Annotated in this window: 41 protein-coding genes and 1 pseudogene; 18 read left to right on the top strand and 24 right to left on the bottom strand. The window is 53.2% G+C overall.

Going from position 1 to position 44,479, the window contains the following annotated elements; genetic code table 11:
• On the bottom strand, window positions 1-271 hold a 271-nt coding region (locus MVC73_RS03985), incomplete at its 3' end, for an aldehyde ferredoxin oxidoreductase N-terminal domain-containing protein (RefSeq protein WP_297507144.1).
• A 118-nt stretch (window positions 272-389) separates the two neighbouring features.
• On the opposite strand from MVC73_RS03985, the gene fni reads away from it, so the two are divergent.
• From fni to MVC73_RS03960, 5 genes are all read left to right on the top strand, one after another.
• A complete protein-coding gene (fni, locus tag MVC73_RS03980; RefSeq protein ID WP_297507141.1) occupies window positions 390-1,508 on the top strand; it encodes a type 2 isopentenyl-diphosphate Delta-isomerase in 1,119 nt (372 codons plus the stop codon).
• A gap of 55 nt (window positions 1,509-1,563) precedes the next feature.
• Entirely contained in the window at window positions 1,564-1,872 is a 309-nt protein-coding gene (locus MVC73_RS03975) for a hypothetical protein (protein WP_297507138.1), read from the top strand.
• Window positions 1,873-1,961: 89 nt separating this feature from the next.
• Window positions 1,962-3,308 carry an RNase J family beta-CASP ribonuclease gene (locus MVC73_RS03970; protein ID WP_297507177.1) on the top strand — a complete coding sequence of 449 codons (1,347 nt, stop codon included), beginning with the start codon at window positions 1,962-1,964 and terminating at the stop codon, window positions 3,306-3,308.
• Window positions 3,309-3,374: 66 nt separating this feature from the next.
• Window positions 3,375-4,406 carry a polyprenyl synthetase family protein gene (locus tag MVC73_RS03965; protein ID WP_297507135.1) on the top strand — a complete coding sequence of 344 codons (1,032 nt, stop codon included), beginning with the start codon at window positions 3,375-3,377 and terminating at the stop codon, window positions 4,404-4,406.
• Entirely contained in the window at window positions 4,406-5,014 is a 609-nt protein-coding gene (locus tag MVC73_RS03960) for a DUF3267 domain-containing protein (protein ID WP_297507132.1), read from the top strand. The genes MVC73_RS03965 and MVC73_RS03960 overlap by 1 nt, the downstream gene beginning before the upstream one ends.
• On the opposite strand, the gene MVC73_RS03955 is transcribed toward MVC73_RS03960, so the two are convergent.
• Window positions 4,915-5,814 (bottom strand): class I SAM-dependent methyltransferase, encoded by a 900-nt coding sequence (locus MVC73_RS03955; protein WP_297507130.1) that lies wholly within the window; start codon window positions 5,812-5,814, stop codon window positions 4,915-4,917. The genes MVC73_RS03960 and MVC73_RS03955 overlap by 100 nt on opposite strands.
• A gap of 351 nt (window positions 5,815-6,165) precedes the next feature.
• On the opposite strand from MVC73_RS03955, the gene MVC73_RS03950 reads away from it, so the two are divergent.
• A complete protein-coding gene (locus MVC73_RS03950) occupies window positions 6,166-7,383 on the top strand; it encodes a hypothetical protein (protein ID WP_297507128.1) in 1,218 nt (405 codons plus the stop codon).
• 4 nt (window positions 7,384-7,387) lie between these two features.
• A complete protein-coding gene (locus MVC73_RS03945) occupies window positions 7,388-7,927 on the top strand; it encodes a hypothetical protein (RefSeq protein WP_297507125.1) in 540 nt (179 codons plus the stop codon).
• Window positions 7,928-7,955: 28 nt separating this feature from the next.
• On the opposite strand, the gene leuS is transcribed toward MVC73_RS03945, so the two are convergent.
• Together leuS and MVC73_RS03935 are read right to left on the bottom strand one after the other, a co-directional pair.
• The gene (leuS, locus tag MVC73_RS03940) at window positions 7,956-10,859 is read right to left on the bottom strand and encodes a leucine--tRNA ligase (RefSeq protein WP_297507122.1); all 2,904 of its coding nucleotides are present in this window, start codon (window positions 10,857-10,859) and stop codon (window positions 7,956-7,958) included.
• Between the two features lie 189 nt (window positions 10,860-11,048).
• The gene (locus tag MVC73_RS03935; protein ID WP_297507174.1) at window positions 11,049-12,119 is read right to left on the bottom strand and encodes a Xaa-Pro peptidase family protein; all 1,071 of its coding nucleotides are present in this window, start codon (window positions 12,117-12,119) and stop codon (window positions 11,049-11,051) included.
• Window positions 12,120-12,244: 125 nt separating this feature from the next.
• Here MVC73_RS03935 and MVC73_RS03930 point away from each other — a divergent pair, with 125 nt between their 5' ends.
• The 4 genes from MVC73_RS03930 to MVC73_RS03915 all read left to right on the top strand — a co-directional run bounded on the left by MVC73_RS03930 (window position 12,245) and on the right by MVC73_RS03915 (window position 14,920).
• Window positions 12,245-12,829, top strand: a complete 585-nt coding sequence (locus tag MVC73_RS03930; protein ID WP_297507119.1) for a 50S ribosomal protein L15e — start codon at window positions 12,245-12,247, stop codon at window positions 12,827-12,829.
• A gap of 70 nt (window positions 12,830-12,899) precedes the next feature.
• Complete coding sequence (locus MVC73_RS03925; protein ID WP_297507116.1) at window positions 12,900-13,637, top strand: hypothetical protein; 738 nt, start codon at window positions 12,900-12,902, stop codon at window positions 13,635-13,637.
• Window positions 13,638-13,808: 171 nt separating this feature from the next.
• Window positions 13,809-14,264, top strand: a complete 456-nt coding sequence (locus tag MVC73_RS03920) for an RNA-binding protein (protein WP_297507171.1) — start codon at window positions 13,809-13,811, stop codon at window positions 14,262-14,264.
• The gene (locus MVC73_RS03915) at window positions 14,261-14,920 is read left to right on the top strand and encodes a Ribonuclease P protein component 3 (RefSeq protein WP_297507168.1); all 660 of its coding nucleotides are present in this window, start codon (window positions 14,261-14,263) and stop codon (window positions 14,918-14,920) included. The genes MVC73_RS03920 and MVC73_RS03915 overlap by 4 nt, the downstream gene beginning before the upstream one ends.
• Here the strand turns inward: MVC73_RS03915 and MVC73_RS03910 are convergent.
• From MVC73_RS03910 to MVC73_RS03890, 5 genes are all read right to left on the bottom strand, one after another.
• Complete coding sequence (locus MVC73_RS03910) at window positions 14,913-15,707, bottom strand: hypothetical protein (protein WP_297507113.1); 795 nt, start codon at window positions 15,705-15,707, stop codon at window positions 14,913-14,915. The genes MVC73_RS03915 and MVC73_RS03910 overlap by 8 nt on opposite strands.
• A 198-nt stretch (window positions 15,708-15,905) precedes the next feature.
• Complete coding sequence (locus MVC73_RS03905) at window positions 15,906-17,234, bottom strand: TrpB-like pyridoxal phosphate-dependent enzyme (protein ID WP_297507110.1); 1,329 nt, start codon at window positions 17,232-17,234, stop codon at window positions 15,906-15,908.
• A 325-nt stretch (window positions 17,235-17,559) separates the two neighbouring features.
• Window positions 17,560-18,348 (bottom strand): hypothetical protein, encoded by a 789-nt coding sequence (locus MVC73_RS03900; RefSeq protein ID WP_297507107.1) that lies wholly within the window; start codon window positions 18,346-18,348, stop codon window positions 17,560-17,562.
• On the bottom strand, window positions 18,348-19,124 hold the full coding sequence (locus MVC73_RS03895) for a hypothetical protein (protein ID WP_297507105.1): 777 nt from the start codon (window positions 19,122-19,124) through the stop codon (window positions 18,348-18,350). Before MVC73_RS03895 ends, MVC73_RS03900 begins: the two co-directional genes overlap by 1 nt.
• Window positions 19,125-19,135: 11 nt before the next feature.
• Window positions 19,136-19,582: a hypothetical protein gene (locus MVC73_RS03890; protein WP_297507102.1), complete on the bottom strand. Its 447-nt coding sequence runs from the start codon at window positions 19,580-19,582 to the stop codon at window positions 19,136-19,138.
• Between the two features lie 82 nt (window positions 19,583-19,664).
• Between MVC73_RS03890 and nikR the strand changes: the two genes are divergently transcribed.
• Complete coding sequence (nikR, locus tag MVC73_RS03885) at window positions 19,665-20,081, top strand: nickel-responsive transcriptional regulator NikR (RefSeq protein ID WP_297507100.1); 417 nt, start codon at window positions 19,665-19,667, stop codon at window positions 20,079-20,081.
• A 49-nt stretch (window positions 20,082-20,130) separates the two neighbouring features.
• A complete protein-coding gene (locus tag MVC73_RS03880; RefSeq protein ID WP_297507098.1) occupies window positions 20,131-20,553 on the top strand; it encodes an amino acid permease in 423 nt (140 codons plus the stop codon).
• On the opposite strand, the gene rqcH is transcribed toward MVC73_RS03880, so the two are convergent.
• Window positions 20,554-22,506 (bottom strand): ribosome rescue protein RqcH, encoded by a 1,953-nt coding sequence (rqcH, locus tag MVC73_RS03875; RefSeq protein ID WP_297507096.1) that lies wholly within the window; start codon window positions 22,504-22,506, stop codon window positions 20,554-20,556.
• A gap of 124 nt (window positions 22,507-22,630) precedes the next feature.
• On the opposite strand from rqcH, the gene MVC73_RS03870 reads away from it, so the two are divergent.
• Window positions 22,631-24,619: a 1,4-alpha-glucan branching protein gene (locus MVC73_RS03870; protein WP_297507165.1), complete on the top strand. Its 1,989-nt coding sequence runs from the start codon at window positions 22,631-22,633 to the stop codon at window positions 24,617-24,619.
• A 50-nt stretch (window positions 24,620-24,669) separates the two neighbouring features.
• A complete protein-coding gene (locus MVC73_RS03865) occupies window positions 24,670-24,987 on the top strand; it encodes a P-II family nitrogen regulator (protein WP_297507094.1) in 318 nt (105 codons plus the stop codon).
• Here MVC73_RS03865 and MVC73_RS03860 read toward each other — a convergent pair.
• Window positions 24,984-25,718, bottom strand: a complete 735-nt coding sequence (locus tag MVC73_RS03860; protein ID WP_297507092.1) for an alpha-glucosidase — start codon at window positions 25,716-25,718, stop codon at window positions 24,984-24,986. The two genes, MVC73_RS03865 and MVC73_RS03860, sit on opposite strands and share 4 nt — an antisense overlap.
• A gap of 152 nt (window positions 25,719-25,870) precedes the next feature.
• Window positions 25,871-27,430 (bottom strand): sodium-dependent transporter, encoded by a 1,560-nt coding sequence (locus MVC73_RS03855; protein ID WP_297507090.1) that lies wholly within the window; start codon window positions 27,428-27,430, stop codon window positions 25,871-25,873.
• A 583-nt stretch (window positions 27,431-28,013) separates the two neighbouring features.
• Between MVC73_RS03855 and gdhA the strand changes: the two genes are divergently transcribed.
• Entirely contained in the window at window positions 28,014-29,279 is a 1,266-nt protein-coding gene (gdhA, locus tag MVC73_RS03850; protein WP_297507087.1) for a glutamate dehydrogenase, read from the top strand.
• A 52-nt stretch (window positions 29,280-29,331) separates the two neighbouring features.
• Here gdhA and MVC73_RS03845 read toward each other — a convergent pair whose 3' ends face one another.
• The 6 genes from MVC73_RS03845 to MVC73_RS03820 form a co-directional block, all read right to left on the bottom strand.
• Window positions 29,332-30,351: a branched-chain amino acid ABC transporter permease gene (locus tag MVC73_RS03845; protein WP_297507085.1), complete on the bottom strand. Its 1,020-nt coding sequence runs from the start codon at window positions 30,349-30,351 to the stop codon at window positions 29,332-29,334.
• Window positions 30,348-31,253 (bottom strand): branched-chain amino acid ABC transporter permease, encoded by a 906-nt coding sequence (locus tag MVC73_RS03840; RefSeq protein WP_297507083.1) that lies wholly within the window; start codon window positions 31,251-31,253, stop codon window positions 30,348-30,350. The genes MVC73_RS03845 and MVC73_RS03840 overlap by 4 nt, the downstream gene beginning before the upstream one ends.
• Entirely contained in the window at window positions 31,240-31,980 is a 741-nt protein-coding gene (locus MVC73_RS03835; RefSeq protein ID WP_297507163.1) for an ABC transporter ATP-binding protein, read from the bottom strand. The genes MVC73_RS03840 and MVC73_RS03835 overlap by 14 nt, the downstream gene beginning before the upstream one ends.
• 2 nt (window positions 31,981-31,982) lie before the next feature.
• Complete coding sequence (locus MVC73_RS03830) at window positions 31,983-32,744, bottom strand: ABC transporter ATP-binding protein (RefSeq protein ID WP_297507081.1); 762 nt, start codon at window positions 32,742-32,744, stop codon at window positions 31,983-31,985.
• A 43-nt stretch (window positions 32,745-32,787) separates the two neighbouring features.
• Window positions 32,788-34,089, bottom strand: coding sequence for an ABC transporter substrate-binding protein (locus MVC73_RS03825; protein WP_297507079.1), 1,302 nt, complete (start codon window positions 34,087-34,089; stop codon window positions 32,788-32,790).
• 268 nt (window positions 34,090-34,357) lie between these two features.
• Window positions 34,358-35,524: a hypothetical protein gene (locus MVC73_RS03820; RefSeq protein ID WP_297507161.1), complete on the bottom strand. Its 1,167-nt coding sequence runs from the start codon at window positions 35,522-35,524 to the stop codon at window positions 34,358-34,360.
• A gap of 101 nt (window positions 35,525-35,625) precedes the next feature.
• On the opposite strand from MVC73_RS03820, the gene psmB reads away from it, so the two are divergent.
• The gene (gene psmB, locus MVC73_RS03815; protein WP_297507077.1) at window positions 35,626-36,237 is read left to right on the top strand and encodes an archaeal proteasome endopeptidase complex subunit beta; all 612 of its coding nucleotides are present in this window, start codon (window positions 35,626-35,628) and stop codon (window positions 36,235-36,237) included.
• A 10-nt stretch (window positions 36,238-36,247) separates the two neighbouring features.
• A complete protein-coding gene (locus MVC73_RS03810; RefSeq protein WP_297507159.1) occupies window positions 36,248-38,194 on the top strand; it encodes a beta-CASP ribonuclease aCPSF1 in 1,947 nt (648 codons plus the stop codon).
• Between the two features lie 28 nt (window positions 38,195-38,222).
• Here the strand turns inward: MVC73_RS03810 and MVC73_RS03805 are convergent, their stop codons facing one another.
• The 6 genes and pseudogenes from MVC73_RS03805 to MVC73_RS03780 form a co-directional block, all read right to left on the bottom strand.
• Window positions 38,223-39,416: a sodium ion-translocating decarboxylase subunit beta gene (locus tag MVC73_RS03805; protein ID WP_297507156.1), complete on the bottom strand. Its 1,194-nt coding sequence runs from the start codon at window positions 39,414-39,416 to the stop codon at window positions 38,223-38,225.
• A 5-nt stretch (window positions 39,417-39,421) separates the two neighbouring features.
• Entirely contained in the window at window positions 39,422-39,889 is a 468-nt protein-coding gene (locus MVC73_RS03800; protein ID WP_297507153.1) for an acetyl-CoA carboxylase biotin carboxyl carrier protein subunit, read from the bottom strand.
• Between the two features lie 2 nt (window positions 39,890-39,891).
• Window positions 39,892-40,269, bottom strand: a complete 378-nt coding sequence (locus MVC73_RS03795) for an OadG family protein (RefSeq protein ID WP_297507150.1) — start codon at window positions 40,267-40,269, stop codon at window positions 39,892-39,894.
• 15 nt (window positions 40,270-40,284) lie between these two features.
• Window positions 40,285-41,853: a carboxyl transferase domain-containing protein gene (locus MVC73_RS03790; protein ID WP_297507075.1), complete on the bottom strand. Its 1,569-nt coding sequence runs from the start codon at window positions 41,851-41,853 to the stop codon at window positions 40,285-40,287.
• A 99-nt stretch (window positions 41,854-41,952) separates the two neighbouring features.
• Window positions 41,953-42,378, bottom strand: coding sequence for a translation initiation factor IF-2 subunit beta (locus tag MVC73_RS03785; RefSeq protein ID WP_297507147.1), 426 nt, complete (start codon window positions 42,376-42,378; stop codon window positions 41,953-41,955).
• A gap of 44 nt (window positions 42,379-42,422) precedes the next feature.
• Window positions 42,423-44,479 (bottom strand): annotated as a pseudogene (locus tag MVC73_RS03780) (MCM2/3/5 family DNA replication licensing factor); the annotation flags it as partial.

The raw sequence follows: 44,479 nt of genomic DNA, 5'->3' as shown, positions 1-44,479 counted from the left end.
TTCCTGAGAGGGGCGAGACGGTACTTATGTGGAGCCTGCTCGTCATGGGGAGTGCCGTTCCGGCAAAGGTCCCGTTTCCGAGGGCTATGACGTTCTCAACGCTAAGGGGGTCTATCGGGCCGTCGAGCATCTCGAAAAGGGTTTTTGAGTTGAAGCCCCTACCGCCGAGGTAGAGCTTGGTATCTTCCGGCTTCACGGGCTGCTTAACGGCCTTTCCCCGGCTCAGGTCGATGAAAAGAATCTGGCTTTCTCTGTCCGTTGGCATTGACATCTTTCACATCCCCGGCGTGAAGTTACAATAATATAAGTTGGGTTTTAATGCGTATAAAGGTTTCCAAGGTTCCAAAAACCTCTTAACTTCCGCTTTCCTTCCTCCTTCGGTGGTGTGAATGGAGGCCTTTGACAAGGAAGAGCTCACGGTCATCAGGAAGTTCGAGCACATAGAGCACTGCCTAAAGAGGAACGTGCAGGCCCACGTTTCCAACGGGTTTGAGGATGTACACTTCGTCCACATGAGTTTACCTGAGATAGACAAGGATGAAGTTGATCTGAGCGTCGAGTTTTTGGGCAGGCGCTTTGACTACCCGATTTTCATAGCCGGAATGACCGGCGGAACGAAGGGCTCACAGCTCGCCGGAAGGATAAACAGGACTTTAGCCAAAGCCGCTCAGGAACTCAACATCCCGATGGGAGTTGGAAGTCAGAGGGCGATGATAAGGAAGCCAGAAACGTGGGAGAGCTACTACGTTCGCGATGTCGCTCCAGATGTTTTCCTCGTCGGCAACTTAGGCGCCCCCCAGTTCTCTGAGACGATTCCCGAAAGGTACGGGCTTGAGGAGGCTTTGAAGGCCGTCGAGACGATTCAGGCCGATGCTCTGGCAATACATATGAACCCCCTGCAGGAGAGCGTCCAGCCCGAGGGGGATACTCAGTACAGGGGCGTTCTCAAAGCGTTGGCCGAGCTCAAGGCCGAGTTCCCCTATCCGATAATAGCCAAGGAAACCGGTGCCGGAGTTTCCAAGGAAGTTGCGATAAGGCTTGAGAGCATAGGGATTGACGCGATAGACATTGGTGGCCTCGGCGGGACGAGCTGGAGCGCGGTCGAGTATTACCGCGCCAAGGACGAGATTGGAAGGGACTTGGCTTTACGCTTCTGGGACTGGGGGATTAAAACGGCCATAAGCGTGGCTGAAGTGCGCTATTCGACCGATCTGCCGATAATAGCCACAGGCGGAATGCGCGACGGAATAACGATGGCGAAAGCTTTAGCTATGGGAGCGACCTTCGCCGGTGTTGCGTTACCGCTTCTCAAGCCCGCAGTTAAGGGGGACGTCGAGGGCGTAATCAAAATCCTGAGGAGATACATCGAGGAGATAAGGAACGCCATGTTTCTGGTAGGTGCTAAGAACGTTGAAGAGCTCAGAAAAGTTCCGCTCGTGGTTACTGGCTTCACCCGGGAGTGGCTGGAGCAGAGGATTGATTTGATGAACTACCTGCGGAATAGGTGACGTCTCTCTTGAGTTATCTTTTTAAACTTTCTATTGTACAAATCTCGGGACGGCTATGGGGGAAGAATCAAGGGGCCGGCTCATTGCAGACTTCATAGAGGGCTTTGCACTCACCTGTAATCCCTTTACGATGGCCCTTTCCGTTGCGGTATCCTTTATTGAAGCGATCATCATGAAGTTTAAAACCACTCCCCGAAGGAACGTCTTCTATCTATTGGGTGCATTGGTGGGGACAGTTTACTCTTACTACGCTGATGGAACTTGGTTTATGGGCTGGAACGGAATCTGGTGGATGCCTGCGGGTCTAATCGTGGCATCGCTGATGGGAATACCCCTATCTTGGTATTTTGGAAGAAAGGAGTAATGAATGCACACCTTTTTAAACCCTCCCGAGAAGTAGGGCCAACGCAGCCCCACGCCTCATGAGAGGCCTGGGGCGGGAGGCTGATGAGCATGATAAAAATCTACACGATTAGCGGTTACGAGGAAGTAGGTAAGAACATGACAGCAGTGGGCTACTCCGACGGGGGAAGGGAAGAGGTCGTTATAATAGACATGGGCATAATGCTCGATCGGGTTCTCATCCACGAGGACACTAACATCCAGAAGTTCTCCGACAAGGAGCTCCAGCGCCTCGGGGCAATCCCCGACGACAGAATCCTCTGGAAGGGCGGTAAGAACAGAAAGGTTGTCGCGATAACCCTCACCCACGGCCACCTCGACCACATTGGGGCGATTGGAAAGCTCGGCCCCCACTACCCGGACGTACCGATCTACGGCACACCCTACACGGTAAAGCTCGCCAAGAGCGAGGTCAAGAGCGAGGAGTACTTTGAGGTCAAGAACCCGATGTACGAGACCGAATACGGCGAGATAGTGCAGGTGAGCGAGAACTTGGCCATAGAGTTCGTCCGCTCGACCCACTCCATTCCCCAAGCTTCTATGGTCGTCGTCCACACGCCAGAGGGTGCAGTTGTCCACACCGGCGACTTCAAGTTCGACAACAACAGCCCGCTCGGCGAGAGGCCTGACTACAAAAGGTTAAAGGAGCTCGGTAAGGAGGGCGTTAAGGTGCTCATAGCGGAATCAACGCGCGTTGCTGAACCAACCAAGACCCCCAGCGAGCGCGTCGCCCAGATGCTCCTTGAGGACTTTTTCCTCTACGAGGGGAGGGAAGAGGTTGGGCTTATTGCGACGACCTTCGCGAGCCACATCGCCCGGCTTCAGGAGCTGATATGGATAGCGAACGAGATGGGCAGGCAGGCGGTTTTTGTTGGCAGATCCCTCGCGAAGTACACTGGAATAGCGAAACAGCTCGGCCTCATAAAGATGAAGGGGGCGAGGGCCGTTAGAAGCCCTAACGCCGTCAGGAAGGTTCTCAAGGAGGTCAGCCAAGCGAGGGAGAACTACCTTCTCATCGTCACCGGCCATCAGGGTGAACCCGGGGCTGTTCTAACGAGAATGGCCGACGGCGAGCTCTACGACATCGGCGAGAGGGACACCGTTGTATTCTCCGCGGGAACGATACCCAACCCCATAAACCTCGCCCAGCGCTACAAGCTTGAAACAAAGCTCAGGATGAAGGGCGTCAGGATGATAAAGGACATGCACGTCAGCGGTCACGCGAGCAGGGAAGACCACCGCTACCTGGTGAGAATGCTCAACCCCGAGAACATCGTCCCAGCCCACGGCGACTTCAGGATGCTGACCCACTACGCGGAGCTCGCTGAAGAAGAGGGCTACCTCATAGGCAAGGACGTCTTCGTTTCGAGGAACGGCCACGTGGTGAAGATAGGGTAAAGCTGATAAAGGGGTTCTCCTTTTTCTCCTTGGTTTGAGTTCATCTCACACTCACGGGGTGATTGCATGGGGAAATACGATGAGCTGTTCGCAAGGATTAAGGATAAAGCCAGGGACGTTGACAGGATCATTCTGGAGCTCGTTCCCGAGAAGGAACCGCTGGAGCTATACAAAGCGGCCAGGCACTACCCGCTCGCGGGTGGAAAGCGCGTAAGGCCCTTTGTCGTCCTCCGCGCTACTGAGGCAGTCGGCGGTGACCCGAAGAAGGCCCTCTATCCAGCTGCTTCCGTCGAGTTCATCCACAACTACTCGCTGGTTCATGACGATATAATGGACATGGACGAGCTGAGGCGCGGAAGGCCGACCGTCCACAAGCTCTGGGGCGTCAACATGGCAATCCTTGCTGGTGATTTACTCTTCAGCAAGGCCTTTGAGGCGATAGCCAGGGCCAATGTTTCCCCCGAGAAGAAGGCTAGAATCCTCGACGTCCTCGTCAGGACTTCCAACATGCTCTGCGAGGGCCAGGCTTTGGACATAGAGTTCGAGACGCGCGATGAAGTCACCGTTGAGGAGTACCTCAGGATGATAAGCGGAAAGACAGGGGCACTCTTTCAGGGCTCGGCGGAAATCGGCGCGATAGTCGGAACCGATAACGAGGAGTACATTCAAGCTTTATCAAAGTGGGGCATGAACGTGGGCATAGCCTTCCAGATATGGGACGATGTTCTTGACCTAATAGCCGACGAGGAGAAGCTCGGAAAACCTGTGGGAAGCGACATAAGGAAGGGCAAGAAGACCCTCATAGTGAGCCACTTCTTTAGCAAAGCCAGCGAGGAGGACAAGGCCGAGTTCCTGAAGGTCTTCGGCAAGTACGCCGGCGATGCTAAGGGTGATGCCCTCATACACGACGAGAGGGTTAAGGAAGAGGTCACCAAAGCCATCGAGCTCCTCAAGAAGTACGGGAGCATTGACTACGCCGCTCGCTATGCGAAAGACCTCGTCAGGGAAGCCAACGAAGCGTTAAAAGTTCTCCCCGAGAGCGAAGCCAGGAGAGACTTGGAGCTTTTGGCGGAGTTTCTGGTCGAGAGGGAGTTTTGATGGGAGAGCTCAGGCTCTCCGATTATTCCTCAGATATCGTTATCCTATCCCTGCTCCTCTTGTTTCTGTCGTCCCTGGCCGTCCCCTGGGTGGAAGTTTCCGTGAGCTCCCCGGGCGATGCCCTTTACTTCCTCCTCCTGCCGTGGGTTTTAGTAGTTCCACTCCACGAGGGCCTCCATGCCTTGACGGCAAAGCTTCTCCGGGCCAGAGTGAGATTCGGCGTTACGACGATTAACAAGTTTGCTTTAACACCCTACGTGGCCATCGAGACTCCATTGCCCGCGGAGAAGTATGTCCTCGTTTGCCTTTCTCCGCTGGCACTCTCGGCCATTTCAATATCCCTTGCTTGGGTCTTCCGCTCCGACTTCTGGGCGCTCGTTTACATCTTCAACACCGTCGGCATGGCGGGCGACTTCCTCACTGCGCTCGTGCTCTTAAAAATGCCCCGGAATGCAAAGGTCTCTGATGATGGGACAGTTCTTCGCTCCGATGAAGAAATACCCGGACCTTACCCGCCATGGGTTTCGTCACTTCTAAAGGGCCTCATAGTGCTGGTTCTCCTGTTAGTCCTCCTCCTCGGCCGTGTAGAAGTTGTAGTCGAGAAGTGACTTTCTGCCAGAATCCACCCCACCGGCGGGTGTTCCGCTCCTTCTTTCCACTTCTCGTAGGCGATATCCCATCTTTTTAAAAGCTCGGTGCGCTTTTTCTCATCTTTTATTCTCTCCACGTACTCCCGCGGGATATAGGCTAAGTGATGCGGAAGGCCCGGTTCGAAGGTCCCGCTTTCGATTATTCTTCCTCCGGCTTTTTCGACGAGTTCTCTGAGTTCCTCCAACGTTGGGTAGTGCAGGTCGTCCTTCTCGCCGAAGAGGGCCTCAAAGATTTCCTCGCGCAGGTTGTAGAATTCGAGGTGTGCCTTCTGTCTCTCGTTGTTCGCTACCGGCAGGCTCTCGGCTATGAAGACCCTATCCGCAACGCGGAGCATCTCTGAGATTACTTTTACCATCGTTTCCTCGTTGTTCAGGCTCCGTATTCCGTGCACGAGGACGGCCAAATCGAAGGCCCTAAACGGAAAGGGCAGTTCCCTTGCGTCGAGCTTTAGTGGGATTATCCTGTGCTTGAGGCCAGTGACCGAGGTAATCTCTTCAAAGAAGTACCACCTTGATTTATCGACTGCCACAACGCGGCCGGTTTCGCCGACGAGATATGCTAGTGGGACCGCCGTTAGGGCATGTGCGCCACATCCGATTTCGAGGACGTTCATGCCCTCTCTTATTGATGCAAACTGAAGAACACGAAAGCGTTCGAGCATCTCGATGTGGAGCCAATTGGGAGATAGTGGAGACTCGTTCCGGGGCGGAATTTTGGAGAGGACGTCCTTCTTAAAAGTTTCCTCGCTAACCAGCATGAAAAACACCGGAAAATGCCAAAGGACTTTTTCTTTAAGGAGTTTTCGGAGAAAAGGTTTTATAAGGTGGGGGAGAATTTTATGCGAGGTGAATTTCTGGATTTGCAGGATTTTCTTCCGGTGGCTTATCCCGCCGATTGCATGACCATACAACTTCTTTGCCCTGTCCCTATTTCTCTCAAAAAACCCGAGGCAAGATAGTGTTGATAAAATTACTTTGGCAATATCAATAACTACTAAATTTCATAGTAAAGCTTATAAAGACGTCTGGTCAAAAATTGAGTGCAAAACCTAGTGGAGGTGAATCATGTGGAATGGAAGCCTCTAATGGCAGTCTTGTTGGGACTGCTGATGATCGGAGTAACAGCTGGAAGCACGGCAGCTATGGAATTACCTCTAAAAAATCAATGTGTAACTACTACCGCCAGGGGACTATATGATCCATCTCCTGGCACAAAACTGTACTCTACAGGCATTGAAATAAACAAAAATGTCACAGGATTAATCCGGTTAAATACGAATACAATTAGTGTCATAATCCTTAATGGGAAGTCTAGGCTTTTTATCAAAAAGAGATTCTCAGTATTTAGATCTAGATATTTTGATGGTTATGTACTCTTGGTCAATAACTCAAAAAAAGACAAGGTCACTATCCTCCAAGGCAATGTTTATGATGACGGTAAGGTAGAGATATTCATTAAAGATACCAAAGGTGGAGTATACGCATTAAGCACAATCAATGAATATGCACCTAGACTCTTTAAGTCTATGAACATTCCTGCTGTAGACATTGATAAGAACTACTGGTTGCCATTGGCTGTATCTCCTAAAATTAAAATTCTAAAACTAGGCAGTAGTACCAGGATGAATGTGTTAGGAGGTACTAGAAGTGATGTTGTTAGAGACGATGAATATGTTATAGTAAGTTACCAGGGGATCAATCCGTATGAGGAACAATGGTATATTCACATAGGTTATGCTTTTGAGGGCCCAACGTATATAAAAGACTATGGGGACTACAAAGTCGCAGTTAAAATTTTAGATGAAGGAAAATACATAGATCGGGGAACATCCTTTGCCCTTATTAGCATGGGCACCCCCTTAGAACTCGGGAATTATAACGATCCAATAGAAATAGGCCTTACTGCACCATGGACAAATGCAATCCACGACAGGATATATCGGATTGGAGGGCCTATCGATGTGCCTTCCCAGCCAAGTTCTCCGAATTTGCTAAAATGGGCGCTTAGTCTGTTATCTTGGTATTTTGGAGTTCCTGACCCAATTTCTGACCTCGTTCCAGATTCTCAGGCTTCATTACCTTTGCAATTTCCCATATACCCGGGAACAGAATCCAATTCGTTTAAGTTTGTATTTAGTCATGGTGCGTTGTTACGTAAAGGAAACCACATAGACGTGGAGGGCATTATCATTGAATACCATGATGGGAAAGGGGGAACAATGCCAATATACGTAGTCTACAAGGTCCCGGTTTATTGGAATTACATATATGCCACAAAAGTAACCACATTAACAAAGAAGATGTCACTACAGGTCACTCACAGGTGATACTATGAAGCTTATAGCAAGAGACGCTCTTTATCTCTTTCTTGTTTTTCTCCTAGTTGTCAACCTCTGGGTGACCTCTCATGAAAACGAAAAGCTGAAAATAGGGCAGGAGAGCATAAAGGAGAACCTCATTGTCTCTCAGCTTACCCATGAAATCTTCGAGGTTAGGCATCACGCAAAACTCGTGAAAAGGCTCATGGGAAACCATTTAGATAATGAATCAAAACTTGCCCTGCTTATTGAGTTAAACAACACGAAATACTCCCTTTCAAAGCTGGAGATGAACGCGGATCACTTAGGGGCTTGGCTGGGATACGAGGAGAACACTCCTTCTGAAGGTGAGTGCGTGGAGCTTCTTGATGTTGTGTACTCTTCAATCCAAAGGGGAAACATGACTAACAATGATGTATTTCTCGCCAGCAAGGGTATTGACGCAATAATAAACTTTACCTATGTATACCCACCAACCTACGAGAACATCGTGAAGGGGCTGGGCGAAATGAACAGGGAATGCGGGGAATTGCTTCAAGAAGCAAAAAAATAGAACTTAGAGAAAGAAAATGTGGAAAACCTCACTCCACAAACACCGCCGGCTTCAGCGGCATCGCCTGCTTTTTCTTTCCTCCCTTATCTTCTTCTGGGTTGATGATTATCTCAAGGCCGAGCTCCTTCTCCATGAAGTCCTTGGCTTCTCTCAGCGCTTTCTCCTCGTTTATCCTCTTTACCTCGAAGGCTCTGTCCTTTATCAACCTCTGGATGAGCTTGCTTACCTCCTTGCCGTGCTTCCTCATCTCTGGGTCTTTCATCAGCTCGGCCATAGCTGACTTGAAGTCCCTCTTCTCGGCCACAACTTCAACTACCTTCCACTTCCACTCTGGCGAAGTGTAGATGTAGGCCCTCTTGGCGTCTTCGAGCTTGGCCACGCGGATAATCTCCTTGATGTCCTCGATGACGGACTGGACGAACTGCTCTTCAGCCTCAACCGTCTCGTTCCACCACTCCTCGACCGGCTCCGGCCACTCCGCAAGGCTGACGAACCCCTCCCCGCCGAGCTTCTCCCAGAGCTCCTCAGCTATGTGAGGTGTGAACGGCGCCATGAGCCTTACCCAGATTTCTGCCAGCTTTCTCAGCACGTAGCGCTTCGCCTCGTCGTCCCTGCCCTCAGTTCTCCTCATGTACCAGCGCAGGTCGTTCAGGACGGTGTAGAAGGCCCACTGCACTGCTGTCCTCGTCCTGAACTCCTCAAGGGCTTTAGTGGTTCCTTCAATGGCTTTGTTCAGGCGGTGGAGCATCCAGCGGTCGATGTCCTTGAGCTTGACGCCTTCCTTGGCTTCATAGCCTGAGAACTCGCTTATCAGCTCGTAAAACCTCTCAACCTGTCTGCGGAGCTTGCCTACTTCTTTCCTGCGCCAGTCGAAGTCGCTGTCGTGCTCGGCAAGGCTCATTATGTAGAGCCTGACAACGTCCGCCCCGTTCTCCTCGATAGCGTCGATGAAGTTCAGCACGTTGCCCTTGCTCTTGCTCATCTTCTGCCCTTCCAGCGTTCCGAAGCCGTTGACAGCGATGCCCCTCGGCCAGTGCTTCCTCCTAAATATCGCCACGTGGTTGAATATGAAGAACGTCAGGTGGTTTGGTATTAGGTCTTTGGCGGAGCAGCGCCAGTCGAGCGGGTACCAGTACTCGAACTCCTCCTTCATCTCGTGGATTGTCTCCGCCGGAATCCCGGTCTTCTCCTCAAGTTCCTTCTCGCGCTCCTCGCTAAAGTCCTCCCTGAATATGTAGTCAAAGAACTCCCTCGTGAGCTTCTCTGGATTAAGCCTACCCTCTTTCCTCAGCTGGTTGATGTGCCTGCTTATAGTGTAGTAGGCCATGTAGATTGTGGAATCGCTCAGGCTTTCTATGACCCACTCCGGATCCCAGGGCAGGGGCGTTCCCAATCCAACTTTCCTTGCGCAGGCCTTCTTGTCGAGCCAGTCTATTACCGCCTCGAACTGCGCCCTTCTGCTCTCCGGGAGTATCTTCATGTTAGCGAGTGCTTCTCTCGCCTTCTCCTTCCATTCCGGATTGCCGTAGTCGATGAACCACTGGTCGTGGATTATCTTGATTACCGCCCTGTTCCCGAAGCGACTTATGACAGGTTTATCCGCGAACTCGTACATTATCTCGGCGATTCCCTTCTCCATGAGCTCCTTCGCTATGAGGTCCTTTACCTCCTGGACTGGCTTGCCCGCGTAGGGCTCTATCTTGAAGACTCCCTTGTGGTACTCCGCCTTGTAGATGTTTCTGGTCGCTTCCTCAAGCTTCTCCCTGTCCTTCTGGCTCTTAACTCCGAGTCTCTCGGCCTCTTCAACAGCTGGAAACTCGCCGTAGCCCTCAAGCTCGATGAGCGAGATGTAGCTTATCTCCTCGACAACGCGCGGGTCAATGTCGTACTTGAGCAGAATCTCCGTCTCCTTTTTCAGGTCTTCTAAGGCTATGTGGTCGAAGGGAGCGTGAGCCGGAACGCTCATGACGACGCCGGTAGCGTTGTCCGGGTCAACGAACTCCGCCGGCAGGATGATGATTTCGTCGCCAGTTACTGGGTTCTTCACGTACCTTCCGATGAGCCTCTCGCCCTTGAACTCCTCGATGACCTCTATCTCTCTGTCTTGGAAGGAGAGCTTGTAAGCGGCCTCCTTGCTGACTATCCAGGTTTCCTCCTTTCCGCCACGTCTGACCTTAGCCTTGACGTAAGTAGCGCTGGGGTTGAGCCACATGTTTGTGACGCCGTAGACTGTCTCGGGCCTCAGCGTTGCCGCGGGCAGGTAAATAACCTCGCCGTCCTCCTCGAGGATGAACTTGATTATGACGTACTCCAGAATCTGGATGTCCTCGCCCTCCATGATGTCGTGGTCGCCGAGCGGGGTTCCAACAACGGGATCCCAGCGAACGCGGTGCGCTCCCTTAACCACCAGTCCCATGTCTTTGAGCGTCCAGAACTGCCACTCTATGAACTTGCTGAAGGGTGGAAACAGTGAAGTCGTGTGGAACTCCCTCGTCCAGTCAACGCTAAAACCGGCCCTGATGAACGTCTCCTTCGCGGACTTCATGAAGTACTTGACTATCTCCTTCGGGTCCTCGAACTTCCAGAGGATTTCCTCGGGGACTTTGTAGACGTCGCGGTATATGTGGATGGTCTTCGGGTCGCGGCTCTTTATCCTCTCGGCGATGCCGACTATCGGCGCTCCGGTGATGTGCCATGCCATCGGGAAGAGGACGTTGTAGCCCTGCATTCTCTTAAAGCGCGCTATTACATCCGGAATCGTGTAGGTTCTTGCATGCCCCACGTGGAGGTGGCCTGAGAGGTAGGGGAACGCAACGGTTATGTAGAACTTCCTCTCCTTGGGCTTGGCTTTTCTGTCGGGCTCGAAAACCCTCGCCTCCATCCAGCGCTTCTGCCACTTCTCCTCAATGGCCTTGAAGTCGAGCTCAGCCATGGCTAAAACCTCCTTTAGCTTCGATTTTCACCACTAAAAAGGAACTGCAAGCTTCAAAAGCGCGAGATTCCAAAATAGGGGGGTTATCGGTGAAATCAGTTACCGCTGAGATTACGGTGGAGAAGACACTCCCCCCTCATCGGCATCGGAAGCGGTAAAGACTTTGGGTATTTAAGGTTTTTGGAGGGCTCAGAGGATGACCAGCTCCCTCTCGGCCCTTGTCAGCCTCCTACCCCTACCGTCTATGACCGCCACGTCGTCCTCTATGCGAACCCCTCCAAGGCCAGGAACGTAAATTCCGGGCTCTATCGTGAAGGTCATGCCGTTCTCAAGGATTACCTCTCCGTCTGGCCCTATGTAAGGCTCCTCGTGGACGTCTAAACCAAGGCCATGCCCGGTTCTGTGGGTGAAAAATTTCCCGTAGCCGGCGTTTGCTATCGTCTCCCTCGCCACAGCATCCACGTCTTTCGCCTTTACACCGGTTTTAACGGCCCGGTAGGCCCTTTCCTGCGCCTCCCTTACAATTCCGTATATTTCCACCAGCCTCTCATCGGGCTTTCCCACCGCTATGGTTCTCGTTATGTCCGAGCAGTAGCCTCTCCACCTCGCTCCGAAGTCGAGGATTACCATGTCCCCCCGCCTAATCCGCCTGTTGCCGGGCTCGTGGTGAGGATTTGCGCCGTTTTTGCCGGAGGCCACTATAGGCTCGAAGGATATTCCATCCGAGAGCTCCCTTATGGCGAGCTCTATCTTAAGGGCTAACTCCCTCTCCCTCATCCCGAGGATGTCCCAGCTTAAGACCTCTTCAAAAACTCTGTCAACGACTCTGGAGGCGTGCTTCATAAGGTCTATTTCCTTCTCGTCCTTTCTCATCCTCATCTCCCTGATTACCGAGCTCAGTGGATGGAAGCTGAACTCCCCGAGCTTCATAATGCCAATCAACCAGTCCGCCCGCATGGTATCCTCAACAAGGATTTTTCCCGAGGAGAGTCCGAAATCCGCGAGAATCCACGCGAGCTTCTCGTAGGGGTTCTCACCGTCGCGCCAGAAGGTAACCGGGAAGTTTTTGACGACGTTCTCGTAGAGGGCCGGCGCTAGTAGGGAGTAGCTTCCATCGGCCGAAAGGGCGAGCAAAGTCAGCCTCTCGCCTGCTTCGTGGATTCTCAATCCGGTCAGGTAGTAGAAGTTTGAGCCGGGGCTTATAAGGGCTCCCTCAAAGCCCCTCTCTTTCATCAGTGGGATAAACCTGTCGAGGCGCACATGCTTCACCGCCCCAACTACTCCGCAACCCTTAAAAACTAATTCTCGAACTCGGCTCGACTTGGCGGGGCAAACCCGCGGGATGTTCCCGGAAGGGAGAACCACAAACGAGGAAGGTGAGCAAGATGGGTATGTACAAGTACATTAGGGAAGCCTGGAAGAGTCCCAAGAAGAGCTACGTCGGTGAGCTCCTCAAGAAGAGGATGATCCAGTGGAGGAGGGAACCGGTTGTTAAGAGAATCGAAAGGCCGACCAGGCTCGACCGCGCTCGCTCTCTCGGCTATCAGGCAAAGCAGGGCTACGTTATCGCTCGCGTCCGCGTGAGGAAGGGTGGAAGAAAGAGGCCCAGGTGGAAAGGCGGAAGGAAGCCGAGCAAGATGGGTATGGTCAAGTACTCGCCAAAGAAGAGCCTCCAGTGGATTGCCGAGGAGAAGGCAGCGAGAAAGTTCCCGAACCTTGAGGTTCTCAACTCCTACTGGGTCGGCGAGGACGGTATGTACAAGTGGTTCGAGGTCATTCTCGTTGACCCGCACCACCCGGTTATAAAGAGCGACCCGAAGATAGCCTGGATAGCTGGCAAGGCCCACAAGGGCAGGGTCTTCCGAGGACTTACCAGCGCTGGAAAGAGGAGCCGCGGCCTGCTCAACAAGGGCAAAGGCGCTGAGAAGGTCAGGCCCAGCATAAGGGCCAACAAGGGCAAGGGCAAGTGAATGGTTCGTATACTGTCCTAAGTTGGCCAGTTTTTGTTAAACTTTTTAAACTTCTTTCGGTACTTTATTGTTGAGTACGATGGGCAAAAAAGATAAATTAATTGAAGCGTACCAAGAATTTACGAGGTGGATTACTCCCGATATAATTGAGATTCTTCAGGTAGTGGCAGTTGATATTAGTAAGGGGACTAGGGCATTAGTAGTTTATCCCTCCGGCAAAGTTATGGAGGATATAATCAGAAAGTTTGATTCTCGTCTTTCAGGATATGGATTCTGTGGGTTGGAACATTTTAAGAGGGACAAAGGAGGCAAGACAGGAAGAGAAAAATATCTTGAAATTTTTGGGAATGTGTTATCATCTCATGAAGAAAAGTTTGTACATGTCAAAGCATACAGAAAGTCTGCAAAGCACGTTTTCCGTGATCATTTTTATTCATTTCTTAAGGCTGGGAACATGTTCATAGTTGATAAGAACTATCTTCCATGGATTAACATAGATGTTCTTAACATGTTATATCCCCATACAGAGATTATTGAAGAGATGAGATACTTCAAGTTATTCAACACCACAGATGGTCCAATTGTTGTAATTGCAGAGGATGTGATTCAAAGTAACTGTGACAATCCAGAATCTGAATCTTGTGAGTATGAATGTGAGTTTCCCGTAAACATTACATACAAAGGCTTTTTAATGTCTGATAATCTGGCTAATTTCTGCAGGCGTCTGTTGGAAGATTACAATAACATAGCTTCTGATAACTTGCGTTCGCTTAAAGAATTCGCTAAAACTCTTACTGTACGGAGGTAAAAGAACTAAAGCAACAGCCTGCCGGTCGGCATTCGCCCCACAGGGCAGGCCAGATGATTGCCGTTTTGGTTTTACATTATCCTTTTCTGTGTGGTCCTTAAAAGCATTTCGCTTTTGGCTGTCAATATCATATTTTTAAACCCTTTTTGTATATTCACTCCGGTGATAAAAATGACAAACCTAAAGGCCCACCACGTCAGGATTACCACGTTCATTCAGGCGACCGAGGACGAAGACAAGGTTCTTGAGGCGATAGCGACCTTCATCCCGGAGGAGATAGATGAGGAAGACGTTCTCCTAGATGTCAGCGAGACCACCGGCTTTTTTGGAAACTCCATTAAGGTCGTCAACGTCGAGATAAAAAGGAGCAGGGCAGTAAGAGCTTTTCTCAAACACTTCAAGGAACTGCTGAGCGAGGAGGACAAGAAATACATCCTCGAGCACCTCGACGAGAAGGTTGACGAGGAGGGAACCCTCTACGTTCGCTTCAACAAGCAGAAGGCATATCTCGGCGAAGCGGAAGTTGATGAAGGTCCCGACGTGATACAGGTTAAGATAAAGGTCAAGGCCTTCCCGATGAGGAAAGAGGCCGTAGTAAAAGCCGTGAGGGAGTGGCTGGAGGAATGACGGAGGAAAACCTTCCCCGCGACTACTTCGTCGAGATGGACGTCAGGAGCGAGGAGGCCTACGAGCTCGTGAGTGAGTGGTTCGATGAGGTGGTGTTCACCAGAAAGCTCGTTCTGAAGGATGAGCCCGAGTGGGGTGCCCTAAAGGATGAACTAAAGGAACTCAGGGAAAGATACGGGAAGGTTGCACTCCTGCTCGTTACCAAAAAGCCCAGTCTGATAAGGGAGGTGAAGCGCAGGAATCTAAAGGCCCTCCTCTACGTTCAGGGTGGCGACATGAGGGTCAACAGGATGGCGATAGAAGCCGGGGCAGACGCTTTGATAAGCCCCTGGCTCGGGAGGAAGGACACAGGCTTCGACCACACCTTAGCTGGAATGGCCTCAAGGAGAAACGTCGCGATAGGCTTCTCCCTTTCACCCCTTCTGAAGGCCAGCCCATACGAGAGAGCCTTAACTCTGCGCTTCATGATGAAGGTCTGGGAGCTCGTTAGGAAGTACCGCGTGCCGAGGTTTATAACGAGCTCGGCCGAGAGCAGGTGGGAAGTCCGCTCTCCGAGGGACTTGATGAGCCTCGGGATAAACATAGGGATGGAAATTCCAGAGGCCAGGGCGAGCTTGAACTTCTATCCAAGGAGGATTCTGTCAAAGCTTACCTGAACATTCTCCAGTTGATGTCTTCGTCTGTCCTCTGGAACGTCTCCACGTAGATCAGGTAATCCGTGGCATCCCGTGTAACTTCAGCTATCTCCTTTCCGAGCTCATCCCCCAGAGCAAGGGCCAGGGTGGCGCTTCTTTTATGGAACTCCGGGACGCTGGAGTTCGGATCCTTCATGAGAAAGCTCACCGCCTCTTTCAGCATTAAGCTTCTCCCAGATATTGTGTCGAGCATTTTTCCGAGGGTACTGCCCATCCACAGGGATAGGGAATCATAAGCGAGTTGATAGAGAGCTCCTATGTAGAACTGAAGCTTGCTTCCCTGCTCACTCCAGACCTCGTATTGGGTGAACGGGTTAGTCCCTTGGAGGCGTCTCAATATCTCGTCTAATATTAGTTTGGTGTTCCTGTGTATGTTGTCGAGGTACCTCTCCCCCGCTATAACACTCGCATCGTCGCCGGAAAACAGGGCCATCGAAGAAATTATTCCACCTAGGAAGGCGCCGTTTACGTTGAGGGGTATCTTCCTCCGGGGAGCTATCATAAGACTCTGCGCCGAGAGCATTTCCCAGGTAGCGATGTAAAACGGCCCGGTGAGTGGATCCACCATCGTGTCTTGGAGAACACCCTTGAGAACGTACAGAACGCCACTTTTAACGTTGAGCTCGCTGAGTGGATACAGAAGCCTTCGCTCGTTTGGAAGTTTAGAAAATGACCCAACGGGAACTATCTCAAGGGTCTGCCCCTCAACCCCGAGTCTGCTCTGAAGAGAGTTTAGATAAGAGTTCAAAACCCCTTTAAGGTTCCTTGAGAGCTCGTCAACGTTTTTCGAAATCAAAAAGGACCTAAGAAAGTTCGTCTCAACAGAGCGAGATGGAGGCTCTTTATCCATAGACAACCACCATTACGTTATATTCTCTCCACCCTCTAAAAAGCTTTTGAGCTCCCAGAAATTCAACTTTCCCGGGCATAAAAAGAAAAAGCCGGGTCAGGGCTCCTCTAAAGCAGGGAAGTAGTCGGGCTCGTAATCTTCAAGCTTTCCGTCGAGGTAGTCCTCGTAGCCCTGAAGGTCGAGCAGGCCGTGTCCACTGAGGTTGAAGAGTATGACTTCCTCTTTTCCTTCTTCCTTCGCCTTCAGTGCCCTGTCTATCGCTCCCTTTATTGCGTGTGCACTTTCTGGGGCTGGAATTATGCCCTCGGTCTTCGCGAAGAGCTCGGCCGCTTGGAAGACCTCGTTCTGGTGGTAGGCCACTGGCCTGACGATTCCGTGGTTTATCAGAACGCTGAGCGTTGGTGCTAAGCCGTGGTAGCGTAAACCGCCGGCGTGTATCGGCGGGACGTAGTAGGTGTGGCCCAAAGTGTGCATCTTCATCTTCGGAGTGTAGCCACCGGAATCGCCGTAGTCGTACTTGTAGACACCGCGCGTCATGGAGGGAGCGGCTTTAGGTTCAACCGCTATGAACTCGTACTCGGCTTTGCCGTCAAGGACTTCCTTCACGAACGGATATGCCAAGCCGGCGAAGTTGCTCCCGCCGCCGACGCAGCCGATTATAACGTCCGGTTCTTCAAACTCCCTCATCTGCTCTTTAGCTTCCAGCCCTATGACCGTCTGGTGCATGAGGACGTGGTTCAGCACGCTTCCGAGGGCGTAGCGGGCCTTTTCGTCTCTCAAAACGTCTTCAATGGCCTCGCTTATGGCTATACCCAACCCTCCGGGGTGGTTTGGATCTTCTGCCAAAAACTTCCGTCCGATTTCTGTCCTGTCGCTCGGGCTCGGGTAGATTTCCGCTCCGTAGAGGCGCATAATCGTCTTCCTGTAGGGCTTCTGCTGGTAGCTGGCGCGGGCCATGTAAACGCGAACCTTCAGGCCAAGGAGTGCTCCTGCTAAGCTCAAGGCAGTTCCCCACTGGCCCGCTCCCGTCTCTGTGACAAGCCTCTCGATTCCCTGCTTCTTGGCGTAGTAGGCTTGAGCCAATGCCGTGTTTATCTTGTGGCTTCCGGTTACCGTTGCACCCTCGAACTTGAAGTATATCCTCGCCGGCGTGCCGAGGGCCTTTTCAAGGTGCGTCGCCCGGAAGAGGGGGGTGGGCCTTCCAATCTTGGCGTAGAGCCTCCTGACCTCCGCGGGTATTTCGATGTAGCGCTCGTTGCTGACTTCCTGCTTTACCAGCTCGGCCGCGAAAATCCTGAGTAGCTTCTCGGGTTCAATCGGTTCGTTCGTCTCCGGGTCGAGGGGTGGCGCTAGAGGCTCCGGAAGGTCCGGCAAAATGTTGTACCACTTCTTCGGTATCTTCGAATCCGGAAGAACGGCTTTCATTCTAACACCTCCGTCTTGACTTCTTGAAGAAAAAGTCCCAAAAGCGAGGGAATAATGAGCGTGATGGCTAAACCGGAAAGTGGGGAGTTTAGCTCATCTCCAAAAACGAGCACCCTTCTCAGTTCAGGGCCAAAAGCAATCCCGCCCTTGAGATTGTGGGCTAAAGAGCTCCATTAAGGGGGCGCATATAAAGCCAAAAACGATCACTCCTGACTGTCATTGGGCATCGTAGTGCAGAACACTTCCCCATTTATATGTTTTTTGGGGATAAATTCGGTGCTCTGACGAAAAAGATGGGGAAAGTATGGAAAAATCCGTCCAAACGTCAGCCCTTTGGAGTCTCGGTGATAATCGAGAGAACCCTCTCAACGTCCGCCTTCCTCCCCTTCAGGACGATGAGGGCCCTGTATTGCCCGGCGTCGCTTTCTATGAACCTCAGACCCCTATCGGCTTTCCTGAGGAGGTATTTGGCGTACCTGACCTGGTCTTCCCTGGAGTATATCAGGATGAGCACCTGCACGCCGTCGCCCGTCTTGGCTTCGAAGGAGAACTTTGCGAGGTACCAGTCGGGGAGAGGCCCGCTCCAGTTGGCCTGCCCAATGGAAATACCGGCATCCATAAGCTCCTTTCCGAGGCCTATCGCCAGAACCTCAGCGGCCTTCCCTGGGCTCGGGGCACTCGCTATGAAGGATCCCGAGGGTCGTCCGCAGAGCCATTCCCTCCGGGTCTCGTTGAGGACGCCACTGGAGCTTCCCCTCACGGCCAAAAAGGTACTCCCGTTGTAGGCCACGTAGTAGGCCTTTCCTCCGGCCCTCTCCCAGAGGCTCCACTGGCACTCCGTTCCGCTCCAGTTCCCGGAGGACATGGAGTAGCCCAGATCCTGGAGCTCTGCTATGACTTCTCCATAAAGCTGGGGCGCGCTCCCGTTCTCGACCTTCAGGACTTCAGCGTTACCGGTCTTTTCCCAGCTCATATCTGTCAGAGCCGGCGGGTCGGTGAGGCCCCAGAGGGCGGGCTTTTCAACGGGTTTCACCTCGTCCCTTCCCCAGTAGTAGAGGGCAGACGCCAGAACCGCGATGGCTATGATGGCCCCGAGGACCCTCTTCATGCTCATCACCCGCACTCTCTGATTTCCTCCTCTTTCATAACGGACTCAAGGGCCCGGTAAAGGCGTTCGACATCGTAGGGGTCTCCCCTGAGGGAGAGGAGGGCAACGTAGCCGAGGGCATGGATGCAGGCACAGTCCTTCATGAAGGAGGAGGCGTAGCGGGCCTGCTCCTCGGTGCCGTAGATGAGGACAATGACCGTGACGTTCCCGGCCCTCAGCGTCCAGTTGGCGAGGCTCCAGTTCGGTGCTCCCCACTTCCACTCGCCCGGGAAAGCGAGGATACCGATCTTCTGAGAGGCCTCCCCTATGAGCGTCACAACATAGGCCAGCGCCTTCCCCGGGTCTGGCCCGATGATCCTCGTCTCGGCGCTTGGTTTCCCGCATCCGGAGTTCTCACCTATCCAGTCGAGTAGGTAGTTTACCTCTCCCCTGGCAACCCTTATCTTTTCCCCGGACAGCTCAACGTAGTAGAGCTCCTTTCCGGCCCACAGCGTCCATCTGCATTCACCGCTCCAGTTTCCGTAGACGGGGAAGTATCCTAGGGCCTTGAGCTGAAGGCTCAGCTCCTTCCACTTCTCGGCCGGGAGCGTTGCAATCTCGACTCCATCCTTCTCCTCCCACTCAGCCTCCTTCAGGATGGGTGGCTCGTCTATTGCCCAGAGGACGGGCCTTTTCACTCCCCTAACCTTCTCGCCTTCTTCACCCGGGACGAAGACGTTCAGAAGGGCGACGATGAGGACTGCCAGCACAACAAGGCTCACCATTCTTTCCCAGCTTTTCAATTTACCCACCCCTATGCCATCTCGGTCTGTTCGTAGGGGCTTTTTCCGGCCCGGTGCTTTGCCAGGAGGGAGAAGAAGAACTCCTTCAGCTCGGGTGACATGCCGTCGTCGAGGAGTATGTCCGCCTTTCCGGAGTACTTCCTCTCGGCCTCGGTTATGAGGGTCGCTATCTTGGGGGTCAGGTACTCAAGGAGAGCCCTTCCGAGCTCAAGGAACTCCTCCTCGTCGAGCTCCTCGTCGCTTTCAATCCCGATGTAGAGCACGAACCCCTTCATTTGAACGGCCAGCACGAAGTCATTGCCTGTAACCTCGAAGAAGGAGAAGTTATAGCCCTCGCTCGGGCTTCTTGCTATCAGGAGGCCCTTTATTGAGAGCGTTACCGGGGTTTCACCCAGCTCGAATATTAAATCCTCGGCAAACTCGCGCCTCGCTAGGGGATAGAGTTCGTTGAGCCTCATGGTGAGGCATTCGGATTGGGGGATAATAAGGCTTTTGGAACATCTTTTTAACTCCGGTGTGAATACTTACCTTGGTGGTGCTATGAAGATAGTCCGCTTTGGCGTCTCGGTTCCCGAGGAGTTGCTGGAACGCTTTGACAGGATAATCAAGGAGAGGGGCTACGTCAACAGGAGCGAGGCCATAAGGGACCTCATGAGGGACTTCATAGTGAGGCACGAGTGGGAGGTTGGGGACGCTGAAGTCGCTGGAACCATAACGATGCTCTACAACCATGATGAGGCCGATGTTGTGAAGGAACTCCTCGATTTACAGCACGACTACCTTGAGGAGATAATTTCGAGCATCCACGTCCACATGGACGAGCACAACTGCCTTGAGGTCGTCATCGTCAAAGGCAAGGCGAGCAGGATAAAGGAGATAGCGGACAGGCTTTTGAGCCTCAAGGGGGTTAAGCACGGAAAGCTCGTCATGACGGGAACCGGAAAGGAGCTCGTCTGAGGGGAAGGTTTAAAGCATCAAGGTCATCTAAATATGGGAGGGATTTACCATGAGGGTCGTCGGGTTCTTAGCTGCGGTTCTGGTGCTCTTCTCCTTCCTGATGCCCTGGTTCCAGACCCAGACCTGGTACGGAACCGAGCAGGTGACCATGATGGAGATTGCGAAGGGGCTCTACAGCAACGTCACCCAGATAGAGGAGACCGTGAAAGACCTCAGCCAGAGTCCCACCAACGCCTCGATGCTCTTCCTGTCCTACGTTGCTGGCGTTTCCCTGATACTCATCGGAGCTCTCTTCGGGCTCACCGGAGGCAGGGGAGGCCACCTCCTCGGGATAATAGGCATGGCCCTGCTCACTTACCCGATATTGACAACGACCGGCAAGGGGCTCTTCAACATCATCTCCTACGGATACATCGTCGGCGGAATTGGGTTCCTCATAGGCCTCGCTGGAGGCGGAAAGGGGAAGAAGTGATCAGCCGACCACCTCGGCTATCTCTCCCCCTCCGGGTGGAAGGATGGCGTTGAGGTCTTCCTCCCTAACCCGATAGCCCCACTTTTCGAGAATGGCTTTGATTTTCTTGACAAGCTCGCCCTTCTTAAGCCTGCCAGGCCTTATGACGATGTAGCGCTTTGTGTGGGCTTTTATCGCATCAACCGGCGCGCAGACGACGAAGTCCTCGCCCTCGTAGCTCACAACGCCAACTGCCAGCTTCAGGGGCAGTCCATGAAGCCAGTTCCTCTTTCCGTAGACCATGAATGCCCCTTTGCCTAGATATTCTCCACTCGGGGCCTGCTTCGTCACCTGCCCTGGATAGGCCCAGTAGGCGTCGGCCGAGTAGAGGCCCTGACTCCACGCCCTGCTCATCGAAACCGCGAACTGGCAGGCCTCGAAGATGGTTTTTTCACCTGCCTTCTGACCATCTTTAATGATGACGTGGGGGGCACCGTAGACGTCAGCGTGGCAGTAGAGGTCGTTATCGCTCATGTGTCTCTTTATCAGAATCTCGTTGGTGCTCGCGTCTTTACCGGCTAAAACCAGAAAGCCCTCACTCGAAACGAACCAGCGGAACTTCTCGAACCACTTCTTCTTTCTCCTCTCGATTTTCTTCACGTTGAGCTCCTTCTTCATCTCCTCCTCGATTAGCTTCTCAACCTCTTCTAACTTCCTTTTCGTATCTTCGTAGGCTTTGAGGGCCCCTTCATACTTGTGCCTGAACTTCTTGGCCTTCTCGTAGTAGAGCTCTGCATTCTCGCCGAGGCTTCTGTCGAGGTGAAGCTTCACTTTTTTCCCCTCAAGCTCGATCGTTACCGCCTTCTCCTTCGGGTCGATTCCCTTCACCATTAAGGCCACTCTGTTTCCAGCCTTCTTGCCCTCCTCGATTCTCTTCTTGAACTCATCCCAACCGAGCTTTTCCGTTGCCCTCTTGAACTCCTCAAGGAGGCGCTCAACCACAGAATAGTTCGCGTAAATTAGGTCGCCTATCTCCTGGTTCTCGTTCATTGCCTTCTCAAAGCCCTTGAGCATCTCCTCCTGCTTCTTGAGCGTCATTAAGAGCTGTCTCTTCTTGGCTTCGAGCTTCCTCGTCTGCTCTATTCTGGCCTTCTCAATCGTCAGCCTCCCAAAGTACTCATCAAGGGCCTCGCTGAAGGTGTTGAAGTACCTCTTCTCAAGTCCCTCATAGACCCTCAGCTCTATTGGAACGACGTCATGCATGTTCCCATCTTTGAAAACTATGTTCGGCCTTGGCTCGTCGTTGAAAGTGCTCAGCATGGCCTCGTAAACCCTCCTAAGGTCATCGTCGCTCAGCTCCCTAACTGGAGTTGTCTTCTCGAAGCCGGCCCTTATGGATATCTCCTCCGCGTAGAGGCCGCCCATGTTGAGCTTTCTGGCCAGAGCCCTGACCAGTTCAAGGTTTTCGTTCTCCCTCATGAGCTCAAGAAAGCGCTCGAACGAGACATCCAGAGGGTTCTCTCTCGCCGGCGGAAAGCGGTACTCGGCGTTGGGCTTTATGGCCCTGTCCCTGTACTCTTCATAGCGCAGGGCGGAGATGATTCTGTTCTCCGAGTCAACGAGGATGATGTTACCTCTCCTGAAGAGCTCGCCGATGAGGGTGTAGTTTCCAACCCTTATCTTCACAATCCTATCGAACTGGTGTTGCTCTATGGCATCTATGAAGCCCCCACCAAGGTACTTCCTGAGGAGCATGGTGAAGCTCGACGGCTGTTTTGGAGCTTCCTTGACGTAGCTCGTGAGGTGGAACCTCTTGCCAGCCTGAAGTATTAAATCGGCCCTCCCTTCCTTCGTGCGGAGCTTTATCCTTATCTCGTCCCCGTCGTGGTAAACCTTGTCAACGCGAGAACCAACCAGCCACTGGAGTTCCCTCACAACGTATCTTATGTCAACGGAGCTCATTTCTTCTTTCATCTTCCCACCCGGGTGAAGTTGGGCCGGGAGGTTATAAGCTTGAATGTCCATTTCTGTCACGGACGACACTTCCGGACGGGATAAAGTTAAATACGATGAGTATATAACACCCTCGGTGATACACATGATCGGATACTTCACGTTCGTACTGCACAGCCACCTGCCCTACGTTCGAAAACATGGGCGGTGGCCCTTCGGGGAGGAGTGGCTCTACGAGGCGATGAGCGAAAGCTACCTTCCACTACTCATGGAGTTCGAGCGACTCAAAGAATCTGGCGTCAGGTTCCAGATAGTGGTCAACATAACCCCCGTTCTCATGGAACAGCTGGCCGATGAATACCTGAAGGCAGAGTTTGAGAGGTACCTCCTCAGGAAAATAGAGAAGACGAGGGAAGATCTCGAATCTGGCAAATACTCAGAAAAGGCCGTTAAAGTTGTCCTTGAGCACTACGAGAAGGTTCTCTCCTACTGGAGGGCAATAAACGGCGATATCCTTGGGAAGTTCAGGGAGCTTCAGGAAGAAGGTTATGTGGAGGTCATAACTTCTCCAGCGACGCACGCCTACCTTCCCCTGCTCCTCAGGGACGAGGCGATAAGGGCGCAGATAGCCAACGGGATAGCGACTTACGAGAAGCACTTCGGGAAGAGGCCAGCGGGAATGTGGCTCTCGGAATGCGCCTACAGGCCCGCCGGCGAGTGGGAGCTTCCCGGCGGAAGGAAGGTTAAAAGACAAGGCATAGAGAAGTTCCTTGAGGAGTTTGGAATTAGGTACTTCTTCGTCGAGAGCAAGCTCATAGATGAGGGGCCTGTCTCAGCGGGTTACGGTGAGATACCGCCCTACAGCGGTGAGAAGAGCACCCTCAGGCCCTACTGGGTGAAAGGTTCGAACGTTGCCGTCTTCGCGAGGAACAGGGAGACCGGCCATCAGGTTTGGAGCGCCCACCACGGCTACCCCGGGGACTTCTGGTACAGGGAGTTCCACAGGAAGGCCCCCGAGAGCGGTGGGCAGTACTGGAGGATAACAGGAAAGGACGTGGAGCTTGGGAAGAAGGAGTTCTACGACCCCGATAAAGCGATGGAGCGCGTCGAGGAGCACGCGAGACACTTCATTGAGGGGGGAGGTGGTTTTCCGGGTGTCATAAACCTCCTGCGGGAGTTCGAAGAAAAAACGGGGGAGAAGGGCATAATAGTGGCCCCTTACGATACGGAGCTCTTCGGCCACTGGTGGTTTGAGGGAGTCAAGTGGCTCGGCAGGGTTCTTGAGCTGATGGCCGTTAGGGGGATAGAGACTGTTAGTCTCTCCCACTTCCTTGAGGAGTACTCTGGCAGAAAACACGAGATAGAGCTCCCCGAGGGTTCGTGGGGGGCTAACGCCGACCATTCGACGTGGTGGAACGATGAGACCGAGTGGACGTGGGAGCACGTTTACCGCGCCGAGGAGAGGATGGTCGCCATAGCCAGCAAGTTCTACGGGCGGGACTACAGTGTAAACCGTGCCATAGGCCAGCTCGCGAGGGAGCTGATGATCCTTGAGGGAAGTGACTGGCAGTTCTTAATAACCACCGGGCAGGCCAAGGAGTACGCCAAGAGGCGCATCTTGATTCACAGCAGGGACTTCCACAGGCTGGCCAACGAGCTGGTAAGGTACGTTAAGACAGGGGAGTTCGATGAGGAGCTTCTCGAAGGGCTTGAAGAGCGCGACAACCCCTTCAGGCCGGTGATAGTTGAGCACTACGTCAGCGAGAACCCGCCGGAGCTTGAGGAGTACGTCGAGCCCCCGGAGGTGCCCCCGGAGAAGGTCGAGAAGACTCCTAGGGTAACGGAAGAGAGGGCCTACTCAACGGCCATAGCCGTTGAGAGAGTCGCCAAAAGGGAGAAGAAGAGGGCCGAGAGGGCACCTAAGGTCAAGAAGAAGCTGAGCGCCAGGAAGGAGAAAAGCAAGGAAAGCGACCTGCTCTCGATAAAGGGCATAGGGCCAAAGACCCTTGAGAAGCTAAAGAAGGCAGGAGTTCAGACCATCGAAGACCTCAAGGGGGCAGACCTTGAGGAGCTGGCGAAGAAGACCCGGATTTCGATAAAGCGCCTCAGGAAGTTCGTCGAGCAGGTGCTTTGATTTTCGAAACCCTTTTCTTAACTTCCTTCATATATTTTACGTGGTGCCCCATGAAGAAGGTCGAGGCCATTATAAGGCCCAAAGATTTTGACAGGGTGAAGAGCGCCCTCAAGCAGATGGGAATAGTTCCTCTAACGGCCTATCCTGTGCAGGGAAGGGGAGTGCAGGGTGGGGTTCCTCCCTATGACCTTCTCCCCAAGATCAAGATTGAGGTCGTCGTTAAGGACGAGGACCTTGAAAAGGTCGTCAAGACGATAGCGGACGTTGCAAGAACCGGAACCCCCGGGGATGGAAAGATATTCGTGATCCCCGTCGAGGACGCGATAAGGATAAGAACCGGGGAGAAGGGCAATGAGGCCCTCTACTAAAGGAAAGCGTGTCTGTGCCTGTAAAGGCCTATCGCTGCGTCTATGATCAGGTAGAGCTCAACCGCCGAGAGCAGTAGCAGGAAGACGAGGTATCCCTGTGCAAAGGAAGTGCTCTTGCCCAGATGTTCCGCTATTTCTCTTATCGTTTCCGGGCTCTGGAGGGCCCTCAGGGAATAGCTCAGGGCCATGGCGCCGACTATCACCGGTATCGGTATCGCCGAATACGCCAGCAGAAGGCCGGTGTAGCCCCTTCTCTGGAGGGAGAGCATCGAGAGTATTATCGGTATCGCGAGTATCAGCGCGGTTATCGCGAGGAACTGGTTCAGGTAAAAGCCCGTGAGCACGAAGAAAGCCGTCATTCCGAAGAGGTACTTCCGGTAAACCCTCTTCAGTTCCTTCATCTTCTCTGGAATGAAATCGTACTCGGCCGAGCGGGAGTAGAGGAGCAATCTATCTGCGAGCTTTAGGTACTTCTTCTTCCCTTCCCTTTCAATCGCCTTGTCAGTGCTCATCGTCTTGAACTCCTTAGCCTTCTTGTAGAAGAACTCCGCCAGTTCGTCGTTCTCTTTGCTTATCCTCTCCGCCAGCTCCCTGAAATTCCTTGAGGCGGTCTCAATCTTTTTCCTTACCCTTTCCCTCTCCCTCTCGCTGAGGGCCTTCAATCGGTCTATTCTTTCGAGCGTGGACTCAAGAACGTCCGCTGTGTCAAGAAGAATCTCCCTGCTCTTCACTTTATCCCCTCCGGAAAGGTAAAAAGAAGAGGGTTTAAGACCCTTGTGCCTTCTCGGCCTTGAGGAGCCTTCCAATGCTCCAGCCCATAAGGGCGAAAATAACGAGCCAAGCGGAGAGCATGTAGATGACCCAGCTTCCCATTGCCATCACCTCAGACCCTTATGATTACTTCGTTCTTCTCCAGCTCCTCGCCGTACTTCCTCTTGATGGAGTAGTAGCTCTCAATGAATCCAATAATCCACATGACGATTATTGCCGTCCACGGTGCGATACCGATCCTTCCGCTTATGAAGCCCTTGAAGGTTCCGACCAGCGGTAGCAGGAGGAGTATTGGTGCTATGTAGAGGATTATTGGCTTGTACCAGCCGGGAACTTCCATCCATGCACCCTCGTGGAGCTCCTTCCAGAAGTTGTCGGGCTTGAAGAGGTACACTGCAACGATGATGTCAAACAGCGCCAGCAGTGTCAGCTGGAAGCTGACCCACGCGTCAACCTGGTCCATGTAACCGCTGATGTAAACGACCGGCAGTCCCATTATGAAGTATATGAGGAAGACTACCCATGTGCCTATGCTCCTCTTGATGTTGAGGTCCTCCTCAAGCAGGGCCACAAGATAGTTGTACATTGCTATGGCCGATGTGAAGCCCGCGAACCAAAGCAGGAGGAACCATAGTGCACCGAAGAACTTACCAGCGTCGCCCATGCTTACGAAGACGTTTGGCAGGCTGGTGTATGAGAATCCGAGACCGAACTTGTGGCCGATCCATGCGAGGGCCTCGTTCTTGCCCTTGGCGAGGACATCGGACGGGACTATCTTGGGGGCGTAGGCGGTAGCGAGCGGTATGGCTATTGAACCACCGAGAACCACTTCGGCGAACTCGTTGAGCGAAACCGTTGCGAGACCGCTGAGGGCAACGTCATCCTTTGGGCCGAGATAGCTTGCGTAATTCTGGATGATACCCATACCGAGCGAGAGGGTGAAGAATATCTGCCCAGTCGCAGCGAGCATGACGTCCCAGAGGTGCGCACTGAGGTAGCTCCAGTTCGGGCTCCAGATGAACTTGAATCCGTCGATGGTGCTCCAGTTGGGGTCTATTGGTGAGCCCAGGACGAAGATGTAGCCGACCATTATGATTGCGAAGATGTAGAGCAATGGCATCATTACCTTGACCCATCTCTCGATACCCTTGCTGACACCTTGGCCGACCGCTATCGCCAGCAGGACAACGGTTATGCCCCAGAACAGGAACACCTCACCATGGTTGCTGAGGTAGTTGCTGAAGAACTGGCCGGTGTTGGTTCCGAAGTATGCCCCTGTTATGCTGAACCACGAGTAAGCTGCCGACCAGCCGATGAGGTGCAGGTAGTAGCTGTTGAGCAGAACGGTTAAGCTGAAGGCCAGCATACCGCTGATGACACCCCACCAGAGGGCGCTCCTCGGCTTGAGGCTCTCCCTGGCCATGAGGTAGTATGTTGGACCGAGAGTACCGTGGCCATACCTTCCACCGTAGCGACCGGCGACCCACTCAATCCACATCACTGGAATACCTAGGAAGAACAGCGCTATGAAGTACGGCACCATGAAGGCGCCGCCGCCGTTCTGGGCGACCTGTGTTGGAAACCTGACGAAGTTACCAAGGCCGACGGCGTTACCGGCCATGGCAAGAATCAAACCGATCTTGGTCGCCCATTGATCCCTCTGGGCTTCCATTTCGGATCACCTCCGAGCTTCTTGGGTTCTTAACATCTCATTGTTGCCCAAGATATGGGCACTATGTATTGAGGCATGCATCCTATAAAAAGCTTTTTGGTCGGTATTTTCGACGAAAGACGATTTACCCCAGCACCGATTGGGTGAAGGGCCTTTCTTGTCATTTTTTCAATCTGACGATGTAAAACCCTTCTCTTTCCTTCATTTTGACAAATGAACGCCAACCCGTTTCAAAAAATGCCAATGGAGGGAACAGGCGAAAGTCTTTTTAAAAGGCTTTTATAGAGTCCAAGGGCCCGATGACTGGAACGTGAGTGAGCTGATAGATGATGACCGACTTCTCGCTGAGGGCCCAATTAAATGTTCATTGACGGATTTTTAAGTCCACTGATGTCCAGAAAATTTTGAATGTACATTGCTCCTTTTGGCCTAAAATTTCAGGAGAACTTTTTATTCCTTCGAAAATTTGTGGTAAAAACTTTTTGTTGGAAACTAAGCGTTCTCCTTTCTCCTTTCCCGAAAGGTTTATATATGCAAAGGTCGTAACGGATATCGCAGATTACCGAAACTTGAGGTGATACATATGGTTGAGATGGACCCCTTTGAGATGGCCATCCAGCAGCTTGAGAGGGCCGCCCAGTTCATGGACATAAGCGAAGAGGCTCTCGAATGGCTCAAGAGGCCCATGAGGATTGTTGAGGTTAGCGTTCCCGTCGAGATGGACGACGGTTCTGTTAAGGTTTTCACCGGTTTCAGGGTTCAGCACAACTGGGCCCGCGGGCCGACCAAGGGTGGTATAAGGTGGCACCCGGAGGAGACCCTCAGCACCGTTAAAGCTCTGGCAACTTGGATGACTTGGAAGGTCGCTGTTATGGACCTCCCCTACGGTGGCGGTAAGGGAGGCATAATCGTTGACCCGAAGAAGCTCTCCGAGAGAGAGCAGGAGAGGCTCGCGAGGAGCTACATAAGGGCCATCTACGACGTTATTGGCCCCTGGACCGACATCCCGGCTCCAGACGTTTACACCAACCCAAAGATAATGGCCTGGATGATGGACGAGTACGAGACCATAATGAGGCGCAAGGGCCCGGCCTTCGGTGTCATAACCGGCAAGCCACCCGGAGTTGGCGGTATCGTCGCCAGAATGGACGCAACCGCTCGCGGTGCCGCTTTTGCCATACGCGAAGCTGCTAAGGCCCTCGGCTGGGACGGCCTCAAGGGCAAGACCATAGCCATACAGGGCTATGGTAACGCCGGCCACTTCCTCCACAAGATCCTCAGCGAGGAGTTCGGCATGAAGGTAGTCGCGGTAAGCGACAGCAAGGGCGGTATCTACAACCCTGACGGACTTCCACCCGCTGAGGAAGTCCTCAAGTGGAAGAGGGAGCACGGCTCGGTCAAGGATATGCCCGGAACCCAGAACATAACCAACGAAGAACTTCTTGAGCTCGACGTTGACATCCTCGCTCCTGCAGCAATAGAGGAGGTCATCACCGAGAAGAACGCCGACAACGTCAAGGCCAAGATTGTTGCCGAGGTTGCCAACGGACCTGTTACTCCAGAGGCCGACGAGATACTCTACGAGAAGGGCATCCTCCAGATTCCGGACTTCCTCTGTAACGCCGGTGGCGTTACCGTCAGCTACTTCGAGTGGGTTCAAAACATCAACGGCTTCTACTGGACGGTTGAAGAGACTAGGAAGAGGCTCGATGACAAGATGACTAGGGCCTTCTGGGACGTCTTCAACACTCACAAGGAGAAAGGCATCCACATGAGGGATGCAGCCTACGTCGTCGCTGTCAGCAGGGTCTACGAGGCCATGAAGCACCGTGGATGGGTGAAGAAGTGATCTTCTTTCTTTTCTAAACTTTTGCCTGAATAAATATAAAGGGGATAAAAACTCATCCCCTCTTTTTCAGCGGTTCCGTTCTTATCATTCCCTCTCTTATCAGGCCCTCCGGCCTGTAGTAGAGTATCAGCAGGGCTATTATACCAAAGAGCACGTACTCAAGCCACACCGGTTCAAAGGGCAGGTGAAGCAGTGCCGATATCTGGAACTTGTAGGTTTCTATGAGCACCTTGAGGGCAACGAAGAGCGTCGTTCCAAGGATTACGCCCCTGTTGTTGCCCCTTCCACCGAGTAAAAGCATGATAAATGGGTAGAACGTCCACTCAACCCTTGAGAAGGAACTGCTTATCAGGTTGAGGGCGTGGAAGCCGTAGAGGACTCCAGCCAAAGCCGCTATTCCTGAGCCTATGACCGAGGCGTTTATCCTTATCTCCATCAGGTTCCTCCCGAAGGCAAGTACCACCGTCTCGTTCTCCCTGTGGGCCTTCAAAAGCCTTCCGAAGGGAGTATTTAGGAATCTCTCTGCAAAGAGGTAAACCAGCAACGCTAGGGACAGGGTTATCCCGATAAACGTCCACTCCCTTGAGTTGCCCGAGAGAAATGCCAAGGGATCCGGAACCGATGTTCCGTAGTAGCCGCCCATCAGCGATGGCGTGTAGTAGGCTATCATGAAGGTTACCTCTGCTATCGCCAGGAGGGTCATTCCGAGGTAGTCCTCGCGAAGACGCGAGCTGGGTAGTATAAAAACTGCCCCCATTGCCATCCCAAGAACGAACGCTAAAGCTAGGGAAACTAGGAGGTAGGCTATGCCATACGCGGGATGGGCGGCGAAAATATCGTCCGCCTTTGCAACGAGGTCCGTGGTTCCGGTTATGAGGTCACCGCTTACCCCGAGAATCTTCATAAGTATCCTGTTCAGTATTCCGCCGACGGCTATTGCCCCTATAATTACCGCGAAGTGCCTTCCGAAGTTCGGTATTCCGGTGTAGCCGTACTCAATGTTGAGGCTTATGTTCACTATCGCGTAGATTCCAATCCACACTAGGATGAGCTGGAGAACCTCGGATATCATCCTACCAGCCTCCTCCAGAGCTTTGTGCCAGTTATCCCCTCGGGCAGGAGGAGAAGGACGACCACCATTATGAGGAGGGAAACAACTTTACCGTAAACCAGAACCCCCGTTCCAGCTATGTCAGACAGTCCATAGGTAACGAGCGACTCCGAAAAGCCTATGATGTAGCCTCCTATCAAGCCCCCCGCTATGTTCCTCAGCCCGCCGACTATGCTCGCCGCGAAGACGGAAACGATTATGAAGCCTCCCGTTCCGGGAACAGTTTCCTGGAGGAAAGGTAATACCGCCCCCACCATCCCCGCAACTGCTGCCGCTAAAAACCACGAGAACAATCTTGTGGTTTCTACGTCTATTCCCATTGCCTCAGCTAAGGCTGGGTTTTCCATCGAGGCCCTGAGCGCTATTCCAAACTTTGTTTTGTAGAGCAGGACGTAGAGGCCGATGAGAGTAGCAAGGACGAGAGCAGTTGAGGTCACAACCCTTCCCGGAATGCTTCCCATAGTGAAGTCTATGTCCGTGAAGACGAACTTGCTCGCGTTTCTCTTGAAGGCGTCGCTCAAAAAATCCGAGTAAGCCCCGAGAAATCCATAGAGGATTATGTCGATGGCGAGCGTTGCCATCATCAGCATGTCCACGGAGGCGCCTTTCCTTATGAGAGGCCTTATTGTGAGCAGGTAAACAGCAGTTCCAACGAGTCCGCCGACAATGAAGGCAGGAATCACGGCCAGATAGGGGTTGAGGCCATAGGCGACGAGCAGGGTGTAAGCCAAGTAAGAGCCTATCACCGCGAAGGAACCGTGGGCAAAGTTCGGAACGGCCGTGGTTATGTAGGTAAGCGTTAATCCCAGAGCCAATAGAGCGAGTAAATTGGCGTAGGTTAAAGCCCCCTCAAACACTCCCATCCTCTACCACCTCCAGCTCTTCAACAACGCCGAGGAAGTGCTTTCTGAACTTCTCCTCTGTCAGGAGAGGTTTCGGGCTGCCTTCATAGAACACCCTTCCGCTGACGAGCATGTATGCCCTGTCGCTTATCTCAAGGGCCTTCATAGCGTTCTGTTCGACGAGGAGAACCGTTATGCCGTGGTCGTCCCTCATCTCAAGGATTTTTGAGAATATGACGTCGGCAAGCTTTGGAGCGAGCTGTGCGGTTGGCTCGTCGAGGAGCAGGAGCTCGCTGTTCCTGACTATTGCCGTCGCCATTGCCAGAAACTGCCTCTGGCCGCCGCTCAGGTTCCCCGCTTTCCTGTCGAGTATCTTTTTCAGATCTGGAAAAACCGAGAGGGCCACCTCAAGTCTCTCCCGAAACTCATCCTCGCTCAGTATATAGCCAGCCATCTTGAGGTTCTCCATCACGGTTAAGTTGGTAAAGACGTTGTTCGTCTGGGGCAGGTAGGCCATTCCCATTCTAGTTCTCTTAAAGGGGGGAAGCCCCGTGATGTCCCTCCCTTTGAACCTAATTGAGCCCGAATAAACGGTCGTCAGCCCAAAGACCGTTTTCAGGAAAGTCGATTTCCCCGAGCCGTTTGGGCCGACTATCGTGGTTATCTTGCCCTTCTCGGCCTTCAAATCAATATCAAAGAGTATCTGGAGCTTTCCGTAGCCGGCGTTAACCTTCTCCACCTCAAGCATCCTCAACCCCCCATGTAGATTTCGGCCACCCTCGGGTCGTTCACCACCTTCTCTATGCCCTCCTTCCCGCGTCCCTCGGTGAGTATCTTCCCGTTGAACATCACGTAGAGGTGATCCACGTAGCCCAGAACGATGTCGAGCCTGTGCTCTATGAGGAGAACCGTTATGCCCTCCTCCTTCAGTTCGACGAGTTTCTGAAGTATGTCGTGGGCAAGTGAAGGCGCCACTCCAGCGACTGGCTCGTCCATGACTACCATCTTTGGTTCCGTCATGAGGGCACGCCCTATCTCAAGGAGCTTCATCTGCCCGCCGCTCAGCGTTCCGGCGGGCCTGTCCCACAGGTGATCAAGCCTGAGGAACTTCAGAATTGAGAAGGCCCTCTCAACGAGCTCCTCCTCCTTCTTAAGCCACAGGCTTTTTCTCAGGGCAGAGATTGGATTCTCACCGGGATGAACGTTAGCTATGAGCAGGTTCTCAACAACGCTCATACTCTTCAAAAGCTGGGGAGTCTGAAAGGTTCTCACAATACCGTGGTTGTATATTTCGTTCGGTTCCTTGTTTGTTATATCCTCACCAGCGAAAACAACCTTGCCCGAATCTGCCTTCAAGAAACCGGTTATCAGGTTTATCAGGGTTGATTTACCAGAACCGTTTGGACCGATTATGAGGGTTAGGGTTTTCTCATCAACGTCTATGCTGACGCCATCGACAGCCCTTAAACCGCCAAACGTCTTCACGAGGTCTCTGGTCTGAAGCAAAGGCATTTCATCACCTCCAGACGGGGGGAGTATGAAAGAAGGGAAAAGCTCAGGAAGACCACTCGATCCTACCGGTCGAGGACTTCCACAGTCCGAGAAGCTTCCACTTTCCGTTCACAATGCCCCAGATGGCGTAGTCACCGCTGGCCCTGTCGTTCCACTCGTCGAGCTCGATGTTTCCTGTGACTGAGGAAACTCCAAGCTCGCCAGAGCTGTACTTGGGCAGTATCTCCTTTATCTTCTGGGCCACCAGATCGGCATCGAAGCTCCCCTTCTCCTTGAGAACTTCTGCCTCGGCTAAAGCCCCAACCCACGCTGCATCGTAGGCTATGAGGGCGTACTCACTCGGCTCGATTCCGAACTTCTCCCTGTACCTCTGGACGAACTTCTTACCCTCTTCGCTCTGGGCGAAGAACTGGGTCGAGTAGAGGACGACCTTCGATGCCTTGTCGCCGGCTTCCTCCACTATCTTGTCGCTGAGGACGTCGCCGTCCGAACCGAACCACTTAACCTTGAGGAGGGGTGAGTCGTCTGAAACCTGCGACAGCAGGGTCGCTATCTCGTCAAAGCCAACTACCCAGACGGCCACTTGGTCAGGAGAGTACTTTGAGAGAAGGCTCTCAACACCCTGTTCGGCCTTGCTGATGTAGGGTGACCAGTCTGTTGGCTCGGGGTTGCTCGGGTAGCTGATGTCCTCGGCTATCTCGATGCTTCCCTTTATCTTCTCAACGGTGGCGTCGTGCAGTCCCTTGCCCCACGCGTCACCGCGGTACAATATGACAACTCCCTTGATGCCCTTGCTCTTAAGCTCCGCCGCTATCGCCTTGCTCTGGAAGAAGTCCGTCGGGACGAAACGGAAGACGTATTTCTTGTCCTCTGGCTTGGCGAAGCCTATGAACTTGGGTGGCGCCGTTGATGCTTCCGAGATAACTATGAGCTTGTGGGCGTTGACGTAGCTCTTCATATTCTTAAGCTCGCCGCTCGAAGTGGGCCCTATTATAACCTTAACCCCCTGGGCGTCCAGCGTTTGGAGCTTTTCGAGTGCCACCTTGGGATCAGTCCTTGTGTCTTCGAAGAGTATCTCAACTTTAAAGGGCTCTCCCTTCTTCTGGAAGTAGGCGTTTATATCCTCCTGCGCCAGCTTTAGTGCGTTCTGGATCTTCTTGCCGTCTGAGGCTATCGGACCCGAGAGGTCGAGGAGGGCACCGAGCTTTATGACTTTAACCTGCTGACCGCTTGATGAGGAACTTCCTGACTGGACACTGGAGGAACTGCCTGAGCTAGAACTTCCTATACAGCCCGCCGCCACGACCAGCAGCCCTATCAGGAGCAGTGTCACGAATCGTTTCATTGGAGTTCCCTCCGGGATTTTCTTCCAGTCGTGATGTTTATTTAAGTTAAATCTTTATCGCAGAATTTTTTAACAAATTGACGAAATTTAGAAAACTTTTCTACTTAGAATCCAATCTCAGCGGTATCTTACAGGCAATATCTTGATTGAATGACAGCTAAAAATAAAGATTTTTGGTGAAAGTTCATAGTTTTGATCATTAAGGTTGTCAATATAGTAAGATAGTGCGATAAAATTTTCAACAGGAATAAAAAACAAAACTAAAATGTCACGCTTTGGTCCAGTACTCTCTTTCTTCCATCATCGCCTTTATCATCTCGTCCTCGTCCCTGAACATCGTCCTCCTCGACGGGTTCTGCATGCCATAGAATTCCATGAATGGACTTGGGCGCCTCTTGAATGGGTAGTAGAGGTATATGGCAGCAAGCGTCCTGTAGGCCTCTGCCATCTCGCTTATAACTCCTGCCGAAACGCCCTCGGCGTAGTGGTAGACTGCTATCGCCTTGCTTACATCAACGAGGTTGAAATCGCGCTCGACGAGTTGTCTCCTCAGTATGTCGGTCGCCTGCTCTATGTCCTCCCTGTCGAGTTCTTCCTCTTCCTCGCCGTCGAGGAGGTGCTTTATCCTGATGCGCTTTATAGATGGGTTCTTTGACACCTGCTCGTCGTACTCAGCGACCACCCACCAGTCGTCGAGAGCCCCGGGGTCGAGAACCGTGAAGTGCTCGCTGAGCTTGTTGTAGAAGCCCCTAACCCTGTGGTAGTACTCCTCCTCGTGGCCGGTCATGGGGTAGCTGAGGTAAACGAGGGGCTTCTCCTTTTCCCGGAAGACGAGGTCGAGGAAGACTTCTTTTGGGTGCCTTATGCCGAACTGTAGGACGTAGCGGACGTTTACCCCCTCCTTTTTCAGCTCGTGGACGAGGGTCTTGACGTGGTTTATGGCATCCTCCCTCCACATCACTAGGGTGGTCAGCTTTATGTTGTCTGGGTTCTCGCCGAAGCGCTCGAACCACTCCGGGTCGTTGATTATCCTTCTCCTGACCGAGAGCACATCATCGAGGACTATTATCACCCTGTTGGGCCTTAACAGTTTGAGGTTACTCAGGGTGAAGCCTATAACGCTCCCGCTCCCCCAGCGGAAGAGGCTTGGCGTAGAGACGAGGTGAAAAGCCCTGTCGCTTTTGTCTATCTCCGCCCTTATCCTCGCGAAGGCCTCGTCCCTTATCTCGTTCATGAGGTCGGGGTGGCTTATGGCAAAGTCAAGGACGTTCTTCCGCGTTATCTTGACTCCCCTCTCCTTCCCGACCTCCCTGAGCCAGTCGAAGACGTGGTAATAGCCGTAGCTCTCCCCCTTGGCGAGTTTGAGGGCCTCGGTTATGTACTCGTCCCTCCCGTTGAGGGGTGGACCGGTAAGGAGTATTACCTCCTTCTTCATGGCAACCACCCATTTAACTCGGGCGAAACCTTTAAATACTCTTTCCCCAAGCGGTTTGTAGGAATTCTTCTGTTCTAAAACCAAATCCAGGGGTGTTGTAGTTGACTGAGGGCCTAAAGGGCACAACAACCGTTGGCATCGTTTGTAAGGACGGCGTAGTCCTAGCGGCGGACAGGAGGGCATCTCTCGGCAACATGGTGCTCTCGGAGAACGTCACGAAGATATTCCAGATAGACGAGCACCTGGCACTGGCCGGGGCCGGAAGCGTTGGGGACATACTTGGCCTGGTCAGACGTCTCAGGGCGGAGGCTAGGCTTTACAGGGCAAGGGTCGGGAAGGAGATGTCCGTTAAGGCCCTTGCGACGCTGACGGCCAACGTGCTTCACGGTGGTAGGGGTTACGCTTACTACGCATGGTTTCTCGTTGGTGGCTACGACGAGAAGCCCGGGCTGTACTCAATAGACTCCGCCGGTGGCGTAACCGCGGACAGGTTCACCGCTGCCGGCTCGGGCATGGAGTTCGCCTTCTCTATACTTGAGGAGAACTACCGTGATGACCTCTCTGTCGATGGTGGGATTAAGCTCGCCCTCAAGGCAATTAAGGTCGCAACTAGGAGGGACGTCTTCACCGGAGGTGGCGTTACCCTCGTTACCATAACCAAAGAAGGCTATCGCGAGTGGAGCGAGGAAGAGCTCAGAGCTTTTCTTGAGTGAGGTGATGGAGTTGATCAAAAGGGAAACTTACGTTGACGACATACTCAAGGAGATAAGGGAAGTAATCAGCCAGATGGTTCCACCAAACGCGAAGATAACCGAGATAGAGTTCGAGGGGCCGGAGCTGGTGATATACACCAAGAACCCTGAAGTCCTCATGAGGGACGGCGACCTGATAAGGAACCTCGCAAAAGTCCTGAAGAAGCGCATCAGCGTGCGCCCCGACCCGGACATCCTAATCCCGCCGGAGAAGGCCGAGGAGATGATAAAGGAGATAGTCCCGGCCGAGGCGGAGATAACCAACATAAGCTTTGACCCTTCCGTCGGTGAGGTCATAATAGAGGCCAAGAAGCCCGGCCTCGTTATAGGAAAGAACGGGGAAACGCTCCGCCTGATAACCCAGAGGGTTCACTGGGCGCCGAGGCCAGTGAGAACGCCACCGCTCCAGAGCCAGACGATATACTCGATAAGGCAGATTCTCCAGAACGAGAGCAGGGACAGGAGGAAGTTCCTCAGACAGGTCGGGAGGAACATCTACAGGAAGTCCGAATACAAGAGCAGGTGGATAAGGATAACAGGCCTCGGGGGCTTCCGCGAGGTTGGAAGGAGCTCCCTCCTCGTCCAAACCGATGAGAGCTACGTTCTGGTGGACTTCGGTGTCAACATAGCGACCCTGAAGGATCCGCTCAAGGCCTTCCCCCACTTCGATGCCCCTGAGTTCCGCTACGTCCTCGACGAGGGCCTCCTCGATGCCATAATAATCACCCACGCCCACCTCGACCACAGCGGCATGCTCCCCTACCTCTTCCGCTACAAGCTCTTCGACGGCCCGATATACACCACCCCGCCCACGAGGGATTTAATGGTTCTCCTCCAGCAGGACTTCATTGACATCCAGAAGATGAACGGCGTCGAGCCCTTGTATAGACCAAGGGACATCAAGGAGGTCATAAAGCACACAATAACCCTCGACTACGGGGAGGTGAGGGACATAGCACCAGACATAAGGCTCACCCTCCACAACGCCGGCCACATACTCGGTTCCTCGATAGTTCACCTCCACATCGGCAACGGGCTCCACAACATAGCCATAACCGGTGACTTCAAGTTCATCCCCACGAGACTCTTCGAGCCTGCCGTCAGCAGGTTCCCGAGGCTTGAGACCCTCGTTATGGAGTCCACCTACGGTGGGAGCAACGACTACCAGATGCCCCGCGATGAGGCCGAGAAGAAGCTCATAGAGATAATCCACCAGACGATAAAGCGCGGTGGAAAGGTGCTCATACCGGCCATGGCCGTCGGAAGGGCGCAGGAGATAATGATGGTTCTCGAAGAGTACGCCAGAGTCGGAGGAATAGACGTTCCGATATACCTTGACGGTATGATATGGGAGGCGACCGCCATACACACGGCCTATCCGGAGTACCTCAGTAAGAATCTTCGTGAGCAGATACTCCACGAGGGTTACAACCCCTTCCTGAACCCTGTTTTCAGGCCCGTAGCCAACTCCCGCGAGAGGCTGGACATAATAGACAGCGGTGAGCCGGCGATAATAATAGCCACCTCAGGTATGCTCGTCGGCGGGCCGAGCGTCGAGTACTTCAAGCAGCTCGCCTCGGATCCGAAGAACAGCATTATCTTCGTGAGCTACCAAGCAGAGGGGACCCTCGGAAGGCAGGTTCAGAGGGGCCTTAGGGAGATACCCCTAGTTGGCGAGGACGGCAGAACAGAAGTAGTCAACGTCAATATGGAAGTGCACACTATAGACGGCTTCTCCGGTCACGCCGACAGGAGGGAGCTGATAAGCTACGTTGCCCGCGTCAGACCGAGGCCGGAGCGCATAATAACCGTCCACGGCGAATCCCACAAGTGCCTCGACCTCTCGACGAGCATACACAGAAAGTTCGGCGTCTCAACCCGCGCACCGAACAACCTCGATGCTATAAGGCTCAAGTGAGCCTTTCCCAAATTTTAAAAGAAGGGCATCAGCCCAGAAGGGCCAGGAAAACACCTGCCACGACGGCCGTTCCTATAACCCCTGCAACGTTCGGGCCCATCGCGTGCATAAGGATGAAGTTGCCCGGGTCTTCTTCGGTCGCTATTCTCTGAACCACTCTAGCCGACATTGGAACCGCTGAAACTCCGGCTGCTCCTATCATCGGGTTTATCTTTCCTCCCGAGAGCTTGCTCATGAGCTTTCCGAAGAGGACTCCCCCCGCTGTGGCGCTGGCAAAGGCAACGACACCGAGCCCAAGGATTTCCAGCGTCTGCGCCGTGAGGAAGCTTTCAGCACGCATGGTTGAGCCGACGCCAAGGCCGAGGAATATCGTGACTATGTTCATCAGCTCCTCCTGTGCTGCCTTGCTGAGCCTCTGGACGACACCGCTCTCGCGGAAAAGGTTCCCTATCATGAGCATGCCTATAAGCGGGGCCGCGCTTGGAACGAGCAGGCCGATGACTATCATGGTGATTATCGGGAAGAGTATCTTCTCGCGCTTTGAAACCGGTCTGAGCTGTTTCATCCTGATCCTCCTTTCCTCCGGGCTTGTGAGGGCCTTGATTATCGGTGGCTGGATTATCGGGACGAGGCTCATGTAGCTGTACGCTGCAACCGCCGTAGCTGCAAGTATCTCCGGGGCCAGCTTCGTCGTCAGGTAAATCGTCGTCGGTCCGTCGGCTCCGCCGATGATTCCTATCGAGGCCGACTGGTGGAGGTTGAAGCCCAAGGCTAGAGCAGTCAGCATCGCCACGAAGACACCTATCTGTGCTGCAGCTCCAAGGAGGGCCGTCTTTGGATCCGCTATCATCGGTCCGAAGTCGGTCATCGCTCCAAGGCCGAAGAAGATGAGCAGGGGGACAACCTCCGTCTTCACGAGGAGGTAGTAAACCAGGTCTAGAAGGCCCGGTTCTCCGTAGTGCTGGTTCATATAAGCTATCGTCTTGAATATGCTGTCGCTGACGTTCTCGGGCAGGTTCACCGCCACCGGCCAGTTGGCTATCCCGTTGAGCGGGAGGTTTACTAGAACGGCGGTGATGCCTATTGGAAGGAGGAGCAGGGGCTCCATCTCATACCTTATGGCGAGGTAGACCAGGGTGAGGCCTATGACTATCATGATGACGTTCCCCACCGTGAGGTGGAGGAAGCCGAGGGTGTTGATGAAGTCTATGAAGCTCGTCATGGCCATCACCCGATTTCTATTAGTGGGTCGCCGGTGTTCACGGTGTCGCCTTCCTTAACGTAGATTTTCCTCACAACACCATCCCTCGGTGCTGGAATCTCATTCTCCATCTTCATTGCCTCTAAAACAAGCAAACCCTGACCGGTTTTAACGCTCTCACCCTCCCTAACAAGAACCCTCAAAACCTTCCCAGGCATCGGGGCAGTAACAAGACCCTCCCCAGCCGAAACCGAAGGCCCCTCCACGGGAGCAGGAGCAGAAACCTGAGGAGAAGGAGCTGGAGCGGGCGCGCTAACTACCGGTGCGCTCTGGACACTCTGGGAAGCACCCGCGAGCGCTCCGAAGTCTATCCCGAGCCCTTCAGCCTTTACCTCGTAGGTCTTTCCCTCAAAGCTCACCCTGAACTTTCCTCCGGGGAGTTCCTCAACATCAACATCGTACTCAACACCATCAACGATGACCCTGACCTTCATCTTCACCACTTCCCTATCTCGTAGTTGAAGTTCTCGGTTTCTTCCATCTGGCCCTCAAGGCCGTAGAGACGCCAGGCATCGGAAACCTTCCTCCTGAACGGGAGGGGTCTCAACTGCTCGGCCTTCTTGGCGAGGTAAGCCAGAACGGCCGAGGTGATTATGGCCAGCTCCCTTGGAGATATTTCAGGCTTGGCTTCCTCTTTGGGGGGAGAGGGCGAAGGAGTTGGAGTTGGGGCCGGAAGGGCTTTCCCCTCCCTCTCAACCAGTCTCCTTTCGAGCCAGCCGACGAAGTAGAGGACTAGTGCCAGTATGCCGAGTATCGTAAAGACGACTGTGACACCTATGACGGTTATCCAGCCACCTTCGATGAGCTGCGTCATGTCCATTTTCCCACCTCACAGGGGTATGTTGCCGTGCTTCTTGGGCGGAAGCTTAACGCGCTTGCTTTCAAGTGCTTCAAGCGACATGATTATCTTCGCCCTCGTCTCAGCAGGGTCTATTACATCGTCTATGTAGCCTCTCGATGCCGCCACGTAGGGGTTGGCGAACTTGTCGCGGTACTCCTTAATCTTCTGTTGCCTGTACTCCTCGGGGTTCTCAGCTTGAGCTATCTCCTTGCGGAATATTATGTTCGCGGCTCCCTCCGGGCCCATGACGGCTATCTCCGCTGTGGGCCACGCGTAGACTAAGTCGGCACCGAGGTGCTTGCTTCCCATCGCGAGATAGGCCCCTCCGTAGGCCTTCCTGAGGATGACGGTAACCATCGGGACGGTGGCTTCCGCGTAGGCGTAGAGAACCTTGGCACCGTGCCTGATTATTCCCCTGTACTCCTGGTCGGTTCCCGGAAGGTAGCCGGGAACGTCCACGAGCGTAACTATCGGTATGTTAAAGGCGTCGCAGGTTCTAACGAAGCGCGCTATCTTGTCGCTTGAGTCTATGTCTAGAACTCCGGCGAAGTACTTGGGGTTGTTCGCGACTATTCCAACGGTCTGGCCGTTCATCCTGGCGAAGCCAACGACCGCGTTGGGAGCGAAGTACGGGAGAATCTCAAGGAAATCCGGATTGCCGTTCTCGTCCCTGTCGACTATTTCATAGATGACCTCCCTGACGTCGTAGGGCTTGTTAGGGTCGTCCGGGACTATGGAGTAGAGCCTCTCGCTCTTCCTGAAGGGTAGGTCGTTGGTCTTGACCCTCGGTGGCTTCTCCATGTTGTTGGACGAGAGGTAGCTTAGGAGCTTCCTTATGAGGGCCAGAACCTCCTCGTCGCTCTTCCCTATGAGGTGGGCCTGTCCGCTCTTCTGGGCGTGAACCATGGCCCCTCCAAGCTGAACCGGCGTAACTTCAACGCCCGTGACGGCCTTGACTACCTGTGGGCCCGTGATGAACATGAAGCTTGACTGGCTGTCCACCATAAGGATGAAATCCCCGATTGCCGGGCTGTAAACCGCTCCTCCGGCACAGGGTCCCATGATGGCGGTTATCTGCGGAACAACACCGCTCAAAACGGTGTTCATCTTGAAAATCTCGCCGTAGCCCTTGAGGGAGTCAACTCCCTCCTGGATTCTCGCTCCTCCCGAGTCGTTGAGACCTATTACCGGTGCTCCCGCTTCAAGTGCGAGCTCCATTATGCGCTTTATCTTCGCCGCATGCATCTCGCCGAGGGAACCGCCCATGACGGTGAAATCTTGGGCATAGACGAAGACTAGCCTTCCATCAATCGTTCCGTAGCCGGTTATTACGCCATCAGCCGGCAACTCCTTCTTGTCCAGACCGAAGTCCGTGTTTCTGTGCTTGACGAACATCCCAATCTCCACGAAGCTCCCGGGGTCGAGGAGCTTTTCAATCCTCTCGCGGGCGGTGAGTTTTCCCTTGGAGTGCTGTTTCTCGATGGCTTTCTCGCCACCCATTTGCAGAATCTTCTCCCTCTTTTCGTAAAGCTCCCTAAGTTTTTCCTCCATGCTCATGAGAACGCCCCCGTTTGGTTGCTGGGTCTTGTAGTTTGTAAAGTTTAAAAGGGTTTTCCGGAGTTAGATTGCCCTAAAGGCATAAAAATGAAGAAAAGTTCAGAGGTGTGCGATGGGCGTCTCGGCTCCACAGGCCTCGCACTTGAGGAAGTGGAAGCGTCCCTTCTTGATAATCTTCGTGTCCGGTGAACCGCAGACTGGACAGATGACGAACTCCTTGAGGTACTTCTTGAGCTTGTTGGCTATGAGGTAAGGTGTGAAGCGACCCTGCAGTATGGCCCTCCTGCCCTCAAGGGTTCCGGCGGTCGCCACTTCCCTGAGCAGGAACTTGAGGAGGTGGTTGGGGTCGCGGTTCATGGCCTCGGCTATGTCAACGAAGTTCTCTATTATAGTTCTGTTTCCGGCTATTGTCACCACAGCGGCTGGAACCTCGAAACGCGACCTGTGGGACTTCACGTTCTCGGGGAGTTCCTCGTAAGCCTTATCGAGGAGCTTTTCGAAGTCGTAAAAGTCTGTCTCGCTCATTCCTCTCACCCCTCCCTACTCTTCACGACGCTTTATAACCTTTGTTAAAGCACCCTGTAAAAGCCGGCCCTCGGCTCGTATATCCTCGCGTCCCTCTTGAGATCCTCTATGAGCTTCCTGATGTCCTTCTCGGTTCCGAGACCGGCCTGCTTCGCAGCTTCAAGAACCCTGTCCTCGGGAGCACCGTGCTCGCCCTCGCCCTCAAGGTTCTTTATTATGTCGATGAGCTTCTCTATCTTGCTGAGCTTCTTCGTGCTCTTCCCGACTTCAAGAATAGCCGCATCTATCGCCCCTTCCTCGTCAACCGCTATCGTCCTCAGCATCTCCTCCATTATGGCTATTGCAGCCCTTGCATCTTCCCTGGTTACGGTCTCGCTCAGGCGCATCCTAGCGTGGGCCTCGCTGAGCCTTATAAGGGCCTCAAGCTGTCTCGCGGTTATGGGAATCGGCTGGAGTTCATCCTCGCCGACCCTCTTCGCACCACGCCTCATCCTGACGTAGTAGCGCTTTATCTCGTCCATGGCTTCCCTGCTGAGAACCGGGTGGACGTTCTTCCTCGCGTAGGCTATGTACTTCTTGAGGAGGTCGTAGGGTATCTTCGGAGTTACAACCTCGGCCTCACCGCGCCTTACCCGGAGTATGTGCTCCGCTATCTGGGAGTCAACCTTCTCGTCGGGCTCATCGAGAAGGAGGAATATCAGGTCAAAACGGCTCAAGAGAGTGGGCGGGAGGTCGAGCTGTTCTGGAAGGCTCTTGTGCCTGTTGAACCGGCCAAACTTCGGATTGGCAGCGGCTATAACCGTCGTCCTCGCGTTCAGGGTTGCGGTTATGCCGGCCTTGGAGATGCTTATCGTGTTGTGGAGGACAAGTCCGTGGGAGACGAAAAGGTGGTAAGGCTCAACGGTGACGTCGTAGACCCACTCCCAGCGGTCGTTCGGGATTCTCTCGACCCTCTTCACCCTCAGGAAATTAACGTTCGCACTCCACCAGCGGTGGAATTCGTCAAGGTGGGATCTGGCCGAGTCTATCATCTCTCTTATAAGAGTCCGGACTATTTCTATTGCCTGCTCGTCTCCCCTGACCAGCATTTTCTTGAACCTGTTGTGGGTTATCCCGGATCTGGTGTAAATACGGGTCTTTGGGATTATTCTTAACGCACCCTCCGGATTCTCCTCGGCAAGTTTTTCCAGCTCAGCTATTCTTTCCTCGATTCTTTTGAGGATTTCCTTTATGTAGTGCTCTTTAACCAGTGGCTGATTGAACCGCATACGCTCTTTCGAGGTTAGTTTTAGCTTGAGGGATTTACATGCCTTCATAAGGGGCTTTACAAGCTCTTTTGGAAGTGCCCTTTCCGTTTCTTTTACCACGAAGTTTGTTCCCGTTTTCGTTATCCTCCCCACGATGCCCCTGGAGTACAGGTAGTCATGGTAGTCCTCCGCCTCCTTCCTGTCCCTGTAGACGCTCCTGAATTCCGCCTTTATCTCAACAGGATACTCTCTAACACCCAGCACTATGTCCCCGGAGAAAATCTCATCGGCGGGCTTTTCCACGATTTTCCCGTCCTCCCATACCATTATCGGGTGCTCCGGCGTTACCGTTATCTCCCTGCCGTTGGAGAACTTCAGCTTTACGAACTTGTCCGGCGCTTTGTGCCTGCTCACGCGGTCGGCTTTCACCTTTACGATTTCCTTCTTCTCAAGGTCGTAGGCGAGGAGCTCGATATCGTCAACGGGCAGTATCTCGGTGTCCTTGCCGATTATCACCTTATCTCGGTTCCTCTCGATGAGCTCATCCACTAGTTCGCCTATCTTAACCTTCCCCCCGTCAGCGAGGAGAAGCTCGAAATCGTAGTGGTAGCTCTGCTGTTCAAGAGCTTCATGTATGGCGCTCCTATCCCTGTCGCTCATCTTGTCGAACTCGTCTATACAGTTGTGGACGATTATTCCCTCGGCGACGAAGTTGTGCTCTCCGGGGACGTAGAGGTCGTAAACGTAGCCCTCGTAAGGAACCTTTTCGATGGAGATGATTTCGTCCAGAAAGTAATCTCTTGTCGAGAGAACCTCAAGCTTGAGTTTCATCTCTGGAGTTAGGACATCGCTGA

The organism is Thermococcus sp. (assembly GCF_027052235.1).
In the GTDB taxonomy this organism is placed as follows: Archaea; Methanobacteriota_B; Thermococci; order Thermococcales; family Thermococcaceae; genus Thermococcus.
Note: the sequence above shows the minus strand (reverse complement) of the source record. Positions and strands in the feature narration are given on the sequence as shown.

Excerpts from the sequence above, each read along its gene's own strand:
- fni (WP_297507141.1), top strand. The coding sequence starts at position 390 with ATGGAGGCCTTTGACAAGGAAGAGCTCACGGTCATCAGGAAGTTCGAG.
- MVC73_RS03975 (WP_297507138.1), top strand. The coding sequence starts at position 1,564 with ATGGGGGAAGAATCAAGGGGCCGGCTCATTGCAGACTTCATAGAGGGC.
- MVC73_RS03970 (WP_297507177.1), top strand. The coding sequence starts at position 1,962 with ATGATAAAAATCTACACGATTAGCGGTTACGAGGAAGTAGGTAAGAAC.
- MVC73_RS03965 (WP_297507135.1), top strand. The coding sequence starts at position 3,375 with ATGGGGAAATACGATGAGCTGTTCGCAAGGATTAAGGATAAAGCCAGG.
- MVC73_RS03960 (WP_297507132.1), top strand. The coding sequence starts at position 4,406 with ATGGGAGAGCTCAGGCTCTCCGATTATTCCTCAGATATCGTTATCCTA.
- MVC73_RS03955 (WP_297507130.1), bottom strand. The coding sequence starts at position 5,814 with ATGCTGGTTAGCGAGGAAACTTTTAAGAAGGACGTCCTCTCCAAAATT.
- MVC73_RS03950 (WP_297507128.1), top strand. The coding sequence starts at position 6,166 with ATGATCGGAGTAACAGCTGGAAGCACGGCAGCTATGGAATTACCTCTA.
- MVC73_RS03945 (WP_297507125.1), top strand. The coding sequence starts at position 7,388 with ATGAAGCTTATAGCAAGAGACGCTCTTTATCTCTTTCTTGTTTTTCTC.
- leuS (WP_297507122.1), bottom strand. The coding sequence starts at position 10,859 with ATGGCTGAGCTCGACTTCAAGGCCATTGAGGAGAAGTGGCAGAAGCGC.
- MVC73_RS03930 (WP_297507119.1), top strand. The coding sequence starts at position 12,245 with ATGGGTATGTACAAGTACATTAGGGAAGCCTGGAAGAGTCCCAAGAAG.
- MVC73_RS03920 (WP_297507171.1), top strand. The coding sequence starts at position 13,809 with ATGACAAACCTAAAGGCCCACCACGTCAGGATTACCACGTTCATTCAG.
- MVC73_RS03915 (WP_297507168.1), top strand. The coding sequence starts at position 14,261 with ATGACGGAGGAAAACCTTCCCCGCGACTACTTCGTCGAGATGGACGTC.
- MVC73_RS03905 (WP_297507110.1), bottom strand. The coding sequence starts at position 17,234 with ATGAAAGCCGTTCTTCCGGATTCGAAGATACCGAAGAAGTGGTACAAC.
- MVC73_RS03900 (WP_297507107.1), bottom strand. The coding sequence starts at position 18,348 with ATGAGCATGAAGAGGGTCCTCGGGGCCATCATAGCCATCGCGGTTCTG.
- MVC73_RS03890 (WP_297507102.1), bottom strand. The coding sequence starts at position 19,582 with ATGAGGCTCAACGAACTCTATCCCCTAGCGAGGCGCGAGTTTGCCGAG.
- nikR (WP_297507100.1), top strand. The coding sequence starts at position 19,665 with ATGAAGATAGTCCGCTTTGGCGTCTCGGTTCCCGAGGAGTTGCTGGAA.
- MVC73_RS03880 (WP_297507098.1), top strand. The coding sequence starts at position 20,131 with ATGAGGGTCGTCGGGTTCTTAGCTGCGGTTCTGGTGCTCTTCTCCTTC.
- rqcH (WP_297507096.1), bottom strand. The coding sequence starts at position 22,506 with ATGAAAGAAGAAATGAGCTCCGTTGACATAAGATACGTTGTGAGGGAA.
- MVC73_RS03870 (WP_297507165.1), top strand. The coding sequence starts at position 22,631 with ATGATCGGATACTTCACGTTCGTACTGCACAGCCACCTGCCCTACGTT.
- MVC73_RS03865 (WP_297507094.1), top strand. The coding sequence starts at position 24,670 with ATGAAGAAGGTCGAGGCCATTATAAGGCCCAAAGATTTTGACAGGGTG.
- MVC73_RS03855 (WP_297507090.1), bottom strand. The coding sequence starts at position 27,430 with ATGGAAGCCCAGAGGGATCAATGGGCGACCAAGATCGGTTTGATTCTT.
- gdhA (WP_297507087.1), top strand. The coding sequence starts at position 28,014 with ATGGTTGAGATGGACCCCTTTGAGATGGCCATCCAGCAGCTTGAGAGG.
- MVC73_RS03845 (WP_297507085.1), bottom strand. The coding sequence starts at position 30,351 with ATGATATCCGAGGTTCTCCAGCTCATCCTAGTGTGGATTGGAATCTAC.
- MVC73_RS03840 (WP_297507083.1), bottom strand. The coding sequence starts at position 31,253 with ATGGGAGTGTTTGAGGGGGCTTTAACCTACGCCAATTTACTCGCTCTA.
- MVC73_RS03835 (WP_297507163.1), bottom strand. The coding sequence starts at position 31,980 with ATGCTTGAGGTGGAGAAGGTTAACGCCGGCTACGGAAAGCTCCAGATA.
- MVC73_RS03830 (WP_297507081.1), bottom strand. The coding sequence starts at position 32,744 with ATGCCTTTGCTTCAGACCAGAGACCTCGTGAAGACGTTTGGCGGTTTA.
- MVC73_RS03825 (WP_297507079.1), bottom strand. The coding sequence starts at position 34,089 with ATGAAACGATTCGTGACACTGCTCCTGATAGGGCTGCTGGTCGTGGCG.
- MVC73_RS03820 (WP_297507161.1), bottom strand. The coding sequence starts at position 35,524 with ATGAAGAAGGAGGTAATACTCCTTACCGGTCCACCCCTCAACGGGAGG.
- MVC73_RS03805 (WP_297507156.1), bottom strand. The coding sequence starts at position 39,416 with ATGACGAGCTTCATAGACTTCATCAACACCCTCGGCTTCCTCCACCTC.
- MVC73_RS03800 (WP_297507153.1), bottom strand. The coding sequence starts at position 39,889 with ATGAAGGTCAGGGTCATCGTTGATGGTGTTGAGTACGATGTTGATGTT.
- MVC73_RS03795 (WP_297507150.1), bottom strand. The coding sequence starts at position 40,269 with ATGACGCAGCTCATCGAAGGTGGCTGGATAACCGTCATAGGTGTCACA.
- MVC73_RS03790 (WP_297507075.1), bottom strand. The coding sequence starts at position 41,853 with ATGAGCATGGAGGAAAAACTTAGGGAGCTTTACGAAAAGAGGGAGAAG.
- MVC73_RS03785 (WP_297507147.1), bottom strand. The coding sequence starts at position 42,378 with ATGAGCGAGACAGACTTTTACGACTTCGAAAAGCTCCTCGATAAGGCT.